Below are 52,471 nucleotides of genomic sequence, written 5' to 3'. Positions count from 1 at the left end.
GCTTCCAGGAAAAGCCCCTAAGCTTCAGCTGACGCAGACCGTACCGAAAACCGACACAGGTGGGCAGGATGAGAATTCTCAGGCGCTTGAGAGAACTTGGGTGAAGGAACTAGGCAACATGGCACCGTAACTTCGGGAGAAGGTGCGCCCCTTGGTGTGGCCACGTGCGTGGCTGGGCACCGAGGGGCCGCAGTGACCAGGCCGCTGCGACTGTTTATCAAAAACACAGCACTCTGCAAACACGAAAGTGGACGTATAGGGTGTGACGCCTGCCCGGTGCTGGAAGGTTAAGTGATGGGGTCAGCCGCAAGGCGAAGCTCTTGATCGAAGCCCCAGTAAACGGCGGCCGTAACTATAACGGTCCTAAGGTAGCGAAATTCCTTGTCGGGTAAGTTCCGACCTGCACGAATGGCGTAACGACAGCGGCGCTGTCTCCACCCAAGGCTCAGTGAAATTGAAATCGCTGTGAAGATGCAGCGTTCCCGCGGCAAGACGGAAAGACCCCGTGAACCTTTACTACAGCTTTACACTGAACGTTGAGTTCGTCTGTGTAGGATAGGTGGGAGGCTGTGAAGCGCAGGCGCCAGCTTGCGTGGAGCCAACCTTGAAATACCACCCTGATGTGCTTGACGTTCTAACCTGGGCCCGTGATCCGGGTCGGGGACCGTGTATGGTGGGTAGTTTGACTGGGGCGGTCTCCTCCCAAAGCGTAACGGAGGAGCACGAAGGTACGCTCAGCGCGGTCGGACATCGCGCACTGTGTGCAAAGGCATAAGCGTGCTTGACTGCAAGATCGACGGATCAAGCAGGTACGAAAGTAGGTCTTAGTGATCCGGTGGTTCTGTATGGAAGGGCCATCGCTCAACGGATAAAAGGTACTCCGGGGATAACAGGCTGATACCGCCCAAGAGTTCATATCGACGGCGGTGTTTGGCACCTCGATGTCGGCTCATCACATCCTGGGGCTGTAGTCGGTCCCAAGGGTATGGCTGTTCGCCATTTAAAGTGGTACGCGAGCTGGGTTCAGAACGTCGTGAGACAGTTCGGTCCCTATCTGTCGTGGGCGTTGGAGATTTGAGGGGGGCTGCTCCTAGTACGAGAGGACCGGAGTGGACGAACCTCTGGTGTTCCGGTTGTCACGCCAGTGGCACTGCCGGGTAGCTATGTTCGGAAGCGATAACCGCTGAAAGCATCTAAGCGGGAAGCGCGCCCCAAGATGAGATCTCCCGGGACACAAGTCCCCTCAAGGAACCATCAAGACCAGGTGGTTGATAGGCAGGGTGTGTAAGCGCAGCAATGCGTTGAGCTAACCTGTACTAATGATCCGTGCGGCTTGACCATATCACTCCAAGCCAACTCGGCCGGACCCCACACGTCCGACCACAGCCTCACACCACACGTCGAGGCCTTCCTCGTTCGCTACGTCCCACCCCATGCGAGGCGGCGCGGCCCCAGACCCGCGACCCTCCACCCCCTCCCTGGCGACCATAGCGTTGTGGCACCACCCGATCCCATCCCGAACTCGGAAGTGAAACGCAACCGCGCCGATGGTAGTGTGCATCCGCATGCAAGAGTAGGTCATCGCCAGGGCCTTATCCCCAAAACCCCGCCACACCATGGCGGGGTTTTCTTTGGGCCGGCGGAACGCAAACCGGTCGTGCCGCGGCAACCAAGCCGCAGCAGGCGGCAGCCGCGGCCGCGGTCAGAACAGCGTCGGCTGCTCGGAAGGCTTCGGGGCGGGACGCGCGGGTTGCCAGCCGCCGGCGCCGGCTTTGGGCTGCGCGCCGGCCGGCGTGGCGCCGCGGCGGGTGCGGGCGTCGCGGTGCGCGGCTTCGGCGAGGACCTTGAACTGGCGCTCGCGCAGCAGCCACAGCGTGTGGGCCGCGTCGAGCTCCTGCGTCCCGGCGTGGCGGTGCGGGGCCACGTCCTCCTCGAGCGGGACCTCGGGGATCTTGGAGAACGGGATCCGCATCGGCGCGGCCTCGTGCGCGAGCGCTTTCTGCATCGAGCCGAAGTACATGGCGTTGTTGCCGTAACGGCGGTTGATGCGGTCGAGCACCGCACTCGTGCGGCGGTTGCGGTCGCGGGCGTCGAGCAGCGCGCCGGTGACGCTGCCGGCGGGCTCGAGATTGACCAGCGTGACCGCGACCGACAGCGGTGGGTGCCGGCGCGGATCCCAGCGGCCGCGCCGGCGGGCGCGCTCGAGCGCGCCGAGCTGCTCGCCGAGCAGGTGCAGCAGGGTCGGGGTGTCGTCGAGCGGGGCGAAGGACAGGTCGCGCTCGAAGCGGGCGTCGAGACCGACGAAACGGATCCGGATCGCCATGCCGGCGGCGAGGTAGCCCTCGTGGCGCAGCCGCATCGCGGCCTTGGCCAGCAGCTTGACCAGCACGCTGCGCGCGCCCTCGAAGCTGCGCAGTTCGGGCCCGAGCACGTGCGAGTGGCCGATCGAGCCGCGCCGGGTGGCGCGCTCGGGGACGTCGTGGCCGCGCAGCAGCAGCCAGTAGCGTTCGCCCTCGCGGCTGCCCCAGGCGGCGCGCAGGTGCTCACGGGTGGCGGCGGTGAGCTGGGCGACGGTGCGGATGCCGGCGCGGTGCAGGCGCTGCTCCATCGAGGGACCGATGCCGCACAGGTCGCGCAGGTCGAGGCCATGCAGGGCGTGCGGCAGGTCGCCCTGTTCGATCACGGTCAGCCCGTCCGGCTTGTGCATGTCGGAGGCGGTCTTGGCCAGGAACCGGTTCGGGGCGATGCCGATCGAGCAGCGGATCGCGGGACTGAAGCCGCGTTCGGCCAGGGTCTGCTTGATCCGGCGCGCGATCGCCTCGGCGTTGGCGCGTTCGCGCTCGCGGCCGATCAGGCGGCACGGCACCTCGTCGATGGACAGCGGCGCCTCGTGGGGGATGCAGTCCTGGATCGCCGCCATCAGCCGGTGGTGCAGCTCGACGTAACGCGCCGGGCGCGCCTGCACCAGCATCAGGTCCGGGCAGCGTTCGAGTGCTTCCCGCACCGGAGTGCCGGTCTTCACGCCATGGGCCTTGGCTTCGTAGCTGGCGGCGATGCAGCAGGTGGTGGGCGCCATCACCGGCACCACACCGACCGGGCGGCCACGCAGGCGTGGTTCGTCGTACTGTTCGACCGAGGCGAAGTACGAATCGAAATCCACGAACAGGCAGCGCAGGGTCACGGCGGCGGTCCACGCGCGGGGAACCAGTATCGCGCCGCCGCGTCGCAGCGGCGGATGCGACGTCCACAGTCTCCCGGAAGCGTGTCTCCGCAGTTGAGACGTGCCTCATCCGCAGGCAGAGGGCCGCGCCCTCGCCGCATCGGGAGCGGTGGCGATCAGAGCACCTGCGGCGGCTCCCCGCCGACGATCACGACGTCGGCCGGGCGGCGCGCGAACAGGCCGACGCTGACCACGCCGGGGATCTGGTTGAGCTCGCGTTCCATGCCGACCGGATCGGTGATGGCGAGGTGGTGGACGTCGAGGATCCAGTTGCCGTTGTCGGTGACCACGCCGTCGCGCCATACCGGCTGGCCGCCGGTCAGGCGCAGGATCTCGCGCGCGACCAGGCTGCGCGCCATCGGGATCACCTCCACCGGCAGCGGGAAGCGGCCGAGCACGTCCACGCGCTTGCTCGGGTCGATGATGCAGACGAAGCGTTCGCTGGCCTCGGCGATGATCTTCTCGCGGGTGAGCGCGGCGCCGCCGCCCTTGATCAGGCGCTTGTGCGGGTCGCACTCGTCGGCGCCGTCCACGTACAGCGGCAGCGGACCGGTGGCGTTGAGGTCGAGCACCTCGATGCCGTGCGCGCGCAGGCGTTGCGTGCTCTGCTCGGAGCTGGACACCGCGCCGGCGATGCGGTCGCGGAAGCGGGCCAGGCCGTCGATGAAGTAGGTCACGGTGGAGCCGGTGCCGACGCCGACGATCATGCCGTCGGCGACGTATTCGAGGGCCTTTTCGGCGGCCAGGCGCTTGGCTTCGGTCATGGGCGGGAATCCGTCATTCGAGGGACAGCAGCAGCCGCCATTGCGCCGGCGTCACCGGCATCACGGACAGGCGGTTGCCGCGGCGGAGCAGGGCGAAGTCCTCGCCGAGGGCGTCGGCGTGGCGCCGGATCTCCTCGAGCGGGAGGGTGCGGCGCAGCTTGCGTTCGAAGGCCACGTCCACCAGGTCCCAGCGCGGCTGTTCGCGCGTGCTCTTGGGGTCGTGGTAGTCCGACTGCGGGTCGAACTGGGTGGGGTCGGGATAGGCCTCGCTCGCGACCCGGGCGATGCCGACGATGCCGGGCTCGGCGCAACTGGAGTGGTAGAACAGCACGCCGTCGCCGATGCGCATCTGGCGCATGAAGTTGCGCGCCTGGTAATTGCGCACGCCGGTCCACGGCTCGGTGCCGACCCGGGCGAGGTCGTCGATCGAGAACGCGTCGGGCTCGGATTTCATCAGCCAGTGGCGGCGCGTCTTGCTCATGCCGGGATCGGGGGCAGAAGGGTGTCCTGTTCGCTGCAGACCGCGTCCAGCGCCACGTCCCAGTCGCGGGGTGCGAGCGCCTCGACCTGCTGCGCGGCGAACGCGGCGCCGACCAGCCACGGCGGGGCCGGGCGCTCGCGGCGGAACGCGAAGCTGCGATCGTACCAGCCGCCGCCCATGCCGAGCCGGTGGCCGCGGGCGTCGAAGCCCACCAGCGGCAGCACCACCAGCTGCATGTCCTCCGGCCGCAGCAGCGACTCCGGGGCGAGGTCGGGCTCGGGGATGCCGTGGCGGTTGGCGACCAGGGGATCGCCGGGGCGCCAGGGCGCGAAGCGCAGGCGGCCGTCCGCGTGCAGCACCGGCAGGCAGTACACGCAGCCGGGCGGCAGGCGCAGTTGCCACACGTGCAGCGCGATCTCGCCGTCCATGGCCCAGTAGCCGGCGACGTGGCCGGACTGGGGGGCGAACGGCAGCGCGAGCAGGCGTGCGGCCAGCGCTTCGGCGGCGGCGAGCCGCGCCGCGGCCGGAATGGCGCGGCGGCGTTCGCGCAGGCTGCGGCGCAGGGCGGTGCGCGCGTCTTGGTCCATGCGGCGGGGCGGGCGGCGACGGGGACGGGCACGCAGTGTAGCCGCCCGGAAAAAAGACATCCTCCGCCGTGACGATGCGCGCGAAACGACCTTGAACCCGAGGTTCAAGTGGGGAGGCTTGGCTGCCTTCGGGCTTTCCGCTCGTGGCGGACCTGCTCACCCGGCATCCGCTGCATCCCCATGGTCGTCGTTAAGGGACAAGGCGAATGTTTGCGCGCGCCGTCGGCACAGCAGAGGACGCGGCGAAAGTATAGCGCGCGTGCCGCGCGTGCCAAGTCCATTCGTCGGGGTCCTGCTGCCGGCGTGCGCGCCGCGACGCGTTCAGCGTTGTCCTGCGGCAGCGAACAGGTCGTCGATGCGGCGTTGCGCGTCGTCAATGGCGCGGCCGAGTTCGCGCTCGCGGCGTGCGGTGTCGTCGCGCAGCTGCAGCAGCTCGTGGGCGAGGTTGAGCGCGGCGAGCACCGCGAGGCGGTCGAGCGCGACCATGCGGTTGTTGCCGCGCAGCTCGCGCATGCGCGCGTCGAGCAGTTTGGCGGCGGCCATCAGGCCGTCGCGTTCGTCGGGCTCGCAGCCGACGGTGTACTCGCGGTCGAGGATGCGGACGCTGACCGGCTCGCTCACGTGTGCTGCTCCAGCGACTTCAGCCGGCTGATCATCGCCTCCACGCGCGAGCGCGCCTGCTCGTTCTTGGCCAGCAGCTGGGCGCGCTCGGCGGCGAGCTGCTCCTGCTGCTGGCGCAGGCTGCGGTTCTCCTCGGCCAGGCGCTGGGCGAGCGCGGTCAGCTGCTCGACGCGGGCGACGAGGGCACGCAGGCGGGCGGTGACGTCGGCGGCGGGATCCATGGGGGCACGATAGGCAGGGGGCGGGGGGCGGTCAAGGCGCGCCGCGGGCGGCGCTCAGGGAGTCGTGGCCGCGGTCAGGGTCGGGGCCCAGGTGCGGATGAAGGCCAGGCAGCGGTGGGCGTCGAGCGGGGCCGACAGCCAGTAGCCCTGGACCTCGTCGCAGCGGTGCTGGCGCAGGAACTGGACCTGGGCCTCCTCCTCCACGCCTTCGGCGACCACGTTCAGGCCCAGCGAGTGGGCCATGGTGATGACGGTGCTGGTGATCGCCTCGTCGTCGGCGTCGCGGGTCAGGTCGCCGATGAACTCCTTGTCGATCTTGAGCGTGTTGATCGGCAGCCGCTTGAGGTAGGCGAGCGAGGAGTAGCCGGTGCCGAAGTCGTCGATCGCCAGCTGCAGGCCGAGGTCGCGGAACGCGCGCAGGGTGCTGGCGGTGTGGGCCGCGTTGGCCATGATCACGCTCTCGGTCAGCTCCAGCTCGAGGTGCTCCGCGGGCAGGCCGGTCTCGTCGAGCACGCGCGCGACGGTGCTGGGCAGGTCCCCGCGCAGCAGTTGCAGGGCGGAGACGTTGACCGAGATGGACAGATGGTCCAGGCCGTGCTGGCGCCAGCGCTTGAGCGTCTGGCAGGCCTCGCGCAGGGCCCATTCGCCGATGTCCAGGATCAGGCCGCTTTCCTCGGCCAGGGGGATGAACAGCGACGGCGGCACTTCGCCGTGCTCGGGGCTGGACCAGCGCAGCAGCGCTTCCACCCCGGTGATCCGCGCCTGCGGCAGCGACAGGCGCGGCTGGAACACCAGCCGCAGCTCGTTGCGGTCGAGCACCTTGCGCAGCGCGGTGGCGATGGTGGCGCGGCGGCGGATGGCCACGTCCATGGCCTCGTCGTAGCGCATGTAGGTGCGGCGGCCGGCGGCCTTGGCCTGGTACATCGCGGTGTCGGCGTGCTTGAGCAGGTCGGTCGGCACCTGGGCGTGGTCGGGATAGAGGCTGATGCCGATGGACGGGGTGATGGCGACGTCGTGCTGGTCGTCGATGTCGAGCGGGGCCTCGAACGCGGTGATGATCTCGCGCGCGACCTTCTCGGCATCCTCGGCGGTGTCTATGTTCTCCAGCACCACGGTGAACTCGTCGCCGCCCAGGCGGGCGACGGTGTGCTGCGGGCCGACGGTCTGCTGCAGGCGCGCGGCCGCGGCGCGCAGGATGCGGTCGCCGGCGGCGTGGCCGAGCGAGTCGTTGATGTCCTTGAAGCGGTCCAGGTCGAGGAACAGCACCGCGATCCGGCTGCCCTGCCGGCGCGCGCGCACGATCGCGCGCGAGAGGCGCTCGGAGAGCAGCGCGCGGTTGGGCAGGCTGGTCAGGGTGTCGTAGTTGGCCAGGTAGCGCAGCTCCTGCTCGGCGCGCTTCTTGTCGGTGATGTCGGTGAGCACGGCGACGTAGTGGCTGCGCTGGCCGTTGGCGTCGAGCACCACACTGCTCTCGATCGCGCACAGAAACTCCTCGCCGTCCTTGCGCTGCTGCCACATTTCGCCCGACCAGCGGCCGGTGCGCTCGAGTTCCTGGCGCATCAGGCGGTAGAACTCGGGGTCGTGCTGGTGGCTGTCGAGCAGGCTGGTGGAGCGGCCGAGCACCTCGGCGTCGGTGTAGCCCGACATGCGGGTGAAGGCCGGGTTGACCGAGACGAAGCGGAAGTCGCGGTCGAACACCACCACGGCCTCGCTCATGCTGCGCAGCACCTCGGTGGAGATGCGGCGCTCGCGTTCGATCGTGCGGCTGTGGGTGATGTCGCGCGAGGTGCCGGCCACGCGCAGGGCGCGGCCGGTGGCGGGGTCGCGTTCGACCACGCGGCCGCGGGCGCGGACCCAGGTCCAGCTGCCCTGGTCGTTGCGTACCCGATGCTCGGACACGAACAGCGACGAGCGCCCCCGGAGGTGCTGGCGCAGCTGGTCGCGCACGCGCGGCAGATCCTCGGGATGGATCTCGTGGGTGCGCTCGGTGCTGCGGGTCACGGCGAACTCGTGGCTGGTGCGGCCGGCATCGTCAATGTGCAGGCGGTGCAATACGTGCGTGCGCAGATCGTAGTCCCAGAATTCCTCGCCGGAGGCCCACAGCGCCACGGTCAGGCGCTCCTCGCGCTCGCGCAGCTGGCGAAGATGCTCGCGTTCGCTGCGGCGCTGGCGCCACAGCAGGACGCCAAACCCGGACACGACAGCGAGCGCGAGCAGGGCGTAGGCGGCCAACGCAAGGGGGTGCCGCCACGGCGGCGGTGTCACCCGCAGCGGCAGCCGCAGTTCGGCTGGATTCCAGATCCCGTCGCGGTTGGTGGCCTGGACATGCAGGGTGTAACTGCCGGCGGGCAGACGGGTGTAGGTGATCTCGCCGAGGGTGCCGTTGTCGATCCAGTCGGTGTCGTAGCCGTCGAGGCGGTAGCGATAGCGGATCACGCCCGCGCCGGCCGGATCCAGCGCACCGACGCGCAGGCGCAGGATGGCGGCGGCCTCCCCCATCTCGATCCGCGCGTGCGGCGACCACAGCCAGTCCTCGGCGCCTTCCGCGCCAATGCGCACCGACAGCAGGCGCAGGGGGGGCATGTGGCGGCTGTCCTCGATCCGCAGCGGATCGAACAGGTTCAGGCCCCGGATGCCGCCGAACAGCATCCGGCCATCGCGCAGGACCAGGGTGGCGCCGCCGTTGAATTCGAGGTCCTGCAGACCGTCGCGCAGGCCGTAGCGGCGGATCTCGCCGGAGGCGGGCTGGAAGCGCAGCACGCCGGCGTCGGTGGCCAGCCAGAGGCGGCCTGCGGGCGCTTCCCGCACGTCGAACACCACCGGCACTGGCGCGTCGCCGAGCGCCGCGGCCAGCGGATGTTCGAAGGCGATGGCTCCGCCGCGCTCGCGCACGCGGCTCAGGCCGGCGTGGGTCGCGAGCCAGAGGGTGCCGTCGCTGCCCTCGCGCACCGCACGCACGATGTCGCCGGGGAGCGAATCCGGGCGGGTTCGGTCGTGGCGGAAATGCCGCAGCCGGTCGCGGCCGGGCTCATACAGGCCAAGACCGGCGGCGGTGCCGAACCAGACCCGTCCGCGCCGGTCCACGTGCACTGCGTGCACCAGCGCGCGGCTGCCGTTGCGCGCCTGCGGTGGGCCGATCGGCCGCAGCTCGCCGCGCAGCGGGTCGTAACGCAGCAGGCCCTGCGTCGAGGTGCCGATCCACAATACGCCGCCCGGGTCGCGGGCCAGGCTCCGGATCGCCAGGGCAGGCGCCTGTGGCAGCGGTACGTGCTTGAGCGCGCGGTTGGCAGGATCCAGCAGCAACAGGCCGCGGTTGGTGCCGAGCCAGGCCCGGTCGTTGCCGGCCGGTTCGATCGCGAGCACGCGCAGTGCCGCGCGCGGGGCGCCGCCGACAGGGGGCAGCAGCGCCGCCAGGCGTGGTCCGAAATCCTCCGCCGGCGCTTCCGGCCCGGGCATCCGCAGCAGGCGTCCGCCATCGGTGCCGAGCCACCATTGGCCGGTGGCGTCCTCGAACAGGGCGCGGACGCTGCTGTCCTCGCCGTAAGGGTCGTGCTGTTGCAGGCCGAAGCCGTACACGTAGCGGAAGCGGGTGCCGAGCGGATCGGTCACCGCGGCGCCACGCAGTTGCCCGCCGATCCACAGCAGGCCGTTGCCGCGATCGAGCAGCAGGGCGGTGACGCCGTCCTCGGGCAGGCTGGCGGGCACCAGCGGCATCTCGCGCAGTGTCTGGACGGTGCCGGTGGCCGGGTCGAAGCGGCGCAGTCCGGCGGGATAGACGGCGAGCCAGAAGCGGCGATCGGGAGCCTCCACGATCGCACGCACGTCGGGCGACTCGGCCTCGCCGGCGGTGGGCCAGATCCGGAGCAGGGTGCGGCCGTCGTCGCGCAGGCGGTGCAGGCCGTCGGCACCGCCGATCCAGAGCCGGCCGAGGTGGTCGAAGGCGAGGCTGCGCATCGCCGCCGCCGGGCCGATCCGTTCGATGCCCCCACGCGGGCCGATCCGGAACAGCCCTGCACCGCAGGCGAACCACACCGCACCATCGGTGCCGGCGAGCAGCGCCTGGCCAGGCAGGCCGCGCGGGTCGGGCACCGGGGACAGGCGCAGCACGCGCTCGCGTCCGCCGGTGTGCGGATCGAGCCGTTCCAGGCCAAACGCGGTGCCGACCCAGACGCGCCCGCCGTGAGCCAGCAACGCCAGTACCGGCAGCGGCTCGTGGCCGGGTGGCGGGTAGCGGCGGATGCGTCCCGTGCGCAGATCCAGGCGCGCCACCGACTGCGAATAGGTGCCGATCCATAGCGCGCTCGGTTCGGCGGCAAGGGCGGTGACGTAGCTTTCCGGGAGGCTGCCGGGATCGCGCGGGTCGTGGCGGAGCACCCGGTAGCGCTGGCCGTCGAAACGGTGCAGGCCGCCCTGGGTGCCGACCCAGACGAAGCCCTGCGCATCCTGGGCCAGGGCGGTGACGGTGTGCTGGGCGAGGCCGTGATCGGCGGCGAGGGGCAGGAAATGGAAGTCGCGGGTGGCGGCCGCGAGCGGCTGAGCGATGACCAGGAGCAGGAGCCATGCCGCCGCGCGGGGCGCACGCCGGAGCCAAGGCCGAAGCTGGCCGATGGAGAGCAGAACGCGCACAAGCACCCGGGACTGGCGTGTCGAATCGCAGTGTAGGCATGCGCGCGCGCGCGCAACAAGCGCCGCCCGCCGCACGGTTGCTACACTGCCGCCGTCCGTCGCCGTTCCGCTTCCCCGTGCTCGAAACCCCTGTCCCGTCCTGGTCGGCCGTGGCCGCCGAACTCGCCGCGCTGCGCCTGGCTTCCACTCCTGCCGAACTGCACGGCGCCCTGTGCGGCTGGCTGGCCGGAGGCGGCGAGGCCGGCGCCGACTGGCTGGGCCGGGTGCTGGCCGATCCCGGCCTGGCGCCGGTGGCCGCCGGCAGCGCCCTGGCCGCGCTCGGCGAGGCCAGCCGGGCCCAGTTCGAGGATCGCGGCTTCGGCTTCGAGCTGTTGCTGCCCGCGGCCGAGGCCACTCTGGGCGAGCGCAGCGGCGCGCTGTTCGAGTGGTGCCGCGGCTTCCTCGGCGGGTTCGGGCTCGCCGCCGGTGCCAGCCCGCCGTTGTCCGAGGAGAGCCGCGAGGCGCTCGAGGATCTGGCCCGGCTGGCCCGGGCCGTGCCCCAGGACGAGGGCGACGAGGAGGACGAGGACGCGCTCGCCGAACTCGAGGAATTCGTGCGCGTGGCCGCGTTGCTGATCCACGGCGACTGCGTGCTGGGTGCGCGTCACCGCGGGCGGCTGAACTGATGGACCGGCCGCTCACGATCCCCGTCCGCACCTATGCCCGCCGCCGCCGGCAGCTGATGCGCATGGCCGGCGAGGATGCGATCGTGATCGTGCCGGCCGCACCCGAGCGGATCCGCAGCCGCGACACCCACTACCCCTACCGGCAGGACTCCGACCTGCTGTACCTGTGCGGTTTCCCCGAGCCCGAGGCGGTACTGGTGCTGGTGCCAGGACGCGCGCACGGCGAAACCATCCTGTTCTGCCGCGAGCGCGACCCCGAGCGCGAGGGCTGGGACGGCCCGCGCCACGGCCCGGAGGGCGCGGTCGAGGCGTTCGGCCTCGACGACGCCTACCCGATCGCCGACCTCGACGACATCCTGCCCGGCCTGCTCGAGGGCCGTTCGCGCGTGTACTACCACCTCGGCCGCGACGCCGAGTTCGACCTCAAGCTGATCGGCTGGCTCAACCGCGTGCGCGCGCTGGTGCGGCAGGGTGCGCAACCGCCGCACGAGTTCCTCGAGCTCGGCCACCTGCTCGACGAGCTGCGCCTGTTCAAGGACCGCGACGAACTCAAGCTGATGCAGCGCGCCGCCGACATCAGCGTCGCCGCGCACGCGGCGGCGATGCGCGCGGCGCGGCCGGGCATGCGCGAACACGAACTGCAGGCCGAGCTCGAACGCGAATTCCGCCGCCACGGCGCCGAGCCCGCGTATCCGTGCATCGTCGGCGCCGGCGCCAATGCCTGCGTGCTGCACTACCGCGCCAACAGCGCGCGGGCGAAGGACGGCGAACTGGTGCTGGTGGACGCCGGCGCCGAGTACCAGGGCTACGCCGCCGACATCACCCGGACCTTTCCCGTCAACGGCCGTTTCGGCAAGGAACAGCGCGCGCTGCACGACCTGGTGCTGCGGGCGCAGCAGGCCGCGCTGGCGCAGGCCCGTCCCGGGGTGCCGTACGAGGCGATGCATGAGGCCGCGGTGGCGACGCTGGCCGAAGGCCTGCTCCGGCTCGGCCTGCTCAAGGGGCGGCTGGAGAAGATCCTCGCCGACGGCAGCTACAAGCGCTTCACCCGGCACAAGACCGGGCACTGGCTCGGCCTGGACGTGCACGACGTGGGCGAATACCGCCTCGACGGCCAGTCGCGCCTGCTCGAGCCGGGGATGGTGTTCACCGTCGAGCCCGGCCTGTACGTCGCGCCCGACGACAAGACCGTGGCGGCGAAGTGGCGCGGCATCGGCATCCGGATCGAGGACGACGTGCTGGTCACCGCCGACGGCCACCGTGTGCTGACCGAGGGCCTCGCCCGCAGCGCGGACGAGATCGAGGCGTTCATGGCGAGCGCCGCTCAGGCCTGAGCGGCGAACGCCTCGCGCGTCAGGTTCACCGGCTCGGCTTCCGTGCACACCACGTCGTCCTCGATGCGCACCCCGCCATAGGGCCGGAACGCTTCCACCCGCTCCCAGTTCACGCTCGGCCCAAGGCCCCTGTCCTTCAGCGCCTCGAGCAGCATGTCAATGAAGTAGATGCCGGGCTCGATGGTCACCACCATGCCCGGGGCGAGGGTGCGGGTCAGGCGCAGGTACGGGTGGCCGTCGGGCTTGGGGATGGTGCCGCCGCGGTCGCTCTCGGCGAAACCGGCCACGTCGTGCACCTGCAGGCCGATGCCGTGGCCGATGCCATGCGGGAAGAACGCGCTGCTCACCCCGGTCTCGACCGCGACCTCCGGCGACACCGTGATCAGGTCGAACTCGTGCAGGATGCGTGCCAGCGCCAGGTGCGCGTCGAGGTGGATGCGGCGGTAGTCGGTGCCGGCACGGACCTGGTCGCACATGACCCGCTGCGCGGCGTCCACCGCGTCAACCAGGGCCTGGAAGTCGGCATGCCCGTCGGCGGCGTAGGTGCGGGTGATGTCGCAGGCGTAGCCGTGGAAGCCGGCGCCGGCGTCGATCAGGAAGCTGCGCGCCGGCCGTGGTGCCACCCGGTCGCGCTCGGTGTAATGCAGCACCGCGCCGTGCTCGTCGAGCGCGACGATGTTGTTGTACGGCAGTTCCATCGCGTCCTGGCCGGCGGCCTGGCAGTAGGCCAGGTGGATGCCGAACTCGCTGGCGCCGGCGCGGAACGCGCGTTCGGCGGCGCGGTGCGCGCGCACGCCGATCCGGCTCGCCTCGCGCATCATCGCGACCTCGTACGGCGTCTTGAACCCCCGGTGCCAGTCCAGGTAGGCGAGCACCGGCGCCGGGTTGTTCGGCACGTAATCGCCGAGCGCGCTCTGCGGCTCGCCCAGGATCGCGCAGCGCGCGGGATCCGGCGGCAGGTATTGCAATGCGTCCTCGGGCTTGCGGATGATGGCCACCTCCACGTGATCCACCCACCAGCCGCCGGGTGCGGCGGGGACCGCATGCCAGTAATCGAACGGCTGGTGGTAGACGACCCGGGGGCGCCGGCCCGGCGTGTACACGAGCCAGCTGTCCGGGACCTTGGTCAGCGGTACCCAGGCCTTGAACTGCGGGTTGACCGCATAGGGGTAGTCGCGGTCGTCGAAGACCTGGTAGTGCAGGCGGCCGCTGGGGACCACGAGATGATCGAAGCGGCCGCGCGCCAGCGCCTCGTCGGCGCGCGCTTGCAGCTGGGCCAGGTGGTCACGGTAGAGGGACGACCATTCGACACTGTTCATGAGGGTGGCCGGGCGTGAGGGAGTCCGAGGATTCTGACCGATTCGACGCCGCCACGCAGGCGGGCGCACGCACGTTCGGGGCCCCGGCCTGGGCCTGGAGCCTGCTTGCGCTGCTGTTCGGCCTGGCGCTCACCGCCTGGGCGGCGGGCGCCCAGTACCGCGAGGCGCGGCGGGAGCAGGCGCGGATCCTGGTGGAGGCCGCCGAACACGGTTTCCGCGCGCTGGAGCAGCAGCTGCACGCGTGCGAGTGGTTGCTGCGCGCGGTGCAGACGGTGTTCCTGGCCTCGGAGAAAGTCACGGCCGGCGAGTTCGAGCATCTGGTGCGCAACCTGCAACCCCGCAACCGCTTTCCCGGGCTGCAGGCGATCGCCTTCGCCGAGCTCGAGCGACGCGCGGACGGTGTGCATTACCTCATCCGCCTGGTCGCGCCGGCGGAGCCGAACGCGGTCCTGGTCGGGCTGGACGTGCGCACCCAGCCGGAGAACTTCGCCGCCGTGCTGCGCGCGCGCGACAGCGACGAGCCGTCCCTGTCGGCGCCGTTCCGGCTGGTGCAGCAGCGGCCGGACGAGCCGCCCGACGGGGTGACCCTGCGCCTGCCGGTGTTCACCCCCGGTCCGCCGCCGCGCGACGTGGCCGAGCGCCGTCGGCGCGAACGCGGCAGCCTGGCGGTTTCGTTCCGGCTGCAGCCGCTGATCGGCAGCGCCCTGGCGGACGGCGACGGAGAGCTGCGCATCGTGGTCGAGGATACGCAGGCCGGAGTGCGCCTGTACGACTCGAACCCGCACGCCGAGGTGCGCGGCGCGACGCCGCTGTGGAGCCGCGAGCTGGCCTATGGCGGGCGCGTCTGGCGGATGCGCGCCTGGCCGGTCGCGGCGCGGGCCGCGACGGCCATGCCGTGGCTGCTGCTGCTGGCCGGCACGCTGGCCAGCGGGTTGCTCGCGCTGCTGGTGTGGTCGGTCGCCACCACCCGCCTGCGCGCGCTGCAGCTCGCCGAAGGCATGAGCCGTCGCTACCGCAGCAGCGAGGAACGTTTCCGCGCCCTCAACGAATTGCTGCCGGCGCTGGTGCTGATGGCCGATGGCGAGGGCGGGCAGGTGGTCTACGCCAACCAGGCCGCGCGCAACCGCCTCGGCGAGGGCGTGCAAGGCGCTTCGCTGCCGGATCTGTTCGAGGATCCGGTGCTGCGCGGGCACGTGGGCAGCGTCGAGCGCGCCGCCTTCGCCAACACCGAGACCGTGCTGCGCAGCGTCAACGGCGACCGCTTCTGGGCCAACGTCTCGATCTCCGACATTGCCCTGGACGGCCGTGCGATGCTGCTGATGGTCGCCGCCGACGTCTCCGAGCAGCGCCAGCTCAGCGAGCTGCTCAGCTACCAGGCCACCCACGACGCCCTCACCGGTCTGTTCAACCGGCGCGAGTTCGAGCGGCGCGTGGCCCAGGCGCTGGCTGCGCTCCAGGCGGGAGGGCAGCCCGCTGCGCTGCTGTACCTCGACCTCGACCAGTTCAAGCTGATCAATGACACCTCCGGGCATGTGGCCGGCGACCAGCTCCTGGCCCAGCTCGCCAACCTGTTCCGCGAGCAATTGCGGGTGGGCGACGTGCTTGCGCGCCTGGGCGGCGACGAGTTCGGGGTGCTGGCGATGCACGCCGACGAGCCGGTGGCCCGGCGCCTGGCCGAGCGCCTGCGCGAATGCATCGACGGCTACGTGTTCGCCTGGGAACAGCGCACCTACCCGATCAGCGCCAGCATCGGTGTGGTGCTGCTCGACCATCCCGGTTCGCTGCAGGAGATGTTCGCGCGCGCCGACACCGCCTGCTACCTGGCCAAGGAGGGGGGGCGCAACCGCGTCCACATGTATTCCGAGCAGGACGACGAGAGCCGGCGCCGCCGCGACGAGATGGAGTGGGTGAACCGCCTGCGCTGGGCGCTGCAGGAAGGTCGCCTGCTGCTCGACTACCAGGAGCTGGTGCCGCTGCATCCCGCCGCCGACAGCGCCGGTCCGCACATCGAACTGCTGCTCCGCATGCGCGACGAGCAGGGGCAGGTGGTGATGCCGGGGGCGTTCATCGCCGCGGCCGAGCGTTACGGCCTGGCGCCGGCGCTCGACCGCTGGGTGATCGACACCGCCCTGGCCAATTTCGCCGCCCTGCACCGTAGCGGTGCACCGGTGCGGATGTGCGCGATCAACCTCTCGGCCACCACCATCGAGGACGAGACCCTGGTTCCGCACGTGCTGGAGCAGATCCGCGCCCATGCGGTGCCGCCGCAGGCGCTGTGCTTCGAGATCACCGAGACCGCGGCGGTGCGCAACCTCGCGCAGGTCGGGCGTTTCATCGGCCAGCTGCGCGAGGTCGGCTGCAGGATCGCGCTCGACGACTTCGGCGCCGGCATGTCCTCGTTCGCCTACCTGAAGAACCTGCCGGTGGACATGATCAAGATCGACGGCAGCTTCATCCGCGACCTGATGTCCGACCCGATGAGCCAGGCGATCGTGGGCGCGATCACCGAGATCGGGCACCAGCGCGGGCTCGCGGTGATCGCCGAGTGGGTGACCGACGACGCCCAGCGCGAGGCCTTGCGCGGGATGGGCGTGGACTATGCCCAGGGCTTCGGCGTGCACGAACCGGAACGCGTGGCGTTCCAGCGCGGCTGAGCGGTCACTCGAACTGCCCGCCCGGCGCCTCGATCCAGTGCCGCAGTTGCTGCATCTGTTCGTCTGGGACGGTGATGAAGCGAAACCCGGTCCAGGACTGGCCGGAGGCACTGGCGCTGTCCTGCCACAGCAGGTGCGCCCCGACCTCGAAGGTGGTTTCGCGGCCACGTGCGTCGGTGAGGTTGAAGCGGAACTGGTACAACGCATCGTCCACCAGCGGCATGCTGGCCATCAGCAGCATGCCGGTCTCGGACAGGTTGCCGAGGCGGCCGACCACGCTGTCGGTCATGGTGTCCACTACCAGCACGGTGTCGGAAACCTTGCGCCGGCGCGCGCGGCGGAATTCGTTGATCATGCGGCGGGCTCCTCGTGCGCGCCGTTGCCGCTGCCGGCGAAGCTGCGCAGGGCGTTGAGCGCCGCCTGCCAGGCACGGTCCACCAGGCGGCCACGGTCGGCGGTGACCACGCGCGCCTGGCCGCGGGCCACCATCCGCGCCAGGCCGTCGAACGACTGCTCGCCGACGCGCTGGCCGCGCTGGTTGACGAACAGCGCGTTGTCGGTGACCGGGCTGTACCACGACAGCCGGCGCCGGACCACGTCGCCCTGCTGGTTGGTGACGAACTCGAACCAGGTGCCGAACGGCAGCGTGCGCAGGTGCTCGTAGGCGGCCTGCTCCTCGGGCGTGCGCGGCGGCAGTTTCGGCCGGGGCTTGTCGGTGTCCTCGCCGAGCCGTGCCCGCGCCTTGAGCTTCATCGCCAGCTCGGTGCGCGAGGCCGGATCGTCCTCGTCCTCGGCGATGCCGGTGGTCAGGCGCTTGGCGATCGCAGCGGCCTCGTCGATGTGGTACCCGACCTGGGTCAGCGCGGTTTCGATCTGTTCGGCCAGTCCCGGCGGCGCCGTGGTCGCGCCGCCGCGGCCGCCGGTGGCGGCCACGATGTGGCGGGTGGCCTCGAGCTGACGCCGCCACTCCTCGGACTCCTCGCCGTGACGCAGCAGGGTGAGGGTGAGCACGTCGGCCCAGGCCTGGTTGAGCAGGGCGCGCACGAAGCGCGGCAGGCGCTGGTCGCGGACCGCGTTCTCGATCACCTCTGCCGAGCGGTGTCGGGCCAGCTCGAGCTTCTCCTTGCCGCGCGCAGCCTCCACGTGCCGGCGCTCGGCCAGCTCGGCCTTGCGTACCAGTTGCTGCAACTGTGCCTGCAATTCACGGTTGGCGGTTTCGAACACCGCCGGGTCGTCGTGGAAGTGCTGCACCACGTGCTCGACCGCATGGCGCAGGTGCTGGACCAGCAACGGGTCCACCTCGTCCTCGCCCATCCAGGTGGCGCCGGACTCGGCCACCGCGTTGAGCAGCTGCCGCGCCGGATGCTGCGGGCGGACGAAGAACGCGCGGTCCTGCAATGCCACCCGCAGCAGTGGCACCTGCAGCCGCTCCAGCAGCTCGACCGCAGGGGCGTCGCGGCGCACCTCGCGCTCGATCTGCGAATAGAGCATGCCGAGCAGTTCGAAGGTGTCGCTGTCCTCGCGCGAGAGCGCGGCGCCGCGGCCGTGCGCCTGGCGCGCCTTCATCAGCAGCGCCTGCTTGACGTCGGTCAGGCTGCGCGGCTTGCCGGCGGGCGCGGCGACCGGGGAGGGCGAGGCAGTCTGCATCGAAGCCAGGCTGTCGAGCAGTTCGGCGGTGTCCACCTGCAGGCGCAGTTTGCCGGCGCTGTCGGCGCGCAGCTTGCCGATCAGGTCGCGGCGCCCGGACAGCAGCTGCTGGAGCAGGGCGAAGGCGGCCTGCTCGTCGATCGCGACCGTGCCGGGGTCTTCCTCGCCGAGCCAGGCGGTGTGTGGGCGGGCTGAATCGCGCATCTCCCGGCCCGGCCCGGCCGGTGTCTCGGCGCCGCGCCGGGGCCGCTCGGCGGCGCCCGCTTCGCGCGGGCCGCGTGGCTCGGTGCGCTGCGCGACCGGACGCACCCGGATTGGCACGTAGGCCAGGCTGGGGAGGATGCCCTCCCGCTCGAGCAGCGCATTGACCGTCTCGGCGAGCTGGGCGTACTGCGGCATCGCGGTGCGCTCGAAGGTGCGGAACAGCAGCAGCCGCGCCTCGAGCCCGATCTGCAGGCTGTGGCTGGCCTCGCGCAGGATCCGGCACAGCGTGTGCGGCCCGACCGGCAGCCGCTCGGCGTCGAACGCGGGCGCGCCGGCGAGCACGCCGAAGCGCTGGCCGAGCAGGTGCAACGGCAGGCTGGCGCGGGCCTCGTGGCGGACTGCGATGTCGCGGATCACCGCGTCCTCGTCCAGGGTCTCGTCGTCCACCAGGCTCAGTTCCCGGAACGGGATGTGCCCGGGTTTGTGCGCCGCCGGCTGCGCGACGGGGGTGCGGATCGCGGCCAGCTGGCGTTCCAGTCCGATCAGGTAGCGCGGCACCAGGTCGGCCCGGTTCAGGCGCACGGTGCGCAGCGTCTCCATGTAGCCGGCCTGCAGCGCCGGATTGCGTGCGTGGTCGGCGAGCCGGAACAACTGCTGCTCGAAGTCGTTCAGGGTCTGCCCGAGCAGGCGCGCCATCTCGTCCGATAGCAGGCTCAGGACGTGCTCGAGCACGCGCCGTACCCGCCGCGGCAGGTTCGCGGTCGCCAGGGTCAGTGGCATCGCTTGCGGGCCTTGCGGGTCGGACAGGACGGCCATAGGGCTCCGCGCGGGGCGGGTTTTGTGGCGATTCTTATCATGCCGGGCGCGCAGGCACTAGCCCTGCGGGCCCGCCGCGTCCCGCGGTCCGGGGCGTTCAGTCCAGGAACAGCGCGATCGCGTCGTTGGCGAAACGCCGCCCGAGCGCGGTCGGCAGCACCCGATCGCCGGCCTGCTGCAGCCAGCCGCGCGCCTCGGCTTGCCGCAGTCGCGCGGCGATCGCCGCGCGCGGCAGGCCGGTGCGGGCCTCGAACAGCGCCAGGGTGAAGCCCTCGTGCAGGCGCAGGGCGTTGAGCATGAACTCGAACGGCCGCTGCGCCGGGGCGACCGTCTCCTCGCCGCCGATCGCCGCCGCGGTGCCGGCATGGGCCAGGTATTCGGCCGGATGCTTGCGCTTCCAACGCCGCAGGAGGGTGCCTTCCGCGGCCTCGGACGGGGCGTCGGTGGCGGGCAGGGTGAGCTTGCCGTGCGCGCCCGCGCCGATGCCGAGGTAGTCGCCGAAGCGCCAGTAGTTGAGGTTGTGCGCGCACTGCCGGCCGGGAAGCGCGTAGGCGCTGGTTTCGTACTGCGCATAGCCGGCCGCGGCCAGCCGGGCCTGGCAGCGTTCCTGCATGTCCCAGGCGAGGTCGTCGTCGGGCAGGCCGGCCGGCGGCCGCGCCGCGAACAGCGTGTTCGGCTCGAGGGTGAGCTGGTAGTGCGAGATGTGCGCCGGCCGCAGGGCGATCGCGCGCTCGACGTCGCGCTCGGCCATCGCCAGGGTCTGCTCCGGCAGCGCGTACATCAGGTCGAGGTTGAGGTTGTCGAAGCCCGCGTCCTGCGCCTGCTTCACCGCGCGCTCCGCCTCGCCGCTGTCGTGGATGCGGCCGAGCCGGCGCAGGCAGGCGTCGTCGAAGCTCTGGATGCCGAAGCTGATCCGGGTCACCCCCGCGGCGCGGTAGCCCTCGAAGCGCCCGTGCTCGGCGGTGCCGGGGTTGGCCTCGAGCGTGACCTCCAGCCCCGGCGCGAACCGCAGCCGGGCGCTGGCCGCCTGCAGGAAGCGGTCCACCAGCTCTGCCGGCATCAGGCTCGGCGTGCCGCCGCCGAAGAACACGCTGTGCACGGTGCGGCCCCAGGCCAGCGGCAGGTCGTGGTCGAGGTCGGCCAGCAACGCGTCCACGTACTGCGCCAGCGGCAGCTCGCCGCGCCGCTCGTGCGAGTTGAAGTCGCAGTACGGGCATTTGCGCACGCACCACGGCACGTGCACGTACAGCGACAGCGGGGGGAGGGACAGGAGGGTGGCCACGGAGGGGCGCGGGCGCGCGCGGATGAAGGGAAATTCTAGGCCGTATCCGCGCCGAGCCGCGGCCGGCGGTCGTCAACCGCCGCGCCGGTCGGTGGCCAGGAATTCGCCGAGCCGCTGCCGCAGCGCGGCCAGGGCGCGGCCGCGGTGGCTGATCCGGTTCTTCAGTTCCGAAGGCAGCTCGGCCGCGGACAGGCCGCGTTCGGGGTCGAGGAACACCGGGTCGTAGCCGAAGCCGCCCTCGCCGCGCGGCGCATGCAGGATCCGCCCGTGCCAGAGGCCCTCGGCGATCAGCGGCTGCGGGTCCTCGGCGTGGCGCAGCACCACGATCACCGCGTAGAAGTGCGCCCCGCGGCGCGCCTCCGGCACGTCCTGCAGCGCGTCGAGCAATTTGGCGATGTTGGCGCGCGCGTCGCCGTGGCTGCCGGCGTAGCGGGCCGAGTACAGGCCCGGCGCGCCGCCGAGCGCGTCCACGCACAGGCCCGAGTCGTCGCCGAGCGCGGGCAGCCCGCTCAGGCGCGCGGCGTGGCGCGCCTTGAGCAGCGCGTTCTCGACGAAGGTCAGGCCGGTCTCCTCGATCTCCGGGACGTCGAACTCCGCCTGCGCGTGCAGCGCGAAGTCGGCGTCGAGCAGTTCCCGGAACTCCCTGAGCTTGCCGGCGTTGCCGCTGGCCAGGACGAGCCGCCTCATGCCCCCTCTCCCGCGCCGCGCCCGGCGTCCGGAGCCGGCGTCACTGCTGCGCCAGCGCTGCGCGCTGCAGCGCGAACAGTTCGCGGCAGCCGGCCTCGGCCAGGGCCAGCATCGCGTCCAGTTCCTCGCGCCGGAACGCGTGGCCCTCGGCCGTGCCCTGCAGCTCGATGAAGCCGCCGCCGTCGTTCATCACCACGTTCATGTCGGTGTCGCACCCGGCGTCCTCGGCGTAGTCGAGGTCGAGCACCGGCACCCCGCGCCACAGGCCCACCGACACCGCCGCGACCGCGCCGTGCACCGGGTCGCGCGCGATCTCGCCGCGCGCCAGCAGCCAGCGGCAGGCGTCCACCAGCGCGACATAGGCGCCGGTGATCGCGGCGCAGCGGGTGCCGCCGTCGGCCTGCAGCACGTCGCAGTCGAGGGTGATGGTGCGCTCACCCAGCGCGCCGCGGTCCACGCAGGCGCGCAGGGCGCGGCCGATCAGGCGCTGGATCTCCAGCGTGCGCCCGCCCTGCTTGCCGCGCGCGGCCTCGCGCTCGCCGCGGGTGTGGGTGGCGCGCGGCAGCATGCCGTACTCGGCCGTCACCCAGCCTTCGCCCTTGCCGCGCAGGAACGAGGGCACCTTGGCCTCGACGCTGGCGGTGCACAGCACGCGGGTGTCGCCGAAGGCCACCAGCACCGAGCCTTCGGCGTGGCGGGTGTAGCCGCGGGTGAGCGTGACCGGGCGCAGCTGCGCGGGCGCGCGGCCGCTGGGGCGGAGGGGGGAGTTCATGCGCTGGAAGTGTAACAAGCGGGGACCGGCCCTCCCAATGGCATACTGCGCGCCCGCCACCGCCGCCACGGCCCGCGCATGATCCGCAGCATGACCGCCTTCGCCGCCGGCGAGCGCGCCACCGAATGGGGCGTGCTCGGCTGCGAGCTGCGCGCGGTCAACCACCGCTTCCTCGAGCTCGGCGTGCGCCTGCCGGAAGAGCTGCGCGCGCTCGAGCCGGCGCTGCGCGAGCGGGTCGGCGCGCGGGTCGCGCGCGGCAAGCTCGACCTGGTGCTGCGCCTGCGCCCGGCCGAGGGCGGCGAGGCGCTGCAGCTCGACGCGCGCCGGGTGGCGCAACTGTCCGAACTCGCGCTCGATCTGCGCGCGAGCTTCCCGTCGCTGCGGGTCGAGCTCACCGAGCTGCTGCAGTTCCCGGGCGTGCTGCAGGCGCGCGACGTGGACCCGGAGGCGCTGCAGGCCGCCGCGCTGGCGCTGCTCGACGAGGTGCTCGACGCCTTCGTCGCCGCGCGCGAGCGCGAGGGTGCCAAGCTCGCCGCGGGCATCGCCGAGCGCGTGGACGGCATCGCCCGCATCGCCGCCGAGGTGCGCGCGCTGATGCCGGCGATCCGCGCCGGGCAGCGGCAGAAGCTGCAGGCGCGCGTGGCCGAGCTGGCGCAGCCGCTCGAGCCGGGCCGGCTCGAGCAGGAGCTGGTGCTGTGGCTGCAGAAGCTCGACGTGGAGGAGGAGCTGGACCGGCTCGACAGCCACGTCGCCGAGCTGCGCCGCGTGCTGCAGCGCCGCGAGCCCGTCGGCCGGCGCCTGGACTTCCTGCTCCAGGAGTTCAACCGCGAGGCCAACACGCTCGGCTCGAAGTCGGTGGACACCCGCACCTCGCAGGCCGCGGTCGAGCTGAAGGTGCTGATCGACCAGGTGCGCGAACAGATCCAGAACATCGAGTGAGCCCATGCGCGGGACCCTGTTCATCGTCGCCGCCCCCTCGGGGGCCGGGAAATCGAGCATCGTCAACGCCTGCCTGGCGCGCGATCCGAACATCCGCCTGTCCATCTCCTTCACCTCGCGCGCGCCGCGGCCGGGCGAGCGCCACGCCGAGCACTACCACTTCGTCAGCGAGGCCGAGTTCCGGCGCATGATCGAGGCCGGGGACTTCTTCGAGTACGCGTTGGTGCACGGCGACTGGAAGGGCACCGCGCGGCAGTCGGTGGAGCCGCTGCTGGCGGCCGGCAGGGACGTGCTGCTGGAGATCGACTGGCAGGGCGCGCAGCAGGTGCGGGCCAAGGTGCCCGACGCGGTCAGCGTGTTCATCCTGCCGCCCTCGCGCCAGGCGCTGGAGCAGCGCATGCGCGCCCGCGGCCAGGACAGCGAGGACGTCATCGCCCGCCGCCTGGCCGCCGCCCGCGAGGAGATGAGCCACTACGACGAGTTCGACTACGTGATCGTCAACGAGGTGTTCGAGCGCGCGGTGGACGAGATGTGCGCGATCTTCACCGCCAGCCGGCTGCGCCGGCCGCTGCAGGCGCAGCGGCATGCCGGGCTGATCACGGCGCTGCTGGCGGAATAGCGCCGGCGGCATCCCGGCGGCGCCCATCGCCGCGCCGGCGGGGGCAGCACCCCCGGCCCCGGCTCCGGCCCGCCCGGTGCCGCGGCCTAACCGTCTGATTCATAAAGGCCGGGCTTGTGCCGGCCTGCCCGTCCGCCTACAATCAGCGCCCCCTTGCCGCATGTGGGACGGCCGCCGCGCCGCCCGGGAGCCCCATGGCCCGCATTACCGTCGAAGACTGCCTGGAAGTGGTGGACAACCGCTTCGAACTCGTGATGATGGCCGCCAAGCGCGCGCGCCAGCTGGCCGGCGGGGTCGAGCCCAGGATCGAGAACGAGGCCAACGACAAGCCCACCGTGCTGGCCCTGCGCGAGATCGCCGCGCGCCAGATCGACCGCGACTACATCGACGCGGTGGAGAAGGCCGAGCGCGAGCGCAAGGAGCGCGAGGCCCTGGAGTGGGCCGCCGCCGAGGTGGTGGCCGACGACGACCTGTCCAAGGGCGACGACTGACCGCCCGCCCTGGCGCCCTGCCCGATACCCCCTGCGACCCCGCCCCGGCGGGGTCGCTGCGTTTCCGGCCCGGCGCGGCCGCTCCGGGGCGGCGACAGGCCCGCCACGGCGCCCGAATTGCCCCTGCCCGCGCTGCCGCGTAGGCTGCGGTCGTGAGTGCACGCACGCCCCTGCAGGCCCTGATGCCGGCCCCGCCCGAGGAGCCGGTGCCCGACTACGTGCGGGTGCTGGAACGGGCCGCCGATTACCTCCCGCCCGAGCAGCGGCCGCTGCTGCGCCGGGCCTGGGCGGTGGGCGCCGCCGCCCATGCCGGCCAGACCCGCCGCTCCGGCGAGCCCTACATCACCCATCCGGTCGCGGTGGCGACGATCCTGGCCGAGCAGCGGCTCGACGTCGAAACCCTGGTCGCCGCGATCCTGCACGACACCCTCGAGGACACCCCGCTCACCCGCGAGGCCATCGCCGGCGAGTTCGGGGAGACCGTCGCCGACCTGGTGGACGGCGTCACCAAGCTGGACAAGCTGCACTTCCGCGACCGTGCCGAGGCCGCCGCGGAGAGCTTCCGCAAGATGCTGCTGGCGATGGCGCGCGACCTGCGCGTGATCATGATCAAGCTCGCCGACCGCCTGCACAACATGCGCACGCTCGGCGCCAAGGAGCCCGAGGCGCGGCGCCGGATCGCACGCGAGACGCTGGAGATCTACGCCCCCATCGCCCAGCGTCTGGGCATGAACCTGATCAAGGCCGAGCTGCAGGATCTGGGCTTCCGCGCCCTGCATCCGTGGCGGCACGCGGTGATCGAGCGGCGCATCCGCACCCAGCCGATGGTGCGGCGCGAGGCGCTGACCCGGATCGAGGCCCAGCTCGCCCAGCGCCTGACCAAGGAGGGCTTCTCCTACCGCCTGGTGAGCCGGATCAAGTCGCCGTGGAGCATCTACAGCAAGATGCGCGCGGAGCAGAAGTCGTTCGACCAGGTGATGGACGTGTTCGGCTTCCGCATCGTGGTCCGCACCGTGCCGGAGTGCTACCACGCGCTGGGCGTGGTGCACGCGGTGTTCAAGCCGCTCGACGGCCGCTTCCGCGACTTCATCGCGATCCCGAAGGCGAACGGCTACCAGTCGCTGCACACGGTGCTGTTCGGGCCGTACGGTTCGCCGATCGAGGTCCAGATCCGCACCGAGGAGATGGACCTGATCGCCGAGCGCGGCGTCGCCGCGCACTGGTCATACAAGCACGGCGGCGCCGGGCCGAACAGCGCCCAGAGCCGCGCCCACGCCTGGATCGCCAACCTGGTCGAGTCGCAGCGCGCCGCCGGCTCCTCGCTCGAGTTCCTCGAGAACGTCAAGGTGGACCTGTTCCCGGACGAGGTCTACCTGTTCACGCCCAAGGGCGACATCCTGGCCCTGCCGCGCAACGCCACCGTGCTCGACTTCGCCTACGCGGTGCACACCGACGTGGGCAACCATGCCGTGGCCGCGCGCGTGGACCGCAAGCTGGTGCCGCTGCGGACCCGGCTCGCCAGCGGCCAGACGGTGGAGATCATCACCGCGCGCTCGTCGCTGCCCAAGCCGCAATGGCTCGAGTTCGTGGTCACCGGCAAGGCCCGCACCGCGATCCGGCACCAGCTCAAGCAGCTCGAGCACGAGGACGCGGTGCAGCTCGGGCACCGCATGCTCGACCGCGCGCTGGAGGCGCTGGGCACCTCGCTCGACCGCCTGCCGCAGGTGCAGCTCGACGCCTACCTGGCCGAGCACCGCTACCCGCGCCTGGAGGCGCTGCTGGCCGACATCGCGCTCGGCAACCGGGTGCCGGCGCAGGTGGCGCAGGTGCTGGCGCGGCAGGCGCCGGACGAGGCGGACCTGCTCGACGCCGCGCGCGCGCCGCGGCCGCGCGAGCGGATCCTGATCACCGGCAGCGAGCGCGGCGTGGTCAGCTTCGCCAGCTGCTGCCTGCCGATCCCCGGCGACGACATCATGGGCTACCACACCACCGGGCGCGGCATCGTCGTGCACCGGCTCGACTGCCCGAACGTGGCCGAATACCGCAAGTCGCCCGAGCGCTGGGTGCCGATCGGCTGGGACCGCCAGGTCAGCGGCGACTTCGAGGCCGCGCTGCGGATCGAGGTGGACAACCGCCCCGGCGTGCTGGCCCAGGTCGCCGCGGCGATCGCGCAGGCCGAGTCCAACATCGACAAGGTCGAATATCTCGAGCGCGACCCGCACGTGGCCGTGCTGCGCTTCGGCATCGAGGTCGCCGACCGCAAGCACCTGGCCGACGTGATCCGCCGCGTGCGCCGCCTCGGCGTGGTCCACGGCGTGCAGCGGTTGTGACGACGCGCTAGGCTTCCGCGCTCACTGCCATTCCGGAACCGCCATGGCCCGTCACCCCATCGCCACCGACCGCGCGCCCGCCGCCATCGGCCCGTATTCGCAGGCCGTGCGCAGCGGCCAGACCGTGTACCTGTCCGGCCAGATCGCGCTCGACCCGCAGACCGGCCTGCTGATCGAGGGCGGGATCGAGGCCCAGGCCCGCCGCGCCTTCGACAACCTCAAGGCGGTGTGCGAGGCCGCCGGCGGTTCGCTCGACGACGTGGTCCGGGTCGGCCTGTACCTCACCGACCTCGGCGACTTCAGCGCGGTCAACACGGTGATGGCCGACTACTTCCAGGCGCCGTTCCCGGCGCGCTCGACGGTCGAGGTCTCCGCGCTGCCGCGCGGCGCCGTGTTCGAAGTGGACGCGGTGATGGTGCTCGACTGACGGTGGCGCGCCCCGCCCGGCCCGCTCCCGCGCTCGCGCCGGCCGGCGAGGCGCCGCTCGCGGCCCTGCCGGGCGTGGGCCCGCGCGTGGCCGAAAAGTTCGCCGCGCGCGGCCTGACCACGCTGCAGGACCTGTGGTTCCAGCTGCCGCGCCAGTACGAGGACCGCACCGCGCTGACCCCGATCCGCGCCCTGCAGCCGGGCGTGCCGGCGCAGGTCGAGGGCGTGGTGGAAGCGGTCGAGCGGGGCTTCCGCTACCGGCCGGTGCTGCGGGTGGCGCTCGGCGACGACTCGCGCGCCACCTTGCTGCTGCGCTTCTTCCATTTCCGCGCCGCGCAGGCTGCGCAGTTCGCGCCCGGCGTGCGGGTGCGCTGCTACGGCACGCCGCGCGCCGGCGCGCACGGCCTGGAGATGGTGCATCCGAGCTACCGCCTGCTCGGCGACGGCGAGGCGCCGCTCGGCGAGCGGCTGGATCCGGTGTATCCGGCGATCGAAGGCATCGGCCCGGCCAGCCTGCGGCGCCTGATCGGCCTGGCCCTGGACCGCCTGCCGGACGAGGACGCACTCGAGCTGCTGCCGCGCGACTGGCTCGCCGCGCTGCGCCTGCCCCCGCTGCGCAGCGCGCTGTTGACCGTGCACCGTCCGCCGCGCGACGCCGACGTCGCCGCGCTGCTCGCCGGCACCCACCCCGCGCAGCGCCGGCTGGCGCTGGAGGAACTGCTCGCCCACCACCTCAGCCTGCGCCGCCAGCGCATCGCCCTGCAGCGCCACCGCGCCCCGGCGCTGGACGGCGACGGCGCGCTGCTGCGGCGGCTGCGCGCGGCGCTGCCGTTCCCGCTCACCGGCGCGCAGCAGCGGGTGCTGGCCGAGATCGAGCACGACCTCGCCCAGCCGCGGCCGATGCTGCGCCTGGTGCAGGGCGATGTCGGCAGCGGCAAGACCGTGGTCGCGGCGCTGGCGGCGATGCGCGCGGTGGAACGCGGCATGCAGGCCGCGCTGATGGCGCCGACCGAGCTGCTGGCCGAGCAGCACCTGCACACCCTGCGCCACTGGCTCGAACCGCTCGGCGTGCGCGTGGCCTGGCTGGCCGGCAAGGTCACCGGCAAGGCGCGCGCGGCCGCGCTCGCCGAGGTCGCCTCGGGCGCGGCCCAGGTCGTGGTCGGCACCCATGCGCTGATGCAGGAGGGCGTGGTGTTCCGCGACCTCGCCCTGGCGATCGTGGACGAGCAGCACCGTTTCGGCGTGCACCAGCGCCTGGCCCTGCGCGACAAGGGCGCCGCCGGCGAGCGCGTGCCGCACCAGCTGGTGATGACCGCCACGCCGATCCCGCGCACCCTGGCGATGGCCGCCTACGCCGACCTCGACGTGTCCGCGCTCGACGAGCTGCCGCCGGGGCGCACGCCGGTGCAGACCGTCGCGCTCAGCGCCGAGCGGCGCCCCGAGCTGATCGAGCGGATCCGCGCCGCCTGCGCCGAAGGGCGCCAGGCGTACTGGGTGTGCACGCTGATCGACGACAGCGACGAGGTCTCGGCGCAGGCCGCGCAGGGCACCTTCGAATCGCTTTCGACGGCGCTGCCGGGGCTGCGCGTGGGCCTGGTCCACGGCCGCATGAAGGCGGCGGAGAAGCAGGCCACCATGCGCGCGTTCAAGGACGGCGCGCTCGATCTGCTGGTCGCCACCACCGTGATCGAGGTCGGCGTGGACGTGCCCAACGCCTCGCTGATGATCATCGAGAACGCCGAGCGCCTGGGCCTGGCGCAGCTGCACCAGCTGCGCGGCCGGGTCGGGCGCGGCAGCGCGGCCTCGACCTGCGTGCTGCTGTACCAGCCGCCGCTGTCGGCACTGGCCCGGCAGCGGCTGGAAACCATGCGCACCACCAGCGACGGCTTCGTGATCGCGGAGAAGGACCTGGAACTGCGCGGCCCGGGCGAACTGCTCGGCACGCGCCAGACCGGGCTGGCCGCGTTCCGCGTCGCCGACCTCGCCCGCGACGCCGCGCTGCTGCCGCAGGTGCGGGCGCTTGCCGACCGCCTCCTGGCCGAAGCCCCCGACGTCGCCGACCGGATCGTGCAGCGCTGGGTCGGCGGGGCGGTGCGTTATGCCTCGGCTTGATGGGGACGGTGCTTTTGCCACGGATGAACACGGATGCACCCGGATCAGGCGCTGAAGCAGTGAAGGAGACGGCCATGTCCGTGCGGACCGGCATGGGGCCGCGGCACAATCGTTCCTCGATGCGACTCGATGGATGGTTCGAATGGGCGACAGGATCCCGCTGCTGATAGACACCGACCCCGGCGTGGACGACGCGCTGGCCGTGCTGATGGCCTTCGACGATCCGCGGCACGCGGTGGTCGGATTGACCGTGGCCGCCGGCAACGTCGGCCTGGCGCACACCGTGCGCAACGCGCTGAAGCTGTGCGAAGTGGCCGGACGCGACGACGTGCCGGTGTTCGCCGGCGCGCCGGCGCCGTTGCTGCACCCGGCGCGCGACGCCGCGTTCGTGCATGGGCGCGACGGCTTCGGCGACACCGGCTACGCACCGCCGGCACGCCAGGCCGAGGCCGAACACGCCGCGCTGGCGATCCTGCGCCTGTCGCACGCGCACGCCGGGCGCCTGGTGCTGGTCGCGCTCGGCCCGCTGACCAACCTGGCGCTGGCGCTCAGGCTCGATCCCGCCCTGCCGCAACGGGTGGCGCGGCTGGTGGTGATGGGCGGCGCGGTCACCGCCCACGGCAACATGACCCCGGCGGCCGAGTTCAACGTCTGGTTCGACCCGGAGGCCGCGCACATCGTGTTCACCGCCTTCCCGCGCACCGACCTGGTGGACTGGGAGGCGGTGCTGGCGCACGGCTTCCTGCACACCGAGTTCGAGCGCTGGCTGCAGGCCGATTCGCCGCGGGCACGCTTCTACGACGCGATCTCGCGCCAGACCCGGGCCTGGGCGGTGGACCGGCGCGGCGAGCGCTGGCATTCGGCCGACGCCTTTGCGATGGCGTTCGCGCTGGAGCCGGAGGGCGCGCTGGAGCTGGCCGAGCGGCCGCTGGCGGTGGAGCTGGTCGGTTCCCATACCCGCGGCGCCACGGTCGTGGACTGGCGGCGCCAGGGCGGGGCGGCGGACAACGTGCGGATCCTGCGCCGCTACGACCAGGCCCGGTTCGAGGCCCGGGTGCGGGGCGCGCTGGCGGCCGGCTAGCCGGGGCCGGGCTTGCTTGCGGCCGCCGCGGGGCGGCCGCTATAATGCCGCGCTTTCCCTTGCAGACCCGGTGGCAGCCATGAAGGCCGGCATCCATCCCGAATACCGCGACGTCGTCTTCCTGGACGTGACGTCGGACTTCAAGATCCTGACCCGCTCGACCCTCTCCAGCAAGGAGACGATCCAGTGGGAGGACGGCAACACCTATCCGCTGATCAAGGTCGAAATCTCCTCGGCCTCGCACCCGTTCTACACCGGGCAGCACAAGATCGTGGACACCAGCGGCCGCGTGGACAAGTTCCGCAAGCGCTACGCGCAGAAGTGATCCCCGGCGCGTCCGCGGCTCGCGGACGCCCGCCAGGCCGGCTCCGGCCGGCAGCTTTCCGGACACAGCCCGCCCCTCGGCGGGCTGTGCCGTTTCCGGCCGCCGCGCACGGCCGCGGAACGCATCGGACCAAAGTCGCAGGGCGCGGCGCGGAACGCCTGTGCGATAATTCGCGCTTTCCGCGGTCGCCGCGGACATCCCCACCCACCCCCTGGCGCCCCCGTCGGCTCCGGCCCCGGGCGCGCCCGCTGCCGAGGAATGCGCCGTGTCCGATGTGAAAACGCCCGCCTTCGACCAGGTCACGCTCAACGCCGAGGACAAGGCGGTGACCCTGCCGGTGCAGACCCCGGTCCTGGGCCAGCCGTGCATCGACATCGGCAAGCTGCCGAAGGAAACCGGCTGCTTCACCTACGACCCCGGCTTCACCGCCACCGCCAGCTGCAAGTCCGCGATCACCTACATCGACGGCGACGCCGGCGTGCTGCTGTACCGCGGCTACCCGATCGAGCAGCTCGCCGAGCGGTCGAGCTTCCTCGAGGTCGCGTACCTGCTGATGCACGGCGAGCTGCCGTCCCGCGAGCAGTTCGCGAAGTTCGAGCACGAGGTCACGCATCACACGATGATGCACGAGGCCTTCCGCACCTTCCTGTACGGGTTCCGCCACGACGCGCACCCGATGGCGATGCTGGTGGGCATGCTCGGCTCGATGGCGAGCTTCTACCACAACACGCTCGACCTCGACGACGCCGAGCAGCGGCGCATGGCCGCGATCCGCCTGATCGCGAAGGTGCCGACCATCGCCGCGGCCTGCTACCGCTACTCGATCGGCTGGCCGATCCGCTATCCGAAGAACAACCTCGAGTACACCACGCGCTTCCTGCACATGATGAAGGAAGTGCCGAGCGAGCCGCTGGAGCTCAACCCGGTCGCGGCCAAGGCGCTCGACCTGCTGTTCATCCTGCACGCCGACCACGAGCAGAACGCCTCCACCTCGACCGTGCGCCTGGTCGGTTCCACCGGCGCCAATCCGTACGCGTGCGTGGCCGCCGGCGTGGCCGCGCTGTGGGGGCCGGCGCACGGCGGCGCCAACGAGGCCGTGCTCAAGATGCTCGAGGAGATCGGCCGCCCGGAGAACGTCGGCTCGGCCGTGGCCAGGGCCAAGGACAAGGAGTCCGGGTTCCGCCTGATGGGCTTCGGCCACCGCGTGTACAAGAACTTCGACCCGCGCGCCAGGATCATCCGCGCGATGTGCCACAAGGTGCTGGCCGAGCTCGGCATCAACGACCCGCTGCTGGAAGTGGCGATGCGCCTGGAGGAGGCGGCGCTGAAGGACGAGTACTTCATCCAGCGCAAGCTGTACCCGAACGTGGACTTCTACAGCGGCATCATCTACAAGGCGCTGGGCATCCCGACCGAGATGTTCACGGTGATGTTCGCGATCGCGCGCACCGCCGGCTGGGTCTCGCACTGGCTCGAGCAGCAGACCGACCCGGAGGCCAAGATCGGCCGGCCGCGCCAGATCTACACCGGCCACGCAGGACGCGACTACCTGGCCCTCGACCAGCGCTGAAGGCGATGCGTGCCCGCGTCGAGCCGATGTCGAAGCCGCGGCCAGGCCGCGGCTTCGTGCGTTCAGGGGCGGCGCTGCGCGGGACGGTGCATGCCTCGGGACCGGGATTCTCGCGCTTGAAGTGGCTGGTCTATGCCCTGCTCGCCGGCAACGTGGCGCTGTACGCGCGCCACGGCACGTCCAGCGAGCTGCTCGACACCGCCGCCTGGCTGGTGCTGTTGCTGCTGTTCGAGTGGGAAACCGGCGGCTGGCCGCTGCCCGGCCGGATGCGACCGGTGCTGCACGGCATCCGTGCGGTGGCGTCGGTGGCGGTGGTGTGGGCGTGCATCGGCTATGCGCGCGAGGCCGCCTGGCTCGATTTCGCCAATGCGCTGGCCTGGCTGGGCGTGGTCGGCGTGCTCGAACTCGAGGTGCGCCTGCCGCCGCAGGCGCTGCGCCTGCACCGGATCCGGCGCGCGCTGGCGTTGCTGCTGTACGCACTGCTGGCGGCGTTTGCGGCGGCCTGGGTGGTGATCGGGCTGCGCGGCGGCACCGATCCGGGGTCGGCCTGGCTCGACGCATGGGATGCGCTGCTGTGGCTGGTCGCCTTCGTCGCGATCGAGCTCAACGTGTTCCGCTTCGGCAGCGCACCGGTCGCGGGGCCGGCACGCGTCGCTCAGTCGCTGCGCAGCTCGTAGTCCGCGATTTCCTCGTCGGTCAGCAGCTGGCGCAGCTGCGCCAGCGAGGCGCGCCGCATCGGCCTTTCGTCGATGCCCGACAGCGGCGCCTGGCGCAGCGCGGCGCGCGGCAGCACGGTCAGGTCGAAGGCCAGGTCCTCGGCGGTGAACAGCCACACCGGGAAGTCGCCGCCGCGCTCGCGGTCCAGGCGCACCCGGCGGAAGCGCGACTCGGCCGGGATGCCGTGCTGGGCGAGGTGGCGCGCGACCGCCTCCGGATCGTCGGCGTACAACTGCAGCTGCACCGGCGAATGCGCGTCGGCGGTGCCCTCCAGCACCGGCCCCACCAGGCGCGGCTCGAACACGGCGAAGAACTCCAGCGCGCGCAGCGCGGCCTCGCGCCGCCGGCGCACCTCCGCCGCCTGCGCCCCGCCCTGGAACAGGCGCTGGTACTCGCGCAGGGCCTCGTCGATCTCGCGGTTGCGCGGCAGCGAGGCGTCGTCGTGGATGCCCAGGCGCTGCGCGGCCTTGAGCTTGGCCTGGTGGTAGTCGCGGATGCCGCCCTCGGCCATCAGCCGGGCCGCCTCGTGGGCCAGGCGCTGGCGCCGCTCGCGGACGCGGGTCACGGCGTGCAGGTGGGCATGGTGACGGGCGTGTCGCATCGCGCGTCCCTCCGGTCGGACCCGGGGGCACTCTAGCACTCCCGGGCGGGGGCGGGCGGGCCGGCGCCAGGCCGCTCAGAAGATGTCGAACGCCTCCTCGTCCGGCACTTCGCCTTCCTCCAGACCGTAGTCCACCGCGCTCTCCATACGCTCGAGATCCTCGGCCTTGACCCATTCCAGGATCCCGCCGCTGCCGCCCGGCAACAGCTGGCCGCCGGCGCCGACCGCGACCTGGACCATGCCCTCGGGCGGCACCAGCTCGGCCACGGGCCGCCCGTCCAGCGCCACCCGCATGTAGTCGATCCAGATCGGCAGCGCGGCCTTGCCGCCGTACTCGCGGTAGCCGAGCGACTTGAAGTCGTCGCGGCCGACCCAGACGGTGGTGACGATGTGGTCGCCGAAGCCGGAGAACCAGGCGTCGCGGTGCTCGTTGGTGGAGCCGGTCTTGCCGCCCACGTCCTCGCGGCCGAGCACCCGCGCGGGGGTGCCGGTGCCGCGCTTGACCACATCGCGCATCATCGAGACCAGCTGGAAGGCCACCCGCTCGTCGATCGCGCGCGGGGCGAGCCGGGCGCCCTCGGGCAGGGTGGCGGTGCGGCGCACTGCCGGCTGCGCGGCAGGCTGGGCGGCGGTGGGCGTCGGCCCCAGGTCGAAGCCGTCCACGACCGTCGAGGCCGCCTGCGCGGGCTGGCCGCCGCTGCCGGCGCAGCCGCGGCAGGCCACCGCCGGGGTTTCCTTGAACACCAGCTTGCCGTTGCGGTCGCGCACCTCGGCGATCACCCACGGGGTGATGCGGAAGCCGCCGTTGACGAACACCGCGTAGCCGCGCGCCCAGTCCAGCGGCGGCAGCGAGGCGGTGCCCAGCGACATGGACAGGTTCGGCGGCAGCTGGTCCTCGGCGAAGCCGAAATGGCTGATGTAGCGGCGCGCATAGTCCACCCCGATCGCGTCCAGCAACCGCACCGAGACCAGGTTGCGCGACTGCACCAGCGCCTCGCGCAGGCGCATCGGGCCGGCGAAGTTGCCGGTGTCGTTCTGCGGACGCCACAGGTGGCCGCGGCGGTCGCGGAACACCACCGGCGCGTCGAGCACGACCGAGGCCGGGTTGAAGCCGCGCTCGAACGCGGCCGCGTACAGGAACGGCTTGAAGCTCGAACCCGGCTGCCGTCGCGCCTGGACGGCGCGGTTGAACTTGCTCTGGGCGAAGCTGAAGCCGCCCACCAGCGCCTGCAGCGCGCCGGTGTCGGCGTCGAGCGAAACCAGCGCGGCCTGCGCGCGCGGCACCTGCTCCAGCTGCCAGCGCGGTTCGGCGTCGGGCTGCGGCTTGCCATCCTTGCCGAGCGCTGCTGGCGCACGCCGCACCCGCACCACGTCCCCGCGCGCGAGCAGCGCGCCGGGGCTGCGGCCGGTCCACTGGCTGGCCTCGGGGCCGAGGGTGATGGTGTCGCCGCTGGCCAGCAGCAGTTGTGCGCCGCTGCCGGCAGTCGAGAGGACCAGCGCCGGCTGCAGCCCGCCCAGCACCGGCAGCTTGCGCAGTTCGGCGCGCAGCTGCTCCGGGGTGGCGTCGGCCGCGATCTCGAGCCGCTGTTCCGGGCCGCGCCAGCCGCGGCGGTGTTCGTACACCAGCAGGCCGTCGATCACCGCCCGCTGCGCGGCCGCCTGCAGCTTCGGGTCGATGGTGGTGGTGACGTGGTAGCCGCGGGTCAGCACGTCGCCGCCGAAGCGCTCGACCATCTGCTGGCGCACCATCTCGGCCACGTACGGCGCATGGACCTCGATCGGCGGCTCGTGCGGCGCGGCGTGCATCGGCACCGCGCGCGCGGCGGCCTCCTCGGCGCGGGTGACGTAGCCCAGCTCGCGCATGCGCTGCAGCACGTAGTCGCGGCGGATGCGGGCCCGCTCCGGATTGGTGATCGGGTTGCCGCTGGAGGGGAACTTCGGGATCGAGGCCAGCGTCGCTGCCTCGTCCAGGGTCAGTTGGTCCAGGGTCTTGCCGTAATAGAACTCGGCCGCCGCGGCCACGCCGTAGGCGCGGTTGCCGAAGAAGCTCTTGTTCAGGTAGAGCTCGAAGATCTCGTCCTTGGTCAGCTCCCGCTCCATCCGGATCGCGAGCAGCATCTCGGCCAGCTTGCGCGTGTAGCTGTACTCCGAGCTCAGGTAGAACTGGCGCGCCACCTGCTGGGTGATGGTCGAGCCGCCCGGCACGCGCCTGTCGTCGGTGGTCAGCAGCAGCCAGACCGCGCGCGCCACACCCTTGTAGTCCACGCCGTGATGCTTGTAGAAGCGGGCGTCCTCGATTGCGATGAAGGCCTGCTTGACCCGCGCCGGGACCCGCTCGATCTCGACCGGGTAGCGGCGGGTCTCGCCGAACAGGGCCATCAGCTTCCCGTCGCGGGAGTAGACGTACAACGGCTCCTGCAGCTCGACGTTGCGCAGTCCCTTCACGTCGGGCAGCTTGGGCGCGATCACCAGGTACAGCAGGCCCAGGGCCAGGGCACCCAGCACCGCCGCGCCGGCGCACGCGATCAGTGCCCAGCGCAGCACACGACGAAGACGGGACATCGGCACGATTCGATTGCGGGGGATCCGGGGGCGGAGTATAGAGGAGGCGACCGGTGGGGCCGGCCGCGTCCGGAACGGCGATCCGGCCGCGTTAGCGGGGTAATGACGGGGAAGGGGAGGGCGCCGCCGGTGGCGGGGTGGGTTGCCAGCCCGGGCAAAGTCCGATATTTAATGTTCCGGGGCACGTTGTGCGCGTAAGCGCCCGTGGGAAGGGGAGAAACCGTGGGACTGATCACAAAAAGCCAGCCGCCCTTGATCGGCGTCGACATCAGCTCGACCGCGGTCAAGCTGCTCCAGCTCTCCCGTGCCGGGAACCGTTACCGGGTCGAGCATTACGCGGTCGAGCCGCTGCCCCCGAACGCGGTGGTCGAGAAGAACATCGTCGAGGTCGAGGCGGTGGGCGAGGCGATCAAGCGCGCCGTCGCCCGCTCCGGAACCCGCGCCAAATACGCCGCCGCCGCGGTCGCGGGTTCGGCGGTGATCACCAAGATCATCCCGATGCCGGCCGACCTCGACGACGACGAGATGGAGGCCCAGGTCGAACTCGAGGCGGTCAACTACATTCCCTACCCGATCGAGGAAGTGAACCTCGACTTCGAGGTGCTCGGGCCGATGCCCGGCAACGCCGAGATGGTGCAGGTGCTGCTCGCGGCCTCGCGCACCGAGAACGTCGAGGCGCGGGTGTCCGCGCTGGAACTCGGCGGCCTGACCGCGAAGGTGATGGACGTGGAGGCCTTCGCGATCGAGAACGCCTTCGCCCTGCTCGCCGAGAGCCTGTCCGCCCCGCGCGACGGGATCATCGCCCTGGTGGACACGGGCGCGACCATGACCACCCTCAACATCCTGCGCAACGGCCGCAGCATCTACAGCCGCGAGCAGGTGTTCGGCGGCAAGCAGCTCACCGACGAGGTGATGCGCCGTTACGGCCTGAGCTACGAGGAGGCCGGCCTGGCCAAGCGCCAGGGCGGCCTGCCCGAGAGCTACGAGGTCGAGGTGCTCGAGCCGTTCAAGGAAGCGATGGTGCAGCAGGTCAGCCGCCTGCTGCAGTTCTTCTACGCCGGCAGCGAATTCAACCGCGTGGACCAGATCGTGCTCGCCGGCGGCTGTGCCTCCATCCGCGGCATCGCCGACATGGTCGAGGAGCAACTCGGCGTGCCGACGGTGGTCGCCAACCCGCTGGCGCAGATGACCCTCGGCCCGCGCGTGCAGGCACACGCCCTCGCCCAGGACGCCCCGGCCCTGATGATCGCCGCAGGTTTGGCCCTGAGGAGCTTCGACTGATGGCCCGGATCAACCTCCTCCCCTGGCGCGCCGAACGCCGCAAGCAACGGCAGCGGGAATTCGGCCTGATGCTCGGCCTCAGCGCCCTGGCCGCGGTGGCGATCTCGTTTTTGATCGTCGGCTTCCACAAGGCCCAGATCGAGGGCCAGAACGAGCGCAACGCCTACCTGCGCGACCAGATCGCGCAGGTGGACGCGGCGATCAAGGAGATCGAGGCGCTCGACGAGAAGAAGGCCAAGCTGCTGGCCCGCAAGGAAGTGATCGAGCAGCTGCAGGCCAACCGCTCGCAGATGGTGCACCTGTTCGACTCCCTGGTGCGCACCATTCCCGACGGCGTGGCGCTGACCTCGATCAAGCAGGAAGGCGAGATGCTCACGCTCGAGGGACGTTCGCAATCGAATGCGCGTGTGAGTACCTACATGCGGAACCTCGAGGGCTCCGGCTGGATGGTGAGCCCCGAGCTGTCGGTGATCGAGGCCAAGGCCGGAAACGAGGCCTTGCCCTACCAGTTCATCCTGACGGTGAAGCTGGCCAACCCGAACGCACCGAAGGACCTGGACGGTGACGGCCAGCCCGATCCGGTGCCGCAGACGCCGGCCGAAGCCGCTCCGGCCCCCCCCGCCGCGCCCGCACAACAACCGGCGCCCGCCGCCCAGGCCCCTGCAGGAGCGACGCCGTGAACCAGAAAAAGAAGCAAATCCGGCTCAAGGACCTGGACTTCAACAACATCGGGTCCTGGCCGCAGCAGTACAAGCTCGCCTTCTGCGCCATCGTCGGCGTGGTCATCATCGGCCTGGCCTGGTACCTGTTCGTCCGCGGCCAGCGGCAGGAGCTCGCCGGTCTGGAGGCCCAGGAGCGCGAGCTGCGCGCCGAATTCGAGACCAAGCAGGGCCGTGCCGCGAACCTCGAGCCGCTGAAGCTGCAGCTGGCGCAGATGGAGCAGCAGCTGCAGCAGATGCTGCGCCAGCTGCCGAGCAAGACCGAGATGCCGGATCTGATCGTGGACATCTCGCAGACCGCGCTTGCCACCGGCATCCAGAACGAGCTGTTCCAGCCCGGTCCGGAAGTGCCCAAGGAGTTTTACGCGGAAAAGCCGATCCAGCTGCGCATGGTCGGCACCTACCACCAGTTCGGCGCGTTCGTGAGCGGCGTGGCTTCGCTGCCGCGGGTGGTGATCATGACCATGCATGACATCTCGCTGAAGCCGAAGGGGGTCCAGCCCGGCGCCAGGATCGGCCCGAACAGCAGCCTGGAGCTGTCCGGCACGGTGAAGACCTACCGCTACCTCGACGAGGAAGAAACCGCGGACACCGGCGGTGCCCGGCCTGCGTCGTCGGGGGCGGCGCCCGCCCAGGGAGGAGCCTGAAGATGGAAGCGTCCGCAATCATGCGTCCGCTGCTGCTCGCCACGCTGGCGTTGTCGCTGGCCGCCTGCACCCGCGGCGTGACCAGCACTTACGGCGATGCTCCCAACCTGGAGAAGTGGGTGGCGGAGATCAAGGCGCGCCCCGCGCCGCCGCTCGAGCCGCTGCCGGTCATGCAGCAGTTCGAGACCTTCGAGTACGCCGCACAGGATCTGCGCGATCCCTTCAGCCAGGTGTTCAGCGATTCCAGCGGCGGCAGCGGCCCGCGTCCCGACCCGAACCGCCCGAAACAGCCGCTCGAGCAGTTCCCGCTCGACAGTCTCGACATGGTCGGCACGCTCGGCAGCGGCAGTGGACTGGTGGGGCTGGTGATGGCGCCGGATCGTGTGACCTACCGGGTCCGGCCCGGGGTGTACATGGGGCAGAACGACGGCCGCGTCACCGCCGTCTTCGAAGATCGGATCGAACTCGTGGAACTGGTGCCGGATGGCGCGGGCGGATGGCTGGAGCGTCCCGCTTCGGTTGCGCTCGAAGATCAATGAGTGGGGGATAGCACGATGACCGTCAACAACGCCAACAATCAGCGGCCGGCTCGGCGTCCCAAGCCCATGCACGCCGGAGCCCTCGGGATTGCGATCGGTCTGCTGGCCACGCTCGGATCGGCCGGTGCCGCCTCGCCAGGCGGGTTCATCGCCCAGGCCGGCACGGTCGCGACTCCGGCCGATCCGGCGAAGGAAGTGCCCGGCGCGATCACCGTCTCCAACGTGGACTTCAAACGGGGCGATGGCGGGGCGGGCCGGCTGAGCCTGCGCTTCAGCGGTACTGGCGCGGCGCCCGACCTGCGTACCGAGGGCTCGCGCGTGATCGTGGATCTCGGTGCCGTCAAGCTTCCGGCTTCGCTGCAGAAGGCGCTCAACGTCACCGACTTTGCGACGCCGGTGCAGCGCATCGACCCCATGGTCGGCAGCGGCGGCACCCGCCTGGTGCTGAGCACGAAGGGCGCCTTCGAGTCGCTCGCCTACCAGACCGGCAACGAGTACGTGGTCGAGATCGTGCCGCGCGCCACGACACCGGCCAAGGCGGTGGGCGCTTCCATCGCGGTGATGGGCCAGGCCGGCGGCGCCGAGGCAGTGCGCGCCTACAGCGGCCGCCCCGTCACCTTCAACTTCCAGGACGTGCCGGTGCGCACGGTGCTGCAGCTGATCGCGGAGGAGTCCGGGCTCAACATCGTCGCCTCCGACACGGTCAGCGGCAACGTCACCCTGCGCCTGGTCAACGTGCCCTGGGACCAGGCGCTGGACATCATCCTGCGCGCCAAGGGCCTGGACAAGCGTCGCGACGGCAACGTGGTGTGGGTGGCTCCGCAGGAGGAGCTGGCCCGGTACGAGCAGAGCAAGGAGGACGCGCGGATCGCGATCGAGAACCGTGCGGAGATGGTCACCGAATACATCCCGGTCAGCTACGGCAATGCCGAGGAGATCGCCAAGCTGCTCACCGACGAAAGCAAGACCGGGCAGGGCGGCGGCGGCGCGGGCGGGGTCGTGGCCCAGAGTCGCGGATTCCTCTCGCCGCGCGGCAGCATCAGCTTCGACCGCCGCACCAACACGATGCTGGTCATTGACATCCCCTCGCGCGTGGCCGAGATCAAGCGCCTGGTGTCGCTGCTCGACAAGCCGGTGGACCAGGTGCTGATCGAGGCGCGGATCGTGATCGCGAGCGAATCGTTCGCACGTGAGCTGGGCGCCAAGTTCGGCATCAGCGGCAACAAGGACAACACCTATTACAGCGGCAATCTCGATGCCAACACCGAGAACCGCAATTCGGACGCCGACACCGATATCGCGAATGCCAACCTGATCCGCGAGTGGCTGATCGCGCGCCAGACCGATCCGACCCTGCCCCCTCCCATCCTGCAGAACTCGACGATCACCCGTGGGCTGAACGTGAACCTGCCCGTGGTGAATGCGGCCGGATCGCTCGCGCTGTCCATCCTGAACGCGGGCTACCTGCTCGACATCGAGCTGTCCGCCCTGCAGGAAGAGGGTCGCGGCGAAGTGATCTCGAATCCGCGCATCGTCACCAGCAACCAGAAGGAAGCGGTCATCCGTCAAGGCCAGGAAGTGGGTTACGTGACCATCGCCCCGCAGCAGGGCGGTACCGCGATCCCGATTCCCAACGTGCAGTTCAAGGATGTGCTGCTTGAACTCAAGGTGACCCCCACGATCACCCACGACGGCCGGGTGTTCCTGAACATGGCGGTGAAGAAGGACGAGATCCAGGGTTTCGTCAATACGTCGATCGGCGACGTGCCGCAGATCAACAAGCGCGAGGTGAACACCGCGGTTCTGATCCAGGACGGGCAGACGGTGGTGATCGGCGGCGTGTACGAATTCCGCGACCGCAGCGACGTGACCAAGGTGCCGTTCCTGGGAGACCTGCCGATCCTCGGCAACCTGTTCAAGAAGAAGGGGCGGAGCAAGGAGAAGGCCGAGTTGCTCATCTTCATCACGCCCAAGGTCATGCGCGTGGCCCAGCGCGACTGAGGCCGGCAACCGGCAGTGTGTCGCACCCGACGGGGGCCTTGGGCCCCCGTCGCCGTTTTCGGGTTGAACTCCACCCGGGGGAATGGGTCAAACTCGTCCCCCGACAGTGGTTGCCGGAGCCCCCGGATGGACAGTGGGACATCGCGCGGCGAGGACCTGCATGCCGCGTTCCGCGAGCTGCGCGAGGCGCTGTCGGCCGAGATCGTCGGCCAGGGGGCGCTGATCGAGCGGCTGCTGATCGCGCTGCTCGCCGACGGGCACCTGCTGGTCGAGGGCGCGCCCGGGCTGGCCAAGACCAGCGCGGTGCGGGCGCTGGCGGCGCGGCTGGACGCCGGCTTCGCGCGGGTCCAGTTCACGCCCGACCTGCTGCCGGCCGACCTCACCGGGACCGAAGTCTGGCGCCCGCAGGACGGGCGCTTCGAGTTCCAGCCCGGCCCGATCTTCCATCCGCTGCTGCTCGCCGACGAGATCAACCGCGCGCCGGCCAAGGTGCAGTCGGCGCTGCTGGAGGCGATGGGCGAACGCCAGGTGACGGTGGGGCGGCACACCTATCCGCTGCCGCCGCTGTTCCTGGTGATGGCCACCCAGAACCCGATCGAGCAGGAGGGCACCTTCCCGCTGCCCGAGGCGCAGCTCGACCGCTTCCTGATGTACGTGCGCATCGGCTATCCGGAGGCCGCGGCCGAGGCGGAGATCCTGCGCCTGGCGCGGGAGCGGGCGCGGCAGGCGCTGCAGGCGGCGCCGGCGCCGGTGGTGCGGATGCCGCAGGCGCACGTGTTCGCCGCGCGCACGGCGGTGCTCGACGTGCATCTGGCGCCCGCGCTCGAACGCTACCTGATCGAACTGGTGCTGGCCTCGCGCGATGCGCGCCGCTACGACGAGGCGCTGGCACGGCGCATCGCCTGGGGCGCAAGCCCGCGCGGCTCGATCGCGCTCGAACGCTGCGCCCGTGCCCGTGCCTGGCTGGCCGGGCGCGATTTCGTCACTCCCGACGACGTGCTGGCGGTCGCCCCGGACGTGCTCCGCCACCGCATCCTGCCCAGCTACGAGGCCACCGCCGAAGGCTGGGACGGCGAGCGGCTGGTGCAGGAGCTGCTGGCGAAGGTGCCGCTGCCGTGACTGCGCAGGCATCGGCCACGGATTGACACGGATGGATACGAACCGTGCGAGGAAACATCGTCCCCTCGGACAGGATCCGGGCAGATGCCTGTTCCACGGTTGGCATTTCCGGGCCCGCGTCTTCGCAGGAACGATGATGCGCCCGTGCGACGCGCCGCCGATGCTGCGACAGACTTCCACCGCTGCGTCGCCGACCGCTCCCGATCCGTGTCCATCCGTGTAGATCCGTGGCGAAAAAAATTTCCCCGCCCGTCCCGACCAAACGCCAGGCGCCGGCCGAAGGCGACGGCGTGCGGCCGACGCTGGCCGAGTTGCTGGCGCTGCGCAGTGCGGCGCAGGGGCGGCGCGGGGCGCGGCGCGGGCGCTACGGGCCGGCGGGGCAGGCGCCCTCGCCAGTGCGCGGGCGCGGGATGGAGTACGCCGAGTCGCGCGAGTACGTGCCCGGCGACGACGTGCGCCACATCGACTGGCGCCTGACCGCACGCACCGGCCGCGCGCACACCAAGCTGTTCCAGGCCGAGCGCGAGCGGTTGACGCTGCTGGTGGCCGACACCAGCGCGGCGCTGTACGTGGGCACGCGGGTGCGGTTCAAATCGGTGCAAGCCGCGCGCGCCGGGGCGGTGGCGGCGTGGGCGGCGGTGCGCGACGGCGACCGCGTCGCGGCCCTGCGCGGCAGCCTGCGCGAGGCGCCGGTGCCGCCGGGCGCCGGCCCGCGCGGGGCGCTGCGCGTGCTCGATGCGCTGGTGCGCTGGTACGCCGCGCCGCCGGCCGAGGACGCGGGCCTGGGCGTCGCCCTGGACCATGCGGCACGTCTGTTGCGTCCCGGTTCGCGGCTGCTGGTGCTGGCCGATGCCGCCAGCCTGGCGGCGGTGCCCGAACGGCGCTGGGCGGCGTTGACCGCGCATGGCGAGGTGACGGTGTTGCTGCTGACCGATCCGCTCGAGACCGCGCCGCCCGCGGCCTTGCTGCCGTTCGCCACCGACGCCGGCCGGATCGAGATCGACCTGGGCGATGCTGCGGTGCGCCAGCGCTGGCGCGAGACCTTCGTCGTGCCGGTGCAGCGCGCCGAACAGGCGTTGCGCGCGCGGCGGGTGCGGGTGGCGACGCTGCCGGGCGACGCGCCGAGCGAGCAGTGGCTGGCGTTGTGGGGGCATCGGCTGGCGGGAGCGGCGTGATGGACGGTGTGGTGCTGCGCGACATCCACCAGCCGCCGGCGCCGCCCTGGTGGCCGCCGGCGCCGGGCTGGTGGCTGCTCGCTGCGCTGGGGCTGCTGGCGCTGGGCGCGTGGGCCTGGCGGTATTGGCGCCGGCGGCGCCATTGCCGCGCGGTCGCGGCGCTGTTCGACGAGACGCTGGCGCAGGCGCCGACGCCCGCGGCGCAGATTGCGGCGATGTCGGAGCTGCTGCGTCGCGCCGCGCGCCGGGTGGATCCCGCCGCCGACCGCCTGCGCGGCGAGGACTGGCTGCGTTTCCTCGATGCCGGCGTCGAGCCGCCGCGCTTTGCCGGTGAACCCGGGCGTCTGCTGCTCGAGGGCGGCTTCCGGCGCGAGGCCGATGCCGCGGCGGTGGCGCGCCTGCGCGAACTGGCCCGCGCGCGCTATCTGGACTGGATGGGCGCGCGATGAACGCGCTGCAGTCCGCACTCGGGCTGTCGTCGCTGGCTTTCGCCTGGCCATGGCTGCTGGCTGCGCTGCCGTTGCCCTGGCTCGCGCGGCGCGGGTTGCCGCCCCGGCGCAGCGCCGAGGCCGCGCTGCGGGTGCCGTACGGCGCGCGCCTGCACGGCATCGCCGCCGCCCGGCGCACGGCCGGCGGCGGCGCGCGGCTCGCGGCGCTGTGGCTGGCATGGGCGCTGCTGTGCGTGGCCGCGGCGCGGCCGCAGCAGCTCGGCGTGCCGCTGGCGCCGCCGCAGCAGGGGCGCGACCTGATGCTGGCGGTGGACCTGTCCGGGAGCATGGGCGAGGAGGACATGGAACTGGGCGGGCGCGTGGTGGACCGGCTGACCGCGGCCAAGGCCGTGATCGCCGATTTCCTGGAGCGCCGCGCCGGCGACCGCGTCGGCCTGCTCGTGTTCGGCGAACGCGCCCACCTGCTCACCCCGCTGACCGCCGACCGCGCCACGGTGCAGGCGCAGCTGCAGGCCACCGCGGTCGGCCTGGCCGGGCGCGCGACCGCGATCGGCGATGCGATCGGCCTGGCGGTCAAGCGCCTGCGCGAGCAGCGCGCCGGGCAGCGGGTGCTGATCCTGCTCACCGACGGCGTCAACACCGCCGGCCTGCTGACCCCGGACAAGGCCGCCGCGATCGCCGCCGACGAGGACGTGCGCGTGCACACCATCGCCTTCGGCGGCGAAGGTGGCGGACTGTCGCTGTTCGGCTTCCAGTTGCCGTTCGGCGGCGAGGAGATCGACGAGGCGACGCTGCAGCGCATCGCCGAACGCACCGGCGGCCGCTTCTTCCGTGCCCGCGACACCGCCTCGCTGGCCGGCATCTACGCCGAGATCGATCGGCTGGAGCCGATCGCGCGCCCGGGGCAGACGGTGCGGCCGCGCATCGAGCGCTATCCGTGGCCGCTCGGCGCGGCGATCGTCTGCGGCCTGTTCGCGGTGGCGGCCGGACGGAGGCGGCGATGAGCATCGGCGTGCTGCTGCCGCAGTTCCTGCGCCCGCACTGGTTGTGGGCGCTGGCCGCGCTGCCGCTGCTCGCCCTGTGGTGGCGGGCGCGACGCCGCCGCGGCAGCGTCTGGCGGGGCGTCGTGGATCCGCACCTGCTGCCGCACCTGCTCGACGCAGGCGAGGCGCGGCGTGCGTGGCTGGCGCCGGCGACGCTGCTGCTGGGCGCGGCGCTGGCGGTCCTGGCCCTGGCCGGGCCGTCCTGGCGCCAGGTCGAACAGCCGTTGTGGCAGTCGCGCACGCCGCTGGTGATCGCGCTGGACCTGTCCAGCGCCACGCTCGCCGGCGACCTGCCGCCCTCGCGCCTGCTGCAGGCGCGGGCCAAGCTCGCGCGGCTGCTGCAGACGCGCCGGGACGGCGAGGTGGCCCTGGTCGCCTTCGCCGACGATGCCTTCACCGTGGCGCCGCTGACCGAGGACGTGCGCAACGTGGCGCTGTTCCTCGACGCGCTGGCGCCGGACGTGATGCCGGTGGACGGGCGGCGCGTGGACCGCGCGATCGCCTGGTCGGCACGGTTGCTGGCGCAGGGCGGGCACATGCGCGGCGACATCCTGGTGCTGACCGATGCCGCCGATGCCCGCGCCCATGCCGCCGCGGCCGAAGCGGCGCGGGCGGGCTACCGCGTCCACGCCCTGGGCCTGGGGACTGCGGCGGGCAGCCTGTACCGGGACCGGGACGGTGCGGTCCGGCGCGCGGCGCTGGACGACGCCTCGCTGCGCGCCCTGGCCGCGGCGGGCGGCGGCCGCCATGCGGTGCTGCGCGCCGACGACGGCGACCTGCGCGCGCTCGGCGTGCTCGCGCCGCGTGCGGGGGAGACGGCCGCCGGCGACCGTGGCGCGCGCGCCTGGCAGGACCAGGGCTACTGGCTGCTGCCGCCGCTGATGCTGCTGGCCCTGTTCGCGTTCCGGCGCGGCGCCGCGCCGGTGCTGCTGCTGGCCTGCCTGCTGTGGCCGGCCGGGGTGTTGCAGGCGGCCGAGGGCACGCTGTGGCGGCGTGCCGACCAGGTGGCGCATGCGCGCCTGCGGGAAGGCATCGCCGCCTACCGCGCCGGCGACTACGCGCGCGCAGCCGAGCTCTGGCGGGGGCTCGAGACCGCCGATGCGCACTACAACCGCGGCAACGCGCTGGCCAGGCAGGGCCGTTACGAGGACGCCATCGCCGCCTACGACGCGGCGCTGCGGCGCGCGCCCGGCATGGCCGACGCATTGGCGAACAAGCGTGCACTGGAAGCCGCATTGCGCCGGCGCGCAGCCGCGGCGCAGGACCAAGCGCAACGCGACGGTCGGCAACAACAACGCCAGCAGGCCAAGCAGGGCGAGCAGGGCGAGCAGGGGAAGGATGGCGCCTCCGGCCAGCCACGGGCAGGGCGCGATGCGGACGCGCAGGCCGGTGCCCAGCCGCATCAGCCTGCGCCGCGCGAGGCCGGCGCGCCGCGCCGTGCCGACACCGCCCCGACACCGCCGCCGCAACCCGCCGACACCCAGGCCCAGCGTGCCGCCGACGCCGCCCAGCGCGCGCGCATGCAACGCGCGCTGCAGGCCGGCGCGAAGCCGCTGCCGCGCGCGGGCGCGGCCCCGGGCCGAGCCGAGACGCCGGCCGAACGCGAACGGCGCCTGGCCAACGAGGCCTGGCTGCGGCGCATCCCGGAGGATCCGGGTGCGCTGTTGCGCGCGCGCTTCCGGCTCGAATACGAACGCCGCCGGCTGGAGGGCGAATGACCCGCGCCGTGCTCCGCCTGCTGCTCGTCCTCGGCCTGTGCGCGGCGTTCGTCGCCCAGGCCCAGACCCGCGCCTGGCTGGACCGCGAGCGCATCGCCTTTGGCGAAACCGCCACGCTCAACGTCGAGACCGACCAGCCCACGGCGCGCCCCGACTTCGCGCCGCTGCTGCGCGATTTCGAAGTCGGCGCGCAGAGCACCCGGCGCAGCGTCGAGATCGTCAACGGCGTCACCCGCGTGCGCGTGCTGTTCGGCGTGGCGCTGCGGCCGCGGCGCGAGGGCGTGCTCGGGATCCCGCCGCTGCGGGTGGGCACGGTCACCACCGAACCCCTGGCCCTCACGGTGCTTCCGGACACCGCGCCGGCGGGCCGCGCGGGCGACACCGTGTTCGTCGAGACCGAGGTGGACGACCTCGCTCCCTACGTGCAGCAGGCGGTGGGCGTGGCGGTGCGCCTGCATGCGGCGGTGCCGCTGCTGTCGGGCCAGCTCGAGCAGCCCGCGCCCGAGGGCGCGACCCTGCAGCGCGTCGGCCAGGACCTGCAGTACTCGCGCGAGCTCGGCGGCCGCCGCTACGACGTGATCGAACGCCGCTACCTGCTGTTCCCCGAGCGCAGCGGCGAACTGCGCCTGCCCGGTGCGCGCTTCAGCGGCCAGGGCGCGGGCGGCTTCTTCGACGACCTGTTCGGCGACGCGCGCCGGGCGCTGGCCGCGAACGCCGCGCCGGCCACCCTGCAGGTGCGGCCCATCCCTGCCGATGCGCCGCTGCCCTGGCTGCCGCTGCACGCCCTGCGCCTGCGCTGGAGCACGCTGCCGCAACGCGCGCGTGCGGGCGAGGCGGCGACGGTGGTGGTGGAGGCCGTGGCCGACGGCGCCACCGCGGCGCAGCTGCCGGAGTTGCAGGTGCGGGCGGGCGATGCGCAGGTGCTGGCCGAACCGGTGCAGGCCGACATGCGCTTCGTGGACGGCCGGCCGCAGGCGACGCTGACCCGGCGTTTCGCGATCGTGCCCGCGCGCGCCGGCACGCTGCGCATCGAGGGCCCGCGCATCGGCTGGTGGAACGTGCGCGCCGACCGCGCCGAGACCGCGGGGTTGCCCACGCTCGAACTGCAGGTGCTCCCGGGCGCCGGCGTGCCCCCACCCCAACCCTCCCCCGTGAGCGGGGGAGGGAGGGCCGACGCGGTGCCGCCCGTGCCGGAACTGCCGTGGGCGCTGATTGCGGCCGGCTTCGCCGTGCTGTGGTTCGTGACCCTGCTGTGGGCGCTGCGCGAACGCACGCCTGCGCCCGCACGCGGCGACGAGGCGGTGCTGTCCACGACCATGCCGACGCCTTCCCCGGCCGCGCTTCGGCACGCGCTCGAAGCGGGCGACCTCGGCGCGATCGAGGCCGCGCTGTGCGCGCTCGCCGCCCCGCCCGTGGCCGGCCTGGACGCGCTGCAGGCGCGTCTGGCCGATCCCGCGCAACGCGCCGCGGTGCAGGCCCTGCAGCGTGCGCGCTGGGGCGGCGGCGATCCGGCCGCGGCGCGCCGGGCGCTGCGCGAGGCGTTCCGCCACGGTCCGCACTGGCAGCCGGCGCCACGGCGCGAGGCCCCGCTGCTGCCGCCGCTGTATCCGCCGGCCTGAGCGGGGCGGCTTTGCTAAGCTGCCCCGCCACCACGCAGGGGAGCGGGCGATGAGCGAGACGCAGGCGCAGCCGGGCCGCTGGCCGTTGCACTGGAAGATGGCGATCGGCTTCGTCGCGGGCCTGCTGCTGGGTCTGGTCGCGTACTACGCCGCGGGCGCCGACGCGGGCTGGGTGAAGTGGCTGACCACCTGGGTCACGCAGCCGGCCGCCACCTTGTTCCTGCGCCTGATCTTCATGCTGGTGATCCCGCTGCTGTTCTCGGCGCTGGTGGTCGGGGTGGCGGAGATGGGCGACGTGCGCGCGCTCGGCCGCATCGGCTGGCGCACGCTGGCCTACACCGTGATCGTGTCCGCGATCGCGGTCGGCATCGGCCTGGCGCTGGTCAACTTCTTCCGCCCCGGCGCGGGCGTGGATCCGGCGCTGGCGCAGCAACTGCTCGGCGAGGGCAGCGAACGCGCCCAGGCCATCGTCAGCGGCACCGCGACCCAGCCCAAGGGGCTGGACATGCTGCTCGGCATCGTCCCCGACAACGTGGTCAAGGCCGCGGCCGAGAGCACCATCCTGGCAGTGATGTTCTTCGCCCTGATGCTCGGCGTGGGCCTGGTGCTGACCCGCGGCGAGGCGGCGCAGACCCTCAAGCGCGGGATCGAGGGCCTGTTCGAGGTCTCGATGACCCTGATCGGGCTGGTGATCCGGCTCGCGCCGTACGCGGTGTTCTGCATGATGTTCAACCTGGCCGCGCTGTTCGGCTGGGACCTGATGCTCAAGCTCGGCGCCTACGTCGGCGTGGTGGTGCTGGCGCTGTCGCTGCACATGTTCGTGGTCTATCCGCTGGCGCTGCGTTTCCTCGGTGGCTATTCGCCGCTGCGCTTCTTCCGCGGCGCGGAGGAGGCGATGCTGCTGGCCTTCTCCACCGCCTCCAGCAACGCCACCCTGCCCACCGCGCTGCGCGTGGCCGAGGAGAAGCTGGGCCTGCCGCGGCGGGTCTCGCGCTTCGTCCTGACCGTGGGTGCGACCGCGAACCAGAACGGCACCGCCCTGTTCGAGGGCGTGACGGTGCTGTTCCTGGCCCAGTTCTTCGGCGTCGAGCTGACCCTGGCCCAGCAGTTGACGGTGCTGTTCGTGGCCATCCTCGGCGGGATCGGCACCGCCGGCGTGCCGGCCGGCTCGCTGCCGGTGGTGGCGCTGATCTGCGCCATGGTCGGGGTGCCGCCGGAGGGCATCGGCCTGATCCTGGGCGTGGACCGCTTCCTCGACATGTGCCGCACCACCCTCAACGTCACCGGCGACCTGGTGGCGGCGACGGTGGTGGCGCGCGGCGAGAAATGAGCTGATCTCCAGGCGGCGGGCCGCGGCCCGCCCTACGCGCAGGGGGGCGCGATCGGCGACAATGGCACCCCCGCCGGTTCTGGCGGAACCCCCCTTGCCCGACGCCCGCCATGCCGACGACGCCGACCCGCCGCGACCTCGCCAACGCCATCCGTTTCCTCGCCATCGATGCGGTCCAGGCCGCCAACTCCGGCCACCCGGGCATGCCGATGGGCATGGCCGACATCGCCGAGGTGCTCTGGAACGACTTCCTCCGGCACAACCCGAACAACCCGGACTGGTTCAACCGCGACCGCTTCCTGCTCAGCAACGGCCACGGCTCGATGCTGCAGTACGCGCTGCTGCACCTCACCGGCTACGACCTGAGCCTCGACGACCTCAAGGCCTTCCGCCAGCTGGAGTCGAAGACCCCGGGCCACCCCGAGCAGTTCATGACTCCGGGCGTGGAGACCACCACCGGCCCGCTCGGCCAGGGCTTCGCCAACGCGGTCGGCATGGCGCTGGCGGAGAAGCTGCTGGCGCGGCGCTTCAACCGCCCCGGGTTCGAGATCGTGGATCACCACACCTGGGTGTTCGTCGGCGACGGCTGCCTGATGGAAGGCATCTCGCACGAGGCTGCCTCGCTCGCCGGCACCTGGGGGCTGAACAAGCTGATCGCGTTCTGGGACGACAACCGGATCAGCATCGACGGCGACACCGCGGGCTGGTTCACCGACGACACCCCGGCCCGCTTCGCTGCCTACGGCTGGCACGTGATCCGCAACGTGGACGGCCACGACGCGGACGAGATCCGCACCGCGATCGAGACCGCGCTGAAGTCCACCGACAAGCCCACCCTGATCTGCTGCCGCACCACCATCGGTTACGGCTCGCCGAACAAGGCCGGCAAGGAGTCCGCCCACGGCGCGCCGTTGGGCAAGGACGAGGTTGCCGCCACCCGCGCCGCGCTGGGCTGGCCCTACGGCCCGTTCGAGATCCCGCAGGAGATCTACGCGCGCTGGCGCGCCACCGAGGCCGGCGCCGCGCGCGAGGCCGCCTGGAACCGGCTGTTCGAGGCCTACGCCGCGCAGTACCCCGAACTCGCCGCCGAGCTCGGCCGGCGCATGCGCGGCGAGCTGCCGGCGGGTTTCGCCGCGGCCGCCGACGCGTACATCGCCAGGCTGCAGGCCGAAGGCCCGGTGGTGGCCTCGCGCAAGGCCTCGCAGATGGCGATCGAGGCCTACGCGCCGCACCTGCCGGAGCTGATCGGCGGCTCGGCCGACCTGGCCCATTCCAACCTGACCCTGTGGAAGGGCAGCGTGCCGGTGACCGCCGATTCGCCCGACGCCAACTACATCTACTACGGTGTGCGCGAGTTCGCGATGACCGCGATCAGCAACGGCCTCGGCCTGCACGAGTGCTTCATCCCCTACGACGCCACCTTCCTGGTGTTCAGCGACTACGCCCGCAACGCGGTGCGGATGGGCGCGCTGATGGGCACGCACGCGATCCACGTCTACACCCACGACTCGATCGGCCTGGGCGAGGACGGCCCCACCCACCAGCCGGTGGAGCACCTGGCCTCGCTGCGCTACATCCCGAACAACGACGTCTGGCGCCCGTGCGATGCGGTCGAGTCGGCGGTGGCGTGGAAATGCGCGCTGGAGCGCCGCGACGGACCCACCTGCCTGGTGTTCTCGCGCCAGAACCTGCCGCACCAGGCGCGCATGCCGGAGCAGGTGCAGGCGATCGCCCGCGGCGGCTACGTGCTGCGCGACAGCGTCGGCGCGCCGGACCTGATCCTGATCGCTACCGGCTCCGAAGTGGCGCTGGCGATGCAGGCCGCGGCCGAGCTCGGCGACGGCGTGCGCGTGGTCTCCATGCCCTGCACCGACGTGTTCGACCGCCAGGACGCCGCCTGGCGCGAGGCGGTGCTGCCCGCCGCCTGCCGCAGGCGGATCGCGATCGAGGCCGGCGTGTCCGACTTCTGGCGCAAGTACGTGGGCCTGGACGGCGCGGTGATCGGCCTGGACCGCTTTGGCGCCAGCGGCCCGGGCGAGCAGCTGTTCCGCCATTTCGGCTTCACCGTGGAGAAGGTGGTCGAGGCGGCCAGGGCGCTGGGCTGAGCCGGCGCCGGCGCGCGGACGAGCCTACGACAGCAGCCCGTCCGCCGGCGGCTCGATCCGCAGCGGCGTGCGCAGGTAGCGGCGGCCGTTGGCCTCCGGCGGGGGCAGGCGGCCGCCGCGGATGTTCACCTGCAGGGAAGGGAAGAGCAGGGTCGGCGCGGGCAGGGTGGCGTCGCGGGCGCGGCGCGCGGCGACGAATGCCTCGAGCGGGGTGTCGGCGCGCAGCATGCGGTTCTCGCGCCGGCTCTCGCCGACGCTGACGCTGGCGCGCGGTTCCCGCCCCGCCGGCGGGTAGTCGTGGCACAGCCACAGCAGGACGTGTTCCGGCAGCGCGTACAGGCGCTGCACCGAGGCGTACAGCGCCTGCGCGTCGCCGCCCGGGAAATCGCAGCGCGCCGCGCCCACGTCCGGCGCGAACAGGGTGTCGCCGACGAACACGTGGTCGCCGATGCGATAGCTCAGGCTGTCGGGCGTGTGGCCCGGCGTGGTCATCACCTCGATCCACAGCGTGCCGGCCTCGATCACCTCGCCGTCGGCGAGGGTGGCGTCGAACGCGGCGGCCAGCGCGGGATCGTCCGCGGCCAGCCCGAACGCCGCGGCGAAATGCGCCTGCACCGCGCGGATGCCGGCGCCGATCGCGACCGCGCCTGCGGTGCGCGCGCGCAGGAATGCGGCGGCGCTGAGATGGTCGGCGTGGGCGTGGGTTTCGAGGATGCGGTGCACGCGCAGGCGTTCCGCCTCGACGTAGGCCAGCAGGGCGCGTGCGCTGTCGGTGGCGATGCGGCCGGACCTGGGGTCGTAGTCGAGCACCGGATCGATCACCACCGCGTCCTGGCCGCTGCTGACCACGTAGCTCCAGGTACCGGTGTCGGCGTGGAAGAAGGGCTGGATGCGGGGCGCTTGCATCGGCGGGCTCGTGCGCGGGAAGGCGGGGACCGGAACGGCCCATGATGCCACCGGCGCCGGACAGGCCACGTGCGCGCGCAGCCGAGCGATGGACGGCGGGTCCGGGGGATCCGTCCGCGGCCGACGCGCCGCCGGGGAATGCTAGTG

At 72.1% G+C, this 52,471-nt stretch carries 42 protein-coding genes, 2 rRNA genes and 1 other RNA gene (1 of these 45 running past the window's edge); 28 read left to right on the top strand and 17 right to left on the bottom strand.

What is annotated here, in order from left to right; translation table 11 throughout:
* Positions 1 to 1,341 (top strand): 23S ribosomal RNA (locus FPV26_RS04950); it begins 1,597 nt to the left of the window's first position.
* Positions 1,342 to 1,477: 136 nt separating this feature from the next.
* Positions 1,478 to 1,590: ribosomal RNA gene (gene rrf, locus FPV26_RS04945) — 5S ribosomal RNA — on the top strand.
* A 112-nt stretch (positions 1,591 to 1,702) separates the two neighbouring features.
* Here rrf and FPV26_RS04940 read toward each other — a convergent pair.
* From FPV26_RS04940 to FPV26_RS04905, 8 genes are all read right to left on the bottom strand, one after another.
* Positions 1,703 to 3,181, bottom strand: coding sequence for a DNA polymerase Y family protein (locus tag FPV26_RS04940; RefSeq protein WP_147652606.1), 1,479 nt, complete (start codon positions 3,179 to 3,181; stop codon positions 1,703 to 1,705).
* A 155-nt stretch (positions 3,182 to 3,336) separates the two neighbouring features.
* Positions 3,337 to 3,984, bottom strand: coding sequence for a ribose-5-phosphate isomerase RpiA (gene rpiA, locus FPV26_RS04935; protein ID WP_147652605.1), 648 nt, complete (start codon positions 3,982 to 3,984; stop codon positions 3,337 to 3,339).
* Between the two features lie 13 nt (positions 3,985 to 3,997).
* A complete protein-coding gene (locus FPV26_RS04930; RefSeq protein WP_147652604.1) occupies positions 3,998 to 4,465 on the bottom strand; it encodes an EVE domain-containing protein in 468 nt (155 codons plus the stop codon).
* Positions 4,462 to 5,052, bottom strand: coding sequence for a 5-formyltetrahydrofolate cyclo-ligase (locus FPV26_RS04925; protein ID WP_147652603.1), 591 nt, complete (start codon positions 5,050 to 5,052; stop codon positions 4,462 to 4,464). Before FPV26_RS04925 ends, FPV26_RS04930 begins: the two co-directional genes overlap by 4 nt.
* Before the next feature lie 56 nt (positions 5,053 to 5,108).
* Positions 5,109 to 5,292, bottom strand: a non-coding RNA gene (gene ssrS / locus FPV26_RS04920) — 6S RNA.
* 81 nt (positions 5,293 to 5,373) lie between these two features.
* Positions 5,374 to 5,673: a cell division protein ZapA gene (locus tag FPV26_RS04915; RefSeq protein WP_147652602.1), complete on the bottom strand. Its 300-nt coding sequence runs from the start codon at positions 5,671 to 5,673 to the stop codon at positions 5,374 to 5,376.
* The gene (locus FPV26_RS04910) at positions 5,670 to 5,894 is read right to left on the bottom strand and encodes a TIGR02449 family protein (RefSeq protein ID WP_147652601.1); all 225 of its coding nucleotides are present in this window, start codon (positions 5,892 to 5,894) and stop codon (positions 5,670 to 5,672) included. Before FPV26_RS04910 ends, FPV26_RS04915 begins: the two co-directional genes overlap by 4 nt.
* A gap of 54 nt (positions 5,895 to 5,948) precedes the next feature.
* A complete protein-coding gene (locus FPV26_RS04905; RefSeq protein ID WP_181952558.1) occupies positions 5,949 to 10,520 on the bottom strand; it encodes an EAL domain-containing protein in 4,572 nt (1,523 codons plus the stop codon).
* Between the two features lie 116 nt (positions 10,521 to 10,636).
* On the opposite strand from FPV26_RS04905, the gene FPV26_RS04900 reads away from it, so the two are divergent.
* The gene (locus FPV26_RS04900; RefSeq protein ID WP_246109210.1) at positions 10,637 to 11,185 is read left to right on the top strand and encodes a UPF0149 family protein; all 549 of its coding nucleotides are present in this window, start codon (positions 10,637 to 10,639) and stop codon (positions 11,183 to 11,185) included.
* Positions 11,185 to 12,519 carry an aminopeptidase P N-terminal domain-containing protein gene (locus FPV26_RS04895; protein ID WP_147652598.1) on the top strand — a complete coding sequence of 445 codons (1,335 nt, stop codon included), beginning with the start codon at positions 11,185 to 11,187 and terminating at the stop codon, positions 12,517 to 12,519. The genes FPV26_RS04900 and FPV26_RS04895 overlap by 1 nt, the downstream gene beginning before the upstream one ends.
* Here the strand turns inward: FPV26_RS04895 and pepQ are convergent.
* The gene (pepQ, locus tag FPV26_RS04890; protein ID WP_147652597.1) at positions 12,510 to 13,838 is read right to left on the bottom strand and encodes a Xaa-Pro dipeptidase; all 1,329 of its coding nucleotides are present in this window, start codon (positions 13,836 to 13,838) and stop codon (positions 12,510 to 12,512) included. The two genes, FPV26_RS04895 and pepQ, sit on opposite strands and share 10 nt — an antisense overlap.
* Positions 13,839 to 13,852: 14 nt before the next feature.
* Between pepQ and FPV26_RS04885 the strand changes: the two genes are divergently transcribed.
* Positions 13,853 to 16,492, top strand: coding sequence for a bifunctional diguanylate cyclase/phosphodiesterase (locus FPV26_RS04885; RefSeq protein ID WP_246109209.1), 2,640 nt, complete (start codon positions 13,853 to 13,855; stop codon positions 16,490 to 16,492).
* Between the two features lie 4 nt (positions 16,493 to 16,496).
* On the opposite strand, the gene FPV26_RS04880 is transcribed toward FPV26_RS04885, so the two are convergent.
* The 5 genes from FPV26_RS04880 to rph form a co-directional block, all read right to left on the bottom strand.
* On the bottom strand, positions 16,497 to 16,847 hold the full coding sequence (locus tag FPV26_RS04880; RefSeq protein ID WP_147652596.1) for a PilZ domain-containing protein: 351 nt from the start codon (positions 16,845 to 16,847) through the stop codon (positions 16,497 to 16,499).
* On the bottom strand, positions 16,844 to 19,123 hold the full coding sequence (locus FPV26_RS04875) for a DUF1631 domain-containing protein (RefSeq protein ID WP_181952557.1): 2,280 nt from the start codon (positions 19,121 to 19,123) through the stop codon (positions 16,844 to 16,846). Before FPV26_RS04875 ends, FPV26_RS04880 begins: the two co-directional genes overlap by 4 nt.
* A 133-nt stretch (positions 19,124 to 19,256) precedes the next feature.
* Positions 19,257 to 20,441, bottom strand: coding sequence for a radical SAM family heme chaperone HemW (gene hemW, locus FPV26_RS04870; protein ID WP_147652594.1), 1,185 nt, complete (start codon positions 20,439 to 20,441; stop codon positions 19,257 to 19,259).
* Positions 20,442 to 20,513: 72 nt separating this feature from the next.
* Positions 20,514 to 21,128 (bottom strand): RdgB/HAM1 family non-canonical purine NTP pyrophosphatase, encoded by a 615-nt coding sequence (rdgB, locus tag FPV26_RS04865; protein WP_147652593.1) that lies wholly within the window; start codon positions 21,126 to 21,128, stop codon positions 20,514 to 20,516.
* 40 nt (positions 21,129 to 21,168) lie between these two features.
* Entirely contained in the window at positions 21,169 to 21,900 is a 732-nt protein-coding gene (gene rph, locus FPV26_RS04860; protein ID WP_147652592.1) for a ribonuclease PH, read from the bottom strand.
* A 78-nt stretch (positions 21,901 to 21,978) separates the two neighbouring features.
* On the opposite strand from rph, the gene FPV26_RS04855 reads away from it, so the two are divergent.
* The 10 genes from FPV26_RS04855 to FPV26_RS04810 all read left to right on the top strand — a co-directional run bounded on the left by FPV26_RS04855 (position 21,979) and on the right by FPV26_RS04810 (position 32,470).
* Entirely contained in the window at positions 21,979 to 22,839 is an 861-nt protein-coding gene (locus FPV26_RS04855; RefSeq protein ID WP_147652591.1) for a YicC/YloC family endoribonuclease, read from the top strand.
* A gap of 4 nt (positions 22,840 to 22,843) precedes the next feature.
* Positions 22,844 to 23,458, top strand: coding sequence for a guanylate kinase (gene gmk, locus FPV26_RS04850; protein ID WP_147652590.1), 615 nt, complete (start codon positions 22,844 to 22,846; stop codon positions 23,456 to 23,458).
* 194 nt (positions 23,459 to 23,652) lie between these two features.
* Positions 23,653 to 23,949, top strand: coding sequence for a DNA-directed RNA polymerase subunit omega (gene rpoZ / locus FPV26_RS04845; RefSeq protein WP_147652589.1), 297 nt, complete (start codon positions 23,653 to 23,655; stop codon positions 23,947 to 23,949).
* A gap of 182 nt (positions 23,950 to 24,131) precedes the next feature.
* Positions 24,132 to 26,279 (top strand): RelA/SpoT family protein, encoded by a 2,148-nt coding sequence (locus FPV26_RS04840; protein ID WP_147652613.1) that lies wholly within the window; start codon positions 24,132 to 24,134, stop codon positions 26,277 to 26,279.
* Between the two features lie 43 nt (positions 26,280 to 26,322).
* A complete protein-coding gene (locus FPV26_RS04835; RefSeq protein ID WP_147652588.1) occupies positions 26,323 to 26,706 on the top strand; it encodes a RidA family protein in 384 nt (127 codons plus the stop codon).
* 2 nt (positions 26,707 to 26,708) lie between these two features.
* Positions 26,709 to 28,817 (top strand): ATP-dependent DNA helicase RecG, encoded by a 2,109-nt coding sequence (gene recG / locus FPV26_RS04830; RefSeq protein ID WP_147652587.1) that lies wholly within the window; start codon positions 26,709 to 26,711, stop codon positions 28,815 to 28,817.
* 142 nt (positions 28,818 to 28,959) lie between these two features.
* Positions 28,960 to 29,898 (top strand): nucleoside hydrolase, encoded by a 939-nt coding sequence (locus FPV26_RS04825; RefSeq protein WP_147652586.1) that lies wholly within the window; start codon positions 28,960 to 28,962, stop codon positions 29,896 to 29,898.
* 79 nt (positions 29,899 to 29,977) lie between these two features.
* Positions 29,978 to 30,223, top strand: coding sequence for a type B 50S ribosomal protein L31 (locus FPV26_RS04820; protein ID WP_147652585.1), 246 nt, complete (start codon positions 29,978 to 29,980; stop codon positions 30,221 to 30,223).
* A 274-nt stretch (positions 30,224 to 30,497) separates the two neighbouring features.
* Positions 30,498 to 31,793: a citrate synthase gene (locus tag FPV26_RS04815; RefSeq protein WP_147652612.1), complete on the top strand. Its 1,296-nt coding sequence runs from the start codon at positions 30,498 to 30,500 to the stop codon at positions 31,791 to 31,793.
* A gap of 5 nt (positions 31,794 to 31,798) precedes the next feature.
* Positions 31,799 to 32,470: a hypothetical protein gene (locus FPV26_RS04810; protein WP_147652584.1), complete on the top strand. Its 672-nt coding sequence runs from the start codon at positions 31,799 to 31,801 to the stop codon at positions 32,468 to 32,470.
* Here FPV26_RS04810 and FPV26_RS04805 read toward each other — a convergent pair.
* Together FPV26_RS04805 and FPV26_RS04800 are read right to left on the bottom strand one after the other, a co-directional pair.
* A complete protein-coding gene (locus FPV26_RS04805) occupies positions 32,449 to 33,111 on the bottom strand; it encodes a hypothetical protein (protein ID WP_147652583.1) in 663 nt (220 codons plus the stop codon). The two genes, FPV26_RS04810 and FPV26_RS04805, sit on opposite strands and share 22 nt — an antisense overlap.
* Before the next feature lie 75 nt (positions 33,112 to 33,186).
* Positions 33,187 to 35,673 carry a penicillin-binding protein 1A gene (locus FPV26_RS04800; protein ID WP_147652582.1) on the bottom strand — a complete coding sequence of 829 codons (2,487 nt, stop codon included), beginning with the start codon at positions 35,671 to 35,673 and terminating at the stop codon, positions 33,187 to 33,189.
* Between the two features lie 222 nt (positions 35,674 to 35,895).
* On the opposite strand from FPV26_RS04800, the gene FPV26_RS04795 reads away from it, so the two are divergent.
* The 13 genes from FPV26_RS04795 (at position 35,896) to tkt (ending at position 51,418) form a co-directional block, all read left to right on the top strand.
* Positions 35,896 to 36,954, top strand: a complete 1,059-nt coding sequence (locus tag FPV26_RS04795; RefSeq protein ID WP_147652581.1) for a pilus assembly protein PilM — start codon at positions 35,896 to 35,898, stop codon at positions 36,952 to 36,954.
* On the top strand, positions 36,954 to 37,634 hold the full coding sequence (locus FPV26_RS04790; RefSeq protein ID WP_147652580.1) for a PilN domain-containing protein: 681 nt from the start codon (positions 36,954 to 36,956) through the stop codon (positions 37,632 to 37,634). The genes FPV26_RS04795 and FPV26_RS04790 overlap by 1 nt, the downstream gene beginning before the upstream one ends.
* Positions 37,631 to 38,320, top strand: coding sequence for a type IV pilus inner membrane component PilO (locus tag FPV26_RS04785; protein ID WP_147652579.1), 690 nt, complete (start codon positions 37,631 to 37,633; stop codon positions 38,318 to 38,320). The genes FPV26_RS04790 and FPV26_RS04785 overlap by 4 nt, the downstream gene beginning before the upstream one ends.
* Positions 38,321 to 38,340: 20 nt before the next feature.
* On the top strand, positions 38,341 to 38,859 hold the full coding sequence (locus tag FPV26_RS04780; protein WP_147652611.1) for a pilus assembly protein PilP: 519 nt from the start codon (positions 38,341 to 38,343) through the stop codon (positions 38,857 to 38,859).
* Between the two features lie 15 nt (positions 38,860 to 38,874).
* Positions 38,875 to 40,860 (top strand): type IV pilus secretin PilQ, encoded by a 1,986-nt coding sequence (locus tag FPV26_RS04775; protein WP_147652578.1) that lies wholly within the window; start codon positions 38,875 to 38,877, stop codon positions 40,858 to 40,860.
* 126 nt (positions 40,861 to 40,986) lie between these two features.
* Positions 40,987 to 41,979 carry an AAA family ATPase gene (locus FPV26_RS04770; RefSeq protein ID WP_147652577.1) on the top strand — a complete coding sequence of 331 codons (993 nt, stop codon included), beginning with the start codon at positions 40,987 to 40,989 and terminating at the stop codon, positions 41,977 to 41,979.
* Positions 41,980 to 42,218: 239 nt separating this feature from the next.
* Positions 42,219 to 43,154, top strand: a complete 936-nt coding sequence (locus FPV26_RS04765) for a DUF58 domain-containing protein (RefSeq protein ID WP_246109211.1) — start codon at positions 42,219 to 42,221, stop codon at positions 43,152 to 43,154.
* Positions 43,154 to 43,603 carry a DUF4381 family protein gene (locus FPV26_RS04760; RefSeq protein ID WP_147652576.1) on the top strand — a complete coding sequence of 150 codons (450 nt, stop codon included), beginning with the start codon at positions 43,154 to 43,156 and terminating at the stop codon, positions 43,601 to 43,603. The genes FPV26_RS04765 and FPV26_RS04760 overlap by 1 nt, the downstream gene beginning before the upstream one ends.
* Positions 43,600 to 44,607, top strand: a complete 1,008-nt coding sequence (locus FPV26_RS04755) for a vWA domain-containing protein (RefSeq protein ID WP_147652575.1) — start codon at positions 43,600 to 43,602, stop codon at positions 44,605 to 44,607. Before FPV26_RS04760 ends, FPV26_RS04755 begins: the two co-directional genes overlap by 4 nt.
* Positions 44,604 to 46,364, top strand: coding sequence for a tetratricopeptide repeat protein (locus tag FPV26_RS04750; RefSeq protein WP_147652574.1), 1,761 nt, complete (start codon positions 44,604 to 44,606; stop codon positions 46,362 to 46,364). The genes FPV26_RS04755 and FPV26_RS04750 overlap by 4 nt, the downstream gene beginning before the upstream one ends.
* Positions 46,361 to 47,983, top strand: a complete 1,623-nt coding sequence (locus tag FPV26_RS04745; RefSeq protein WP_147652573.1) for a BatD family protein — start codon at positions 46,361 to 46,363, stop codon at positions 47,981 to 47,983. The genes FPV26_RS04750 and FPV26_RS04745 overlap by 4 nt, the downstream gene beginning before the upstream one ends.
* Positions 47,984 to 48,032: 49 nt before the next feature.
* Positions 48,033 to 49,313, top strand: coding sequence for a dicarboxylate/amino acid:cation symporter (locus FPV26_RS04740; RefSeq protein ID WP_147652572.1), 1,281 nt, complete (start codon positions 48,033 to 48,035; stop codon positions 49,311 to 49,313).
* Positions 49,314 to 49,423: 110 nt separating this feature from the next.
* Entirely contained in the window at positions 49,424 to 51,418 is a 1,995-nt protein-coding gene (gene tkt / locus FPV26_RS04735) for a transketolase (protein WP_147652571.1), read from the top strand.
* A gap of 24 nt (positions 51,419 to 51,442) precedes the next feature.
* Here tkt and FPV26_RS04730 read toward each other — a convergent pair whose 3' ends face one another.
* A complete protein-coding gene (locus tag FPV26_RS04730; RefSeq protein ID WP_147652570.1) occupies positions 51,443 to 52,324 on the bottom strand; it encodes an MBL fold metallo-hydrolase in 882 nt (293 codons plus the stop codon).
* Positions 52,325 to 52,471: the final 147 nt, after the last annotated feature.

This window comes from Vulcaniibacterium gelatinicum (assembly GCF_008033445.1).
GTDB lineage: Bacteria > Pseudomonadota > Gammaproteobacteria > Xanthomonadales > Xanthomonadaceae > Vulcaniibacterium_B > Vulcaniibacterium_B gelatinicum.
Note: the sequence above shows the minus strand (reverse complement) of the source record. Positions and strands in the feature narration are given on the sequence as shown.

Bases quoted from the DNA above. Each gene is read 5' to 3' on its own strand.
- FPV26_RS04925 (WP_147652603.1), bottom strand. From the start codon at position 5,052: ATGGACCAAGACGCGCGCACCGCCCTGCGCCGCAGCCTGCGCGAACGC.
- pepQ (WP_147652597.1), bottom strand. From the start codon at position 13,838: ATGAACAGTGTCGAATGGTCGTCCCTCTACCGTGACCACCTGGCCCAG.
- FPV26_RS04880 (WP_147652596.1), bottom strand. From the start codon at position 16,847: ATGATCAACGAATTCCGCCGCGCGCGCCGGCGCAAGGTTTCCGACACC.
- FPV26_RS04930 (WP_147652604.1), bottom strand. From the start codon at position 4,465: ATGAGCAAGACGCGCCGCCACTGGCTGATGAAATCCGAGCCCGACGCG.
- FPV26_RS04895 (WP_147652598.1), top strand. From the start codon at position 11,185: ATGGACCGGCCGCTCACGATCCCCGTCCGCACCTATGCCCGCCGCCGC.
- FPV26_RS04790 (WP_147652580.1), top strand. From the start codon at position 36,954: ATGGCCCGGATCAACCTCCTCCCCTGGCGCGCCGAACGCCGCAAGCAA.
- FPV26_RS04800 (WP_147652582.1), bottom strand. From the start codon at position 35,673: ATGTCCCGTCTTCGTCGTGTGCTGCGCTGGGCACTGATCGCGTGCGCC.
- FPV26_RS04740 (WP_147652572.1), top strand. From the start codon at position 48,033: ATGAGCGAGACGCAGGCGCAGCCGGGCCGCTGGCCGTTGCACTGGAAG.
- tkt (WP_147652571.1), top strand. From the start codon at position 49,424: ATGCCGACGACGCCGACCCGCCGCGACCTCGCCAACGCCATCCGTTTC.
- FPV26_RS04875 (WP_181952557.1), bottom strand. From the start codon at position 19,123: ATGCCACTGACCCTGGCGACCGCGAACCTGCCGCGGCGGGTACGGCGC.
- FPV26_RS04910 (WP_147652601.1), bottom strand. From the start codon at position 5,894: ATGGATCCCGCCGCCGACGTCACCGCCCGCCTGCGTGCCCTCGTCGCC.
- gmk (WP_147652590.1), top strand. From the start codon at position 22,844: ATGCGCGGGACCCTGTTCATCGTCGCCGCCCCCTCGGGGGCCGGGAAA.
- FPV26_RS04730 (WP_147652570.1), bottom strand. From the start codon at position 52,324: ATGCAAGCGCCCCGCATCCAGCCCTTCTTCCACGCCGACACCGGTACC.
- FPV26_RS04760 (WP_147652576.1), top strand. From the start codon at position 43,154: ATGGACGGTGTGGTGCTGCGCGACATCCACCAGCCGCCGGCGCCGCCC.
- rpiA (WP_147652605.1), bottom strand. From the start codon at position 3,984: ATGACCGAAGCCAAGCGCCTGGCCGCCGAAAAGGCCCTCGAATACGTC.
- FPV26_RS04825 (WP_147652586.1), top strand. From the start codon at position 28,960: ATGGGCGACAGGATCCCGCTGCTGATAGACACCGACCCCGGCGTGGAC.
- FPV26_RS04770 (WP_147652577.1), top strand. From the start codon at position 40,987: ATGGACAGTGGGACATCGCGCGGCGAGGACCTGCATGCCGCGTTCCGC.
- FPV26_RS04810 (WP_147652584.1), top strand. From the start codon at position 31,799: ATGCGTGCCCGCGTCGAGCCGATGTCGAAGCCGCGGCCAGGCCGCGGC.
- FPV26_RS04755 (WP_147652575.1), top strand. From the start codon at position 43,600: ATGAACGCGCTGCAGTCCGCACTCGGGCTGTCGTCGCTGGCTTTCGCC.
- FPV26_RS04855 (WP_147652591.1), top strand. From the start codon at position 21,979: ATGATCCGCAGCATGACCGCCTTCGCCGCCGGCGAGCGCGCCACCGAA.
- FPV26_RS04840 (WP_147652613.1), top strand. From the start codon at position 24,132: ATGCCGGCCCCGCCCGAGGAGCCGGTGCCCGACTACGTGCGGGTGCTG.
- FPV26_RS04835 (WP_147652588.1), top strand. From the start codon at position 26,323: ATGGCCCGTCACCCCATCGCCACCGACCGCGCGCCCGCCGCCATCGGC.
- rph (WP_147652592.1), bottom strand. From the start codon at position 21,900: ATGAACTCCCCCCTCCGCCCCAGCGGCCGCGCGCCCGCGCAGCTGCGC.
- rdgB (WP_147652593.1), bottom strand. From the start codon at position 21,128: ATGAGGCGGCTCGTCCTGGCCAGCGGCAACGCCGGCAAGCTCAGGGAG.
- rpoZ (WP_147652589.1), top strand. From the start codon at position 23,653: ATGGCCCGCATTACCGTCGAAGACTGCCTGGAAGTGGTGGACAACCGC.
- FPV26_RS04745 (WP_147652573.1), top strand. From the start codon at position 46,361: ATGACCCGCGCCGTGCTCCGCCTGCTGCTCGTCCTCGGCCTGTGCGCG.
- FPV26_RS04750 (WP_147652574.1), top strand. From the start codon at position 44,604: ATGAGCATCGGCGTGCTGCTGCCGCAGTTCCTGCGCCCGCACTGGTTG.
- FPV26_RS04775 (WP_147652578.1), top strand. From the start codon at position 38,875: ATGACCGTCAACAACGCCAACAATCAGCGGCCGGCTCGGCGTCCCAAG.
- FPV26_RS04820 (WP_147652585.1), top strand. From the start codon at position 29,978: ATGAAGGCCGGCATCCATCCCGAATACCGCGACGTCGTCTTCCTGGAC.
- FPV26_RS04780 (WP_147652611.1), top strand. From the start codon at position 38,341: ATGCGTCCGCTGCTGCTCGCCACGCTGGCGTTGTCGCTGGCCGCCTGC.
- FPV26_RS04805 (WP_147652583.1), bottom strand. From the start codon at position 33,111: ATGCGACACGCCCGTCACCATGCCCACCTGCACGCCGTGACCCGCGTC.